Genomic DNA, 55,917 nt, shown 5'->3' with positions numbered 1-55,917 from the left:
CGCCGGTGGCAACCTGATTGTCCGATTTGATGTAGACCTTATCGTCGACCACGAGATGGTCGATGTTGGCGGATCCGGTCATCGCCGCGGCACCCGCCGGCTCGGCGCCTTTGGCGGCGGCTGCATCCCTGACGTAATAGACCGTCATTTTGCCGGCCTTGAGTACGGTTGGACCCTGGACGACGTTGACGTTGCCGGTGAAGACGGCGACGCTTTCCGCCTGGCGCACCTCGAGCTTGTCGCTTTCGATCTGGATCGGCTTGTCGCCCGACAGCCTGAGGCCGGACATTTGGCTGGTGGCGCTGGACTGCGCCAGCGACGAAGCCGTCCCCAGGGTGAGCCCCAATGGCAGCCCGAGGGTCAGCAACGCCGAAACCGCGGCGAGGCGCCGTGCCGAACTACTGAACCGCATTGGTCTCTCCGCTCTTTGCCTCTGCCGCCTTCAAACTGGCGGGATCGATGTCGACGCGCACCTTGTTCTCGAAAACCAGGACCTTGCCATTGTCCTGGACCGACATCGAATCCGCCCTGATCCGCGACCCGCCGCGGCTGACATCGACGGGTTCGCTTGTCTTCATAGTGCCTTCGCCCATGTCGAGATAGACTGATTTGAATTTTGCCACCACGCCATCCGTGGTCGATACCGTCACGTCGCTGGTCAGGCTGAACGTGTTGCCGTCGCGATCATAGGTGCCGCGCGCGGCATCGATGGCGGCCGTGTTGTCGGCCGCAATCGGCAGCCTGGCCTTGATGCCTTCCAGATCGATGATGCCTTGTTTGCTGACGTCCTGTATGGCGCGCAGGGCCGTCATCGAATAGGGCAGGTTCTGCTTGGTGAAGCCGTTGAGCTTGGGATTGGCCATCACCAGCTTGCCATTGGCAAAGGAGCCGCCGTCGGCCTGCACCTCGATTGCAGCGGGAGCCATGAGATAGGAATAGACCGGAAACGCGACCGCGATCAGGGCGGCGACCAGCGGCACGGCCAGCTTGAGGATCCGCACCCGGCGCGAATGACGCTGCGCGATGTCAAAGGCGTCGACCCGCGCCCGGCCTGCGGCCTTGGGAGCCAACTCCGTCTCGGTGTTGGTCGGTTCGATTGGTCCCGCTAACATGACTGCTTCTTCTAAACCCCTGCCCGCCAGGCCGCCCTATAGGTGGGGTGCCGGCACCCTCAAGCAAGCACAAGCCGAGGAAAACCGCAAAAATATGACAGCCGCCCCTATACAACGAAAATGGCCCCAGCGCAGCCTGAACCTCATACCAGATATGGGCGCACAGTGTTAGAGCCTGTGGAACGCGACAGATTGAAGCTTGCCCGAACGCCGAAGACGGCTTTGGCGAAGGCCGTCAGGAAACGGTAGCCGGGCGCGAATGGTTGCTTTAAAAGCATCTGCTCCCACCGACTACGAGGCTGACCATGGCATTGAGAGCCGACGACCTGATCGACCGCCGCCGCTTGCGCCGCAAGCTGACATTCTGGCGTGTTGCGGCGATTCTTGTCGCCGCAGCCGGGCTGATCGCCTTTTCCGCGTGGATTTATGGTGACGAATTCACCGGCGCGGCTGTCGACCACATCGCTAAGGTCAAGATCGAAGGTACCATCACCGAAGACGAAGAACTGATCAAGCGGCTGGAAGCCATCCGTCAGTCGCCGCGCGTCAAGGCTGTGATCCTGTCGATCGATTCACCCGGCGGCACCACCGTCGGTGGCGAGTCGATCTACGAGGCAGTGCGCAAGCTCGCCGCCGACAAGCCGGTGGTGGCCGAGGTCGGCACGCTCGCGGCGTCGGCGGGTTACATGATAGCCACCGCGGCCGACCATATTGTCGCACGCAAATCCTCGATCGTCGGCTCGATCGGCGTTCTGATCCAGTATCCGGACGTCAGCGGCCTCATGGACAAGCTCGGCGTCAAGCTGGAGGAGGTGAAATCCTCGCCCTTGAAGGCCTCGCCTTCCCCCTTCAAGCCGACCAATGACGATGAACGCGCCATGGTCCGCAAACTCATTCTCGACAGCTACGACTGGTTCGTCGGCATCGTCGCCGAGCGCCGCAACATGACCAAGCCGGAGGCGCTGGCGCTCGCGGACGGGTCGATCTTCACCGGCCGGCAGGCGGTCACCAACAGATTGATCGACGCGGTCGGCGGCGAGGCCGAAGCGATCGACTGGCTTGCAGGCAAGGGTGTCGATGCCAAGCTCAAGGTGGTGGAATGGAAGGACACGGAAAAACGCGGTGGTTTCCTGTTCTCCAAGGCGATGGCGCAGACCGTCGGCGCTGCGCTTGGCCTGCCTGGCCATGGCGGCGACGTCCTTCACGAAATTGGAGCGGACCGCTTGTTTCTTGACGGTCTCGTTTCCGTCTGGCACCCTTGAGGAGCCGCTTGGGAGTGAAAAAGCAAATAAAATCATTCTGATAATTTCGGCGGCACTGCTTTCACGGGGAGCCTTTTCATGATCAAATCCGAACTTGTGCAGATCATCGCCACGCGCAATCCGCATCTTTTCCTGCGCGATGTCGAAAACATTGTCGGCGCCATCTTCGATGAAATCACCGACGCGCTTGCCGAGGGCAACCGGGTCGAGTTGCGCGGCTTCGGCGCGTTTTCGGTGAAAAACCGCCCTGCCCGCACCGGCCGCAATCCGCGCACCGGCGAATCCGTAGAGGTCGAGGAGAAATGGGTGCCGTTCTTCAAGACCGGCAAGGAATTGCGTGAAAGGCTGAACGGAGGCAAATAGGCGCGGCGCCCGCCGACCCGTTGCTGCCTTTTCTTCCGAACGGAAAAACATGTTCAATCGCTTCATCCTCATCGTGGTTTTCGTGCCGCTGGCCGTCATCCTGATTGCGCTGGCCGTCGCCAACCGCGAACCGGTGGCCTTCACGCTCGATCCGTTCAATCCCGGCAATCCGGCGCTGACGCTGACCGTGCCGCTGTTCATTTTCCTGTTCCTGGCGCTGGCCATCGGCATGATCGTCGGCAGCCTGGCGACCTGGATCAAGCAGGGCCGCTACCGCAAGCTGGCGCGCCAGCGCGCCGCCGAGGCCGAGAACCTGCGTCTGGCAGTCAGCCGCGCGCCCACAGCGGCGCAGGGCCCGGCCTTGCCGAAGCCGATGAACTGAGCCGCGGCTCGGGCAGGAAGCGCAACCGGCCTATTTCTCCACGGAGCCATCATGCTGACCATTTCCGCCGCCGAGGTCGACCGCGCGCTGACCTTTCCCGGGCTGGTCGAGACATTGCGCGCCGCTTTTCGCGACGGCGCCGTGCAGCCGGTCAGGCATCATCACACGGTCGAGCGGCCCGACGGTGCCGCCTCGACGCTGCTTCTGATGCCGGCCTGGACCGACTTCAACGCCGGCACCTCGGCCGATGGCCATATCGGCGTCAAGATCGTCACAGTGTCGCCCGACAACAACGCCGTCGGCAAGCCTGCGGTGATGGGCCTCTACCTGTTGCTGGACGGCGCCACCGGCGAGCCTCAGGCCTTGATCGATGGCCAGCGGCTGACGCAGTGGCGCACCGCCTGCGCCTCGGCACTGGCCGCGTCCTATCTGGCCCGCGAAGACGCATCACGGCTGCTGGTGGTCGGCGCCGGCGCGCTGTCGCCATTCCTTGCAAAGGCGCATTCGGCGGTGCGGCCGATCAAGAACATCCGCATCTGGAACCGCACGCCGGCCAATGCCGAAAAGGTCGCGGCAAAATTGCGTGCCGAGGGTTTTGCGGCCGACGCCGCAGGCGATCTCGACGTCGAACTCGGCCAGGCCGATATCGTGTCATCGGCGACCATCACCACCGCGCCACTGATCAAAGGGGTACTCTTGAAACCGGGAACCCATGTCGATCTGGTTGGCGGCTTCACGCCGGCGATGCGCGAAAGCGACGACGACGCGATTGCACGCGCCCGCGTCTATGTCGACACCCGCGCCGGCGCCACCAAGGAAGCCGGCGACATCGTCCAGCCGCTGGCCTCCGGCGTGCTGAAGCCGCAAGCCATCGTCGCCGACCTCTATGAACTGGCACGCGGCCAGAAAAAAGGCCGGCAGGGCAATGACGAGATCACGCTGTTCAAGTCGGTCGGCGCGGCCCTCGAGGACCTGGCCGCCGGCATTGCCGTGTATCGCGCAAGCGTAGGGCAGTAGGGCAGTAGGGCAGTAGGGCAGTAGGGCAGTAGGGCAGTAGGAAACCGTGCTAATCGTGCGGCGCCGCGCCTAGTGCTACTTTGCTCTCGCCTACTGCCCTACTGCCCTACTGCCTTACTCCTTTTGCCAATAAACCCGTAGCCGGTGGTTGTCCGGATCGAGCGCGACGAAGGTGCGGCCGAAATCCATGTCGGTCGGGCTCTGCAGGATGGTCAGCCCACGGTCGGCCCACTCGGCATGGGTGGTGTCGACAGCGCCAGGCGTATCCAACGCAAAGACGACCTCGGCGCCACCGCCTGCGGCCGCCGCGGCCGGCTCTACGGTATGACGCGACCAGAGGCCGAGTTTGAAGCCGTTGTCGAGCACGAACAACACGAAGGTCGGCGAGGTGTCGACCGGCTCGCGTCCGAGCAGCGCGCTGTAGAAGGCGCCGCTTTGCTCAGGCTTGTCGACATAGAGGATGACGAAATTGGGCGGTGTCATGAATTGCTCTCCAGATGGTTTCGACTGGAGCAGCATAGCGTGCACCACTGCCAGATTCTGGCAGCAGTCTTAACTGAGCGGCAGCCTTAGCTTGGCTTGTCGAGCGTCGCCCGCCATTCTTTGAGCAGCACCTGGCGACGGCGCGGATAACGCGTCTCGGTGGCGTTGAGGCCGGATATCCGATCGGCGCGAAAGTGCCTGAAATCCTGGCGCATCTCGCACCACGCCGCGACGACGCGCACCTTGTCGAAGAAGCCGAGTGCAAACGGCCAGACGGTGCGCTCGGAGGCAGCGCCGCCGGCATCGCGATAGACAAAGCTCAACTTGTGCTCCTCGCGGATGGCTTGCCGCACCACGCCGAGATCGATGCCTTCGGTGACCTCGGTGCGCGACCCGACCAGCAGCGTCGAGGCATCGAGCTCTTCGCGCAAATCGTCCGGCAGCACGGCGGCGATCTTGGCCAGCGCGTCGGTGGCGGCGTTGGCAAGCCGCCAGTCCGGCTGCTTGGCCACCCAGCGCGAACCGAGCACGATCGCCTCGATCTCCTCGTCGGTGAACATCAAGGGCGGCAGCATGAAGCCTGGCCTGAGCACGTAACCCAGCCCCGCCTCGCCCTCGATCGGTGCGCCCTGCCCCTGCAACGTGGCGATATCGCGATAGAGCGTGCGGATCGACACACCCATTTCGCCGGCAAGGCTGCGGCCGCTGACTGGCCGGCGATGCCGGCGCAGGATCTGGATCAAGTCGAGCAGGCGTTCGGCGCGGGACATGGATCGCAACCCGGTTTGGATGGATGCCCAATTTGGATGGACGATAGTGCGCCTGCGCTTTCGGCGGCAAGCAGGATGATCGCCGACCGGAACGTATGCGGCCTGACGCCGTTGTCTGGCCATTATGGATATACGCGGTCTTCTGTTGTTCTGGTCTGTTTTGACCGCCACCGTTGCTGCCCTAAGCCTCGGACCATCCTTCGCCCACGTACTGGAATCGGTGCCGCGGCTGACCAGATGGCCGCCTTCGCTCTGGCGAGAAACCACGGTCTTCAATGCTCAGTTCCAGTTCTTTTTGACTGTCGGCGCACCGCTGGACGTGGCGGCCGTCGCCTGTCCGGGGCTCCTCGCATGGATGCTGCGCGGCGACCGCCCGGCATTCTGGTGGGTGTTGGCCGCCACCATGCTTTATCTGATGGCGCTTGTCGCGTGGGTTGCGCTCGTCAAACCGGCAAACGATGTCCTGGCCACCTGGGTGCCTGGACCGATCCCGGGCAATTTCGAAGCTATCCGGAGCCGCTGGGAAGCCGGCCATATGGTCGTCACCGGCTTCAAGGCCGTCGGTTTCATCGCGCTCGCAGTCGGGCTGCTGTCGATCAGGCGTGGCTGATCCGTTCGCAAACGCCTGCAGCCCTTTTGTTGCGCCGGTCAATTCGCTGTGGCAGAAGCGGCGCAGCCGCCGTCCGGAGATGCGCCTTCTTGAAACCTTTTCGCGACAAACGCCGCGACAGCCGCCCGCCCGCGAAAAAAGGCGGGATAGAGCAGCCGCGGCGGCGCGACCCCAATCCAACCGCTGGTCCGGAGACGAAACCGCAGGACCGGTCCGAGCAGAAAGCAGCGCCGCGCCCACTTTCGCGCCGCGATGGCGCGCTGCCTGCCGAACATCTGCCGCTGATCCTCGAAGTCGGCGCCAATCAGGATTACGCGCTGCTCGACAGCGGCGCCGGAGAAAAGCTCGAGCAATACGGCCCCTACCGCATCGTTCGGCCGGAGGGCCAGGCGATCTGGCAAAAGGCATTGCCGGCCAGGGACTGGGAACGCGCCGATGCCATTTTCACCGGCGATACCGACGAGGAAGGCATCGGCCGCTGGCGCTTTCCGAAGACGCCGCTCGGCGAGACCTGGCCGATGAAGCATGACGGCATCGACTATCTCGGCCGCTTCACTTCGTTTCGCCATGTCGGTGTCTTTCCCGAGCAGGCCTCGCACTGGGACCACATGGCCGGGCTGATTGCGGCGGCAAAACGGCCGGTGAAGGTGCTGAACCTGTTCGGTTATACCGGTCTTGCCTCGCTGGTGGCGGCGCGTGCCGGCGCCGAGGTCACCCATGTCGATGCTTCCAAGAAGGCGATCGGCTGGGCGCGCGAAAACCAGGAGATGGCGGGCCTGTCGCAAAGGCCGATCCGCTGGATCGTCGACGATGCCGTGAAATTCGCCGAGCGCGAGGAGCGCCGCGGCAGCCGCTACGACATCATCCTGTTCGACCCGCCCGCCTATGGCCGCGGACCGAAGGGCGAGGTCTGGCATCTGTTCGAAGATTTGCCGGCGCTGACCGACATCTGCCGTGCGATCCTGACGCCGAAGCCGCTCGCTGTGGTGCTGACCGCCTATTCGATCCGCGCCTCTTTCTTCGCCATCCACGCCTTGATGCGCGACACCTTCGCCGGCATGGGCGGCACGGTCGAATCCGGCGAATTGATCATCCGCGAGAAATCCGCCGGCCGGGCGCTTTCGACCTCGCTGTTCTCGCGCTGGGTGGCCTGAATGAGTGCGTACGAACGGCACGCGGGCGCGCCAGGGCAGGTGAAGGAAGTCACCAGCCTCGCCAATCCGCTGGTCAAGGACATCAAGGCGCTCGCGCAGAAGAAATTCCGCGACCAGCAGAATGCCTTCATGGCCGAAGGCCTGAAGCTGGTCATCGACGCGCTCGATCTCGGCTGGTCTATCAGGACATTGGTTTTCGCCAAGGCCGGACGTGGCAATGCGGCGGTTGAAAAAGTTGCGGCGCGCACGGTTGCCGCCGGCGGCACCGTACTTGAAGTTTCGGAAAACGTGCTGGTCGCCATCACCCGCCGCGACAATCCGCAAATGGTCGTCGGCGTGTTCTCGCAGAAATTGCTGCCGCTGAAGGACATTCGCGCCCATGATGGCGACGTCTGGGTGGTGCTCGACCGCGTCCGCGACCCCGGCAACCTCGGCACCGTCATCCGCACGGTCGACGCCGTCGGCGCCAAAGGCGTCATCCTGGTCGGCGAGACCACCGATCCCTTTTCGGTCGAGACGGTACGCGCCACCATGGGCTCGATCTTCGCCGTGCCGGTCGCCAAGGCGTCGGCCGAGGCTTTTCTCGCCTGGCGAAAGAGCTTTCCCGGCCTCGTCGCCGGCACCCATCTTAAGGGTGCGGTCGATTACCGCTCGGTCGATTTTTCAAAAGGCCCGGTGCTTTTGATGATGGGCAACGAGCAGCAAGGCCTGCCTGACGAGCTTGCCGCAAGCTGCGACAAGCTGCTGCGGATACCGCAGGCAGGCCGCGCCGATTCGCTCAACCTTGCGGTGGCCACCGGCGTCATGCTGTTCGAGATCCGGCGCGGCGCGCTGAAGCTCGGCCCGGAGGATGCCCGATCGTGACATCCCAAACCGTGAAACTGCAAACCATGAAGTCCTGGAGCCCCTACGCTTTTCTGGTTGTCGCCGCGATAGCGCTCGACCAGTGGCTGAAATATCTGGTCGAGACCGGCCTTGCCTTCCAGGAAAGGCTCGATCTCCTGCCGTTCCTGGCGCTGTACCGCACCTACAACACCGGCATCGCGTTTTCGCTGTTTTCGTCCTTCGGCGACACCGGCCTGGTGGTCGTCGCGGTTCTGGTGGTCGCTTTCGTTCTCTATCTTGCGGCCCGCACGCCGCCCGGCCACCTGCTTGCCCGCGTCGGCTTCGCGCTGATCGTCGGCGGCGCGCTCGGCAATCTGATCGACCGCGCTGCCTATGGCCATGTCATCGACTATATTCTGTTTCACACGCCGGTCTGGTCCTTCGCGATCTTCAACCTCGCCGATGCCTTCATTTCGGTCGGTGCCGTGCTGGTCGTCTTCGATGAGCTCATTGGCTGGTGGCGCGGAACATCGAGCGATTGACCTCACTCGCCCGGCACCGCACATTTCTTATTTGCAAGCCCGAGGAGAAAAAATGCCCGAAGCCTTCAAAGCCATCCTCGTTTCGCGCGACGCCGAGAAAAACCAGTCGGTCGCGGTGACCGAGCTCACCGAGGCAGACCTGATGGAAGGCGACGTCACCGTCGCGGTGGAGGCGACGACGGTGAACTACAAGGACGGCCTTGCAATCACCGGCAAGGCGCCGGTGATCCGCCGCTGGCCGCTGGTGCCGGGCGTCGATTTCGCCGGCACCGTCATCTCGTCTTCCAATCCCGACTGGCGCGAGGGTGACAAGGTCATATTGAACGGCTGGGGCGTCGGCGAGACGCATTTCGGCGCCTTTGCCGGACGCGCCCGCGTCAAGGGCGACTGGCTGGTACCGCTGCCGGACGGCATGAGCCCGCATGATGCGATGGCGGTCGGCACCGCCGGCTACACCGCCATGCTTTGCGTCATCGCGCTGGAGCGCCACGGCATCGTGCCCGACCGCGGCCCTGTGGTGGTGACGGGCGCTGCCGGTGGCGTCGGGTCGGTCGCGGTCTCGATCCTGTCCAGCCTCGGCTATCACGTCATCGCCTCGACCGGCCGCAGTGCCGAAAGCCCCTATCTGACCGACCTCGGTGCCGCGGAAGTGATTTCACGCGACGAGCTTGCGCAGCCTGCAAAACCGCTAGCCAAGGAACGCTGGGCCGGCGGCATCGACGCTGTCGGCAGGCACACGCTGGCCAACGTCCTGTCGATGACCTCCTATGGCGGCGCCGTTGCCGCTTGCGGCCTCGCCGGCGGCATGGACCTGCCGGCAAGCGTCGCCCCGTTCATCCTGCGCGGCGTCTCGCTGCTCGGCATCGATTCGGTGATGGCGCCCAAGGCGGTCCGCATCGAGGCCTGGCGCCGCATCGGCACCGATCTCGATCACGCAAAGCTTGCCAGCCTGTCGACGAGCATCGGCTTCGACGGCATCATCGGCGCCGCGCATGACATCGTCGAGGGCAAGATCCGCGGCCGCGTGGTGGTGGACATGTGAGGCTCCAAAGGGAAAAAAAGAGCGCGACCGCTAAAATTCGAACGATCAACCACAACCTTCAATAAGCTCTGTCTGGCAGGAATTCCGTATGATTGCGGAACCCGGCATCAGAGAGGCGGAACCAGCCGAACGGGCCGACCGGGCGGCCCCCGAGGCGTCAGGGCGGCAGCTTGTCGCCGCGCCGCCGCTGGCGCCGGAATTGCCGGACGCCAACCGCCACGGCCTGCCCTTCCTGACTCTCGTCGCCATCGTCGTGCTGGCAGGCCTGTCGCATCTGACCGGAGCGCCGATCTTCATCACCATTGGCCTTTTGGCGACAGCCATCGCCGGGCTCGCCATGCATCTGCGCAACAGGCGCACCCAGCGTCGCGCGGTGGCCCTGCTCGATGCCACGACCGCCCGCAGTCGCGCCGAGATCGAGACGCTGGCCGACCGCATGTGGGAGATGCAGGAGAGCGAGGAGCGCTTTCGCGGTCTGATCGATGCACTCGGCGATCTCGTCGTCCACCGCGACCGCGACGGCCATATCGTCTACGCCAACAAGGTTTTCGCCGACCTTGTCGAAACCGACCAGCGCGACCTCGCCGGCAAGACCCTGGCGGAACTAGGCATCGATGTCGGCATCGTTCCCGACGCCGCCTTTTCCGACCATGAATGCCTGAGTTCCACTGATGTCGCCATTCGCACGCCGGACGGCCCACGCTGGTTCTCTTGGATCGAGCTGTCGGTGCGCGACAAGGACAGCGGCGCCGTTTCGCATCGCGCCATCGCCCGTGACATCACCGCCCGCAAACGCGCCGAATCCTCGCTGATCACCGCCCGCGAACGGGCCGAATATGCGAGCCAGGCCAAATCGCGCTTCCTCGCCACCGTCAGCCACGAGATACGCACGCCGATGAACGGCATCATGGGCATGGCCCGGCTTCTCGCCGACACCAGCCTTTCGCCCGAGCAGCGGACCTATGTCGGCGCCATCTCGACCTCGGCCAGCGCGCTGCTGGCGCTGATCGAGGACCTGCTCGACTATTCCAAGATCGAGGCCGGCCGCTTCGATCCCGAACCGCAACCGATGTCGGTGCGCGAGATCGCCGACAATGTCATCGAGCTTTTGGCGGCGCGGGCTTTTGCCAAGGATATCGGCCTCGGCTGCCATGTCGAACCCGACGTGCCGCAGCTGATCACCGCCGACCCCGGCAGGGTCAGGCAGGTGCTGCTCAACCTTATCGGCAATGCCGTCAAGTTCACCGACAGCGGCGGCGTCCTGGCAAGCATCGGCCGCGTCCGCACCGAAACCACCAACCGCATCCGCTTCACCATCACCGACACCGGCCCCGGTCTGCGCGAGGAGGACATGGAGCGCATCTTCGAGGACTTCGAACAGGCTGACGGCACCTCGACCCGTACGCATGGTGGTGCCGGCCTCGGTCTCGCGATTTCCAAGCGCCTGGTGACGGCGATGGGCGGCACTATCTCGGTGTCGAGCCGGCTTGGCCAGGGATCCGAATTCGTCTTCGAGATTCCCGCTATTTCCGCCGTCGAGGCGCTGCAGATCCGCCAGAACGCGCTGTTGGGCCGGCATGCGGTAATCGTGTCGAAGAACCTGGTCGAGGCCGAAGCCATCGCCCGCACCATTCGCGCCAATGGCGGAACGGTCGATCTGGCCGCCGCCGCCGCCCAGGCCGCCCCTTTCGCCGAGGGCTGCAACGTGCTTCTGGTCGATGCTGCCATGGAGCAAAGCGACGGCAGGCTGCTCAGGCGCCTGCGCCAGAGCGGATTTGTCGATTGCGAGGCGGTGACGCTGATCGCGCCGACCGACCGCGGCATGCTTGGCGAGTTCCGTGCCAACGGTTACGCCACCTTCCTGGCGAGGCCGGTGCGCGGCGAGACATTGCTGCGCGTGCTTTTGACCAGCCACGCACCGGTCATCGCCGAGCCGCAACCGCAAAAGCGCGGCGCGCAGGCTGGGCACGCCATTGGCGGCCGCCAGCAGGGCCTGTCGGTGCTGATCGCCGAGGACAACGACATCAACGCCATGCTGGCCCGCGCCACCCTCCTGAAGGCCGGGCATCGGGTGAAAGTGGTCGGCAACGGCAAGGCCGCGGTCGAGGCGGTCATCAGCACCGGCCATAAGCACCGCTACGACGTGGTGCTGATGGACCTGCATATGCCTGTCATGGACGGGCTGGACGCCATCGCCGCCATCCGCCGCCATGAGGAGGAGACCGCGGTTCCGCCGGTGCCGATCATGGTGCTGTCGGCCGACAGCCAGGAAAAGACCCGCCACGCCGTGCTCGCCCACGGTGCGAGCGGCTTCGTCACCAAGCCGCTCGACCCTGATGCCCTGGTTCATGCGGTTGAAGGGCAAGTGGCCGCTTGAGGCACAACATAGACGGTCGATAGATTACCCAGCCGACGAAGTATTGCCCGCAGAGCCGTATCACGGTACTGTCACAATCCTGTTGCACCTACACCGTATCCCCGTGCCAAGAGGGATGGCTCGAAGGAGAATCACTCGTGCATACAGTCATGCCGGAATGTGATGCTCGGCCGAACGCCAGCGGGCCTTTGCTCGTCGGCCGGAACGCCGATGCCGTCATAAAAGGCGCATCGCTCGGCCGCATCGGCAATCTCGAAGTGCGGCTCGCCCGCAACGAGGCCGAGATCGCCGCCGCGCAGGAAGTGCGCTACCGGGTGTTCTACGACGAGCTTGGTGCCAGGAAGGACCTGTTCCAGATGCAGGACCGCCGCGATGCCGACCGCTTCGATCCCCTCTGCGACCATCTGCTGGTCTTCGATACTTCGCTTTCCGGTCCCGAGCATCGCCGCATCGTCGGCACCTACCGCCTGCTGCGGCAGGAGATTGCCGCGGCGGCGGGCGGCTTCTATTCCGAAGGCGAATTCGAGTTGACCAAGCTGATCGCGCGACATCCCGGCCAGCGCTTCCTCGAGCTCGGCCGCTCCTGCGTTCTGCCGGAATACCGCTCCAAGCGCACCATCGAGGCGCTGTGGCAAGGCATCTGGGCCTATATCAATCATTACGGCATTGGCGTGATGACCGGCTGCGCGTCGTTCCACGGCACCGTGCCGGCGGCACATGCAGAGGCGCTGACCTATCTTGCCCACCACTGCCGGACGAATTCATCGTGGGACGTGCGTGCCGTCGCCGGGCGCTATTGTTCGATGGATCTGATGCCGATCGAAGCCGTTAACACCAAGGCGGCGATCGCCGCGATGCCGCCGCTGGTCAAGGGCTATCTGCGCGTCGGCGCGCGCATCGGCGACGGTTGCGTCATCGACCGTGAATTCTCGACGGTCGACGTGTTCGTGGTGATGCCGGTCAAGGAGATCGGTGCCCGCTACGTCAATTATTATGGCGGGGAAGCGCAGCGGTTTGCAGCCTGACACCTTAAATCAGGGAATATCTTCCGGACGCCGGCCAGGCTTGCTTTTGTAGGACGGAAAGGCCCAGCCGAATTTCAGCGCGCCGCCGCGTACGCAGAAAGCCGCCATGAAACCTGCCAGGCCCGACGCAAGCGGCGGCAGTCCGGCGAAATCGCCAAGTGTGTAGAGGCCGGCGCCGGCAAGCGCTGCGGTAACGTAGATTTCCGGTCTCAGGAGCACCGAAGGCTCGCCTGTCAACAGATCGCGCAGAATGCCGCCAAGGGTTGCGGTGAGCATGCCGGTGACGATCGAAACTGCAGGTGACCCGGTGATCGTCAGCCCCTTGGCCGCGCCAATCACCGAAAATGCGGCAAGACCTATGGCGTCGAGCCAGAGCAGCAATTTGTAGCGCGACTCGAAACGATGTGCGCTGAAGAAGACGACGACCGCCACCGCCGCACAGATTAGCACATAGTCGCGGTTTCCCACCCAGAACACGGGCACGTTGAGGATGACGTCGCGAAACGTTCCGCCCCCGATGCCGGCAACGCTAGCCAGAAACAGGTAACCGATAATGTCGAGCTGTTTGCGCGAGGCGGCCAGCGCACCGGTCGCCGCGAAGACGGCGACGCCGGCATAGTCGAGAAGCTCGATCGGGTTCATGGAGGGAATAATGAAATACCGAGTGGGGAATAGCGAGTGGCTCCTGCGAATCTGGATTGACTCCAGATAAATTAAATGATTGAATTGTTCATTCAATTATTTGGGTGGACGTCTATGTCCCCTCGCCGCTACAGCATGGCTTCCCGGACTGCCGCCTTCGCCAAGACGAGGCAGCGCATTCTCGACGCGACAATCAAGCTGCACACCCAGAACGGCATCTTTGGCACGACTTGGAAGGATATCGCTACGGAAGCCGATGTCGCCGTTGGCACCGTCTACAAGCATTTTCCTACTCTGGATGACCTGGTGCCGGCGTGCGGCGAATTGCTGATGGAGCGCCTGCGTCCTCCGTCGCCCGAAGCAGTGAGGGAGATAATCGGCGACGCGACCGATCCTGAAGAACGGCTACGCCGGGTCGCCAACGAGCTGTTCGCCTTCTACCAACGTGGCGGACGGCATCTCGAAAGCGACCTGCGCGAGCGCGAGCTTCCGGCCATGCGGGAATGGGAGGAATACCTGCGACACATGGTGGCCGGATTCGTGCGTGAGGCACTGGCGCACGACGGTCCGGGCGATGATGTCGTGCAGGCAATCAGCTTTCTATTCGACTTTCCGACGTTCAACGCCATGCGGATACGCGGTATGACGGTGGACCTCGCCGTCGAAACGGCAACGACAATGGCGCTCTGCTGGCTCAAAGGCAGAGGCCGGACGAGCACGTCTTGAGCGAACAGAATGCGGGAGGCGAAACAAAGGTCAGATGGCAAAGGGAGGAAGTCATGGACACGAATGTCGTTGAAATCACTGAATTTGCATTGAAGCCCGGATTCACCGAGCAGATGTTCCTGCAGACTAGGGATGAAGTGAATGACGAGGTGCGAAAGCTCAGGGGTTTCCTCAACCGTCGCCTGCTCAAATCCGCAGGCGGCTGGACGGAGATATTCGAATGGGCGGACATGGACAGCGCCAAGGCGGCTGGCGAGGTCTGGTCCTCCCTGCCCGGCATCAAAAACTATTGCTCGATGGTGAATTCCGCCTCGATCAAGGTCGGCTACCATTCTGTGGCGGCCGTGGCTGGCGGCGAAGCTGGCAGGAGCACTCCCCACGCCTTTTGCAGTCACGCCTTGGAAGGAGAGGCGCGCTGGTGGCTTGGCTCGCTAGCGGTGATCAAGGCGACAGCGGTCCAGACCGCGGGCCAGTTCACGCTGATCGAAGTGCTCGAGAGCGAAGGTGAGGCGCCGCTGCATGTGCACCATCGCGAGGACGAGTCATTCCTGGTGATGGAAGGCGAGATCGAGTTCGAGATCGGCGGTAAGGCGATTATGGCTGGACCCGGTTCGTTTCTCTTTGGGCCACGCGATGTGCCGCACCGCTATACGGTCAAGCGTGGGCCGGCCCGGATGCTGTTCTTCTTCACGCCTGGCGGTTTCGAGGAACTTCTGAGGGCGACCAGTGTGCCCACCGCCGACAGGCGCATTCCTCCGGACGGCGAAGGAATGCCGGACATGGAGACATTCCCCGACGTGGTCCGCCGCTATGGCTGTGAACTGCTGAGCTGAGGGCAGGAAAGCCTGCACGGCGAACTGTTTGATCGCCCTGAAATCGGATAGGTTGGGGGCGGTCGATCATCCCTCACGCTTTGATGGCGGTTGCTGGCTAACGGAGCCCTACTCCCAGTTCACGCATCCTTCTCAGCCTGCTCGTTCACCGGCCCCGGCTCCACCGGCGCTTCGCTTGCCACATGCTTGGGGCCGCCCTTGGCGACGCCGACCATGGCCGGCCGCAGCACGCGCTCGCCGATCGAATAGCCGGGCTGCACGACCTGGACGACCGTGTTGGCCGGCACGTCGGGATTGGGCACCTCGAACATCGCCTGGTGGAAATTCGGATCGAATTTCTCCCCCTCGGGCTCGAGCTTCTTCACGCCGTGGCGCTCCAGCGCCGACAGCATGGCGCGCTCGGTGATCTCGACGCCGTCGATCAGCGCCTTGAAGCCGGCATCACCCGACGCCTTGGCCTCCTCCGGGATGGCATCCAGCGCACGGCGCAGATTGTCTGATACCGACAGCATGTCGCGGGCAAAATTGGCGACCGCATAGGCGCGCGCATCGTGGACGTCTCGGGCGGTGCGGCGGCGCAAATTCTCCATGTCGGCCGCCACGCGCAGCGCGCGATCCTTCAGCTCTTCGTTTTCCTTCAGTAGCCGCACAAGCGCTTCATAGTCGCCGTCGACGCCGCCTTCCCTTGGCTCCGCGGCAGCCTCGGTCTTCTCGGCTTCATCGGGCGCGCGTTCGTCTTTTGCCTGATCGCTCATCGCCGTTTCCCGTCATTTTCAAATGGTGTGGATTTGCGCCCGATATCGAGGTTTAGCGGCCAAAAATCAAGGGGCAAGCGATACTGCAGCCGCTGTTGCGGCTCGATGGCGGACGGCGCAAACCTTTCGATTTAATTCAAACTTTACCGTAACCGCCGGCTTTGCTTGCCAGGCTACTACAATGCGGGAACCATTCCTCCCTTGGAAGAGTTTCGAAGCCGACACAGGATTTTGAGATGATGCCCCGCAGGAACGGCGAAAAACGCAACGGGCTCGCCGCCGATATCCGGCGCCAGCTCGGCACCGAAGCGACCAAGCGCTTTCTGCGCACCTTGCCGGCCTTCCGCACCGAGTCCGATATTCCCGACCGTCTGAAGGAATTGCTCGACCGCCTGGACGGCGTGGAAGCCAAGGTGGTCGCAGGCGGGCGCCGTCGGTAGCGCGCCGTTGCCAGGGACGCGACCGGCAATTGTGGCCGGTTGCCATCGCGCGACGTTTACGCGCAGTAACTTTGCGTGATCTCCGTCTTGCGGCAGCGCCCTGCTCCGCCTATGTTTCATGATGAACATGATTTCCCCCGAAGCTGTGGCAAACAGCAAGCGCGCCTGGTTGAAAATCCTGTCTCGCTATAAAAAGCCCGACAGACGTCGCAGCGCTGTCGAACTCGCCATCACCCTCATCCCTTTCGCCACGTTATGGGCGCTGTCCTCGGCCGCCTATGCCTATGGCCATTGGTGGGGTCTGGTCCTCATCCTTCCGGCCGCCGGCTTTCTGGTGCGGATCTTTATGATCCAGCACGATTGCGGTCACGGCTCCTTCTTTGCCAATCGCTATGCCGACGACTGGATCGGCCGCGTCCTTGGCGTGCTGACGCTGACGCCCTACGATTGCTGGCGCCGCGCCCACGCAACCCATCACGCCAGCGCCGGCAATCTCGACGAGCGCGGCACCGGCGACATCAAGACACTGACCGTCGCCGAATACCGGCAACTGTCGTGGCGGGGCCGGCTCGCCTATCGCCTCTATCGCCATCCGCTGGTGATGTTCGGCCTTGGCCCGATATGGATTTTCATTTTCGAGCAGAGACTGCCCTTGGGCATGATGCGGGGCGGCCTCACCCCTTGGGTGTCGTCGATGTCCACCAACCTCGCCATCGCCGTCATCGCCGCTCTGCTCATCTGGTTCGTCGGCCCCGGCGCGTTCCTGGTCGTGCATCTGCCGATCGTCATTCTCGCCGGATCGGCCGGCATCTGGCTGTTCTACGTCCAGCATCAGTTCGAGGAAACGGAGTGGACAAAGGACTCCGAGTGGGAATTCCAGCACGCTGCCCTGCACGGCTCGTCCTATTACGACCTGCCACCGGTTCTGAACTGGATCACCGGCAATATCGGCGTCCACCATGTGCACCACCTCTCGGCCAAAGTGCCGTGTTACCGGCTTCCGGAAGTGCTGAGGGACTATCCGGAGTTGCGTGAGATCGGCCGCGTCACGCTTCTCGACAGCCTGCGCTGCGTCAAGCTGGCGCTATGGGACGAGAGCCGCAGCAAGCTGGTCTCGTTCCGCGAAGCGCGGATGGCCGTGTAGACGCACCGCCGCACCTAAAGCGCGTCGCGCTCGACCGGCCTCATGCGACGCGCTTTAAGTTCTTGTTTATGCATGCCGTTATCGCAAAACCGCTGCACACTTTTGCGCGACATGCATTAGGGGCGCGGCGGCTCCAAATTCCGAGCTTAAGCCGCCTGGCGTTGGTCGCGCATCAGGATCTCTCCCTGGCGGATCTCGGTGCCCAGCACTTTCAGACATTCGCGCATGAAGGCGGCAAGGCCCGGCCAGCCCTTGGCCGACACCAGATTGCCGTCGACATGGGCACCGGTCGGCGCAACATCGATATAGATGCCCCCGGCCAGCGTGACTTCCGGCTCGCAATATTGCAGCGCCGCGACTTCCCTGCCGCGCACCACGCCGTCGACCGCGATCAGGATCTGCACGCCGTGGCAGATGGTGAAGATCGGCTTGCCGGCCTCATGGAAATGCCGCACCAGCGCCTGCACGCGCTTGTCGATGCGGATATATTCCGGCCCGCGCCCGCCCGCCGCGTAGACGGCGTCGTATTCGGCCGGGTTGACCTCGGAAAACGTCTTGTTGAGGATGTAGTCGTGGCCGAGCTTTTCCGTATAGGTCTGGTGGCCTTCGAAGTCGTGCAACGAGGTCTTCAGGATGTCGCCGGCCTTCTTGTCGGGGCAAACGACATGGACCGTATGGCCCACCGCATGCATGGCCTGTTCAAAGACGAAAATCTCGTATTCCTCGCTGAACTCGCCAACGAGCATCAATATCTTCTTGCCAGCCATACCCGGTTCCTCCCTTCTGGCCACATTTATTCGGATCGCGAAATAATGGACCTATCCTAAGCCGGGGACGGGCAAAATAAAAGATCGAATCGGCAATGTGGTCCGACCAGATCGTGCTTCTGGTCCCCTGGAGCAGATCAGCTGGCGCGCACCCGCCGCCAGGAATATTTCGGGCCTTTGGCCTCCGGCTTCACCGCCGGCTGGTAGAACAGCGGCAGTCCGCCGGTGCGGCCTTGCTCGAGCCGCTTCAGCAGCACCGGGTGCGAGATCTCGAATTCGTCGAAGCCGAGGCGCAGCATGTGCGGCAGCTGGTCGATAAGCACCTGCCCGGTGGCGCGCATGGCGCCGGTGAAATGGTAACGGCTGCGCAGCAATTCGCCCTTGGAGAACGAGCGGCCGTCATTGAACGCCGGGAAGGCCAGCGCCACCAGCGACAGCTGGTCGAGCAGGCCGGCGATCTTCTCGAGCTGATCGCCGGGCTGCAGCAGCACGCCGATGCGTTCCTTCGCCGACCGCCGCACCTCCCGATCGAGGCCGAGAAACGCCTGCAGCGGCAGGATGAAGCGGCCATTGCCGACCAGCGCCTCGGCGCTTTCGGCATGAACCCACTCGTCCTCGCAAAAACCATTCGGCGTCCACAGCCGGGTGGCGTTTTCCGCTATCAATTCGCTCATCAAGAAATTCCCAAGTCCACAAGGTTCTAAAGTGCAAAACACCTCAGGGGGTGTTGAGATTCAGGTCAGGCCGAGCCGGAGCCGAAGGCGGGCGCGAAGCGACCAAACTGCGTGGCTTCCGAGAACCGGAGCGGAGCGTACTTTTGGGTACGTGAGCGCCGGAAGCGCAGGAAGCCGCCGTTTGCAGGCCGGCATCACCTGAATATCAATATATCCTAAAGTGAGGCATCGGTCAGCGACTTCTCCAGCCCCGACAAATGGATGCCGCATTCGGTCTTGGCGTGCCCGGCCCAGCGGCCACTGCGCGCGTCGTCGCCCGGCTGCACCGGCTGCGTGCAAGGGAAACAGCCGATCGACAGATAGCCATAGGCGACGAGCGGGTTTTCACGCAGCGCATGTGCGCGCATGTAGCTGGCCTGGTCTGATGTCGTCCAGTGCGCCAGCGGATTGATGCGGATGCGCGAGCCGACCGCCTCGAACACCGGAAGCGCTGCCCGGGTCGCGGCCTGGAAGCGCTTGCGTCCGGTGAACCAGGCGCGGAACGGCTCGACGCCGCGCGCCAGCGGCTCGACCTTGCGCACGTCGCAGCAGGCGTCGGTATCGGTCTCGTTCAGATTGCCGGTCGGGTCGATCCTTGCCAGCGCCGCATCGTCGGGCCTGATCACCCGGATATCGGTCAACCCGAAATCGGCGACCAGCGCGTCACGATAGCCGAGCGTTTCCTCGAAATGCTTGCCGGTGTCGAGAAAGATCACCGGCAGCGTGCGGTCGATCTCCGCGATCATGTGCAGCAGCACCGCCGAATCCGCGCCGAAGGACGAGACGGCGGCGATTTCGCCGTGAAAGAATTCCCGGGCCGACCGCTCGATAATCTCCAGCGGCTTTAGATGGCCATAGAGCGCGTCGAGACCCGCCGCTTCGGCGGCGATGCCGGCCTCGACGTCGATGATCCGGTCAAGCGGCCTTGGTTTCGCCAGCATAGAGCGCCTCCTTGAACGGCGCGGGACCGACACGGCGGTAGGCGTCGATAAATCTTTCGTTTCTGTCCAGCCGAAGCCCGAGATAGGTCTCGACGATCTGCTCGATGGCATCGGTGATCTCTTCCGAACTGAAGCCGCGGCCGATGATCTCGCCGACCGAGGTGTTCTCGTCGGCCGAGCCGCCGAGCGTCACCTGGTAGAGCTCGGCGCCTTTCTTCTCGACGCCGAGGATGCCGATATGGCCGACATGGTGATGGCCGCAGGCATTGATGCACCCGGAAATCTTCAGCTTCAATTCGCCGATCTCGCGCTGGCGCTCCAGCGAGGCGAAGCGCCGCGAGATTTCCTGTGCCACGGGAATCGAACGCGCTGTCGCCAGCGCGCAATAATCGAGGCCGGGGCAGGAGATGATGTCGCTGATCAGGTTGGAATTGGCCGTCGCCAGCCCGATATCGACAAGCGCGTCATAGACCGCCTTGAGGTCGGCACGCGCGACATGCGGCAGGATCAGGTTCTGCTCGTGACTGACGCGCAGCTCGTCGAAGGAATATTTTTCGGCAATGTCTGCGACCGCTTCCATCTGGCTGTCGGAGGCGTCGCCGGGCGTCTCGCCAATGCCCTTGAGCGAGATGGTCACCGCCGCGTAGTCGGGATGGCGATGGGTGACCACATTCTGGTCCAGCCATTCGGAAAAGCTCTTCGAGTCGAGCCGGGCAAGCTTGACCGCCTCGTCGCCTTCCGGCCGATCGACAAGCGCCGGCGGCGCGAAATAGGCGTCGATGGCGCGGATGTCTTCTTCCGGCAGCCTCAGCTCGGCGTCCTTCAACTCCTGCCATTCGGCCTCGACCTGGCGGGTGATCTCCTCGACGCCGGTCTCGTGGACCAGGATCTTGATGCGCGCCTTGAACTTGTTGTCGCGACGGCCGTAGAGGTTGTAAACGCGCAGGATCGCCGTGCAGTAGGACAACAGATCCGCTTCGGGCAGGAAGTCGCGGATCTTCTTGGCCACCATCGGCGTGCGGCCCTGGCCGCCGCCGACATAGACGGCGAAACCAAGCTCGCCGGCGGCGTTCTTCTTCAGATGCAGGCCGATGTCATGCGTCTGGATGGCGGCGCGGTCGCGCTCGGCGCCGGTCACCGCGATCTTGAATTTTCGCGGCAGGAACGAAAACTCCGGATGCACCGACGACCATTGCCGCAGGATTTCGGCATAGGGGCGCGGATCGGCAACCTCGTCGGCGGCGGCGCCGGCGAAGTGGTCGGCGGTGACGTTGCGAATGCAGTTGCCACTGGTCTGGATGGCGTGCATCTCGACGCTTGCCAGGTCCGCCAGGATCGCCGGGATGTCCGACAACGCCGGCCAGTTGAACTGGATGTTCTGGCGGGTCGTGAAATGCCCATAACCCTTGTCGTATTTGCGTGCGATGTGGCCGAGCATACGCAGTTGCTTGCTGTTCAGCGTGCCGTAGGGCACGGCGATGCGCAGCATATAGGCATGCAGCTGTAGATAGACGCCGTTCATCAGCCGAAGCGGCCGGAACTGGTCCTCGGTGATCTCGCCGGCAAGCCGCCGTGCGACCTGGTCGCTGAACTCGGCGACGCGGGCCTTGACGAAATCGTGGTCGAACTCATCGTAACGGTACATTTTCAGGTCTTTCCGGGCGCGTCCGCCCGTTATTTTCTTCGTTCGAGCACGATCGGGATCATGCTTGTGTCATCTATGCCGCGCGTGCGGCCTGCGGACGGGCCTGCTTGCCCAGATCGTGGCGGGTGGTCGGGCCGGCGGCACGGATCTTTTCGCGCAGCCGGACCGCCTCGACAGTGCCGTTGACCACAGTCACGTCGATCAGATTGACGTCGACCACCTCGTTGTCGGCGGAGGCCTTGGCGCCGATCGCCTCCAGCCGGTCCTCGGCCGCCTTGTCATGGGCGATGTCGGCATGGTCGATGATCTCGGCCCAGCCGCCATTGGCGTACCAGACGGCTATGCCGTCGGCGAGACGGTTCGCGGTCAGCACTTTCATTGGTTCACTCCTTCCGCGGCAGCACGGGCCACGCTGTCCTGCCTGTGTGCGGCCAGCGGCTCGGACCGTTCGAAATTGGCGCCGGCGACGGCGTCGCCGATGATCGTCATCACCGGGCCGCTGAGGTCGGCGCGCGCCTCCAGCGACGGCAGGTCGGCGAGCGTGCCGTGGAAACGGCGGCGGTTGGCAAGACTGGCATTCTCGACCACGGCGACGGCCGTGTCCGGCGACAGGCCGGCTTCGATCAGCCGGCCGGCGACCTCGGCGGCGACCGAGCGCCCCATATAGACGGCGACCGTCGCGCCCGAAATGGCGAGCTTTGCCCAATCGGGCAGCGAATTTCCCTTGAGGTCGTGGCCGGTGGTGAACACCATCGACGACGACACGCCGCGCAGCGTCAGCGGCAGTTCGAAATCGGCGGCGGCGGCGAAGGCCGCGGTGACGCCCGGAACCACTTCGTAGGCGACGCCGGCATCGCGAAGTGCCGCCATCTCCTCGCCGGCCCGGCCGAACACCAGCGGGTCGCCGGACTTCAGCCGCACGACGCGCTTGCCGGCGTGGCCAAGCTCGACCAGCAGCGCATTGATCTCGGCCTGGCTCTTGGAATGGCAGCCCTTGCGCTTGCCGACCGGCAGGCGTTCGGCATCGCGGCGGCCCATGGCGACGATGGCCTCCGGCACCAGCGCGTCATGGACGATCACGTCGGCTTCCATCAGCAGGCGATGGGCGCGCAGCGTCAAAAGGTCCTCGGCGCCGGGACCGGCGCCTACAAGCGCGATATGGCCCGATGCCGGTTCGTTCGAAAGCAACAGGCCGACGGCGGCATCATGCGCCTGCGAAAGCTCGCCGGCCTCCACGGCACGGGCCGGCGCGCCGCCAAAGAAATCGCTCCAGAAGCGGCGGCGGGCATTGCCCTTCGGCAGCAGCTTTTCGGCGGCGCCGCGAAACGACGCGGCAAGTGCCGCGAGCGGCCCGAGCGAGGGCGACAGCATGCGGTCGATGCGGCTGCGCAGCATCTGCGCAAGCACCGGGCCGGCACCTTCCGTGCCGATGGCAATGGCGACCGGCGCGCGGTTGACCAGTGCCGGCGTGAAGAAATCGCAGAGCTCCGGCCGGTCGACGGCATTGACCGGAATGCCCAGCCGGCGCGCATCCCCGGCAACGCGGCGGTCGAGCGCCTCATCGCCGCTGGCGGCAAACACCATCACCGCACCATTGAGATGTGCTGCATTATAGGCGTCGGCAATGTGGGTGGCGCCCGTCTCGGCGATGCAGGCCAGCAGATCGGCGCTTGCGGCATCGCTGACGATGCGCAGCACAGCGCTCGACTGAGCGAGCAGCCGCGCCTTGGCCAGCGCTTCCTCGCCGCCGCCGACGATGGCGACGGCTTCGCCCTCGACCCGCATGAAGACGGGAAAGGCATTGAGCTTAGGCTTGGCTTGCGGCATGACGAGCGGAATCCTGGAACCGTTTGCCAGTTCTACGCGGGGGCGCGAAAAACCAGAAGGCACCCACTCGCGCATCGCTTCGTAGCAGGCAATCTCTTTTCTGCAAGCATAACGGCCAAGAGAAAAATATTCCACATTCAGATGCGGAGCGGATTGAAGCTGCTGTTGCGGCCCTTGATCCGCTGCCTTTCTAGCGGCTTGCCGAGCCAGCCACAAAACAGATTTTTCCAATTTCTACCAATTTAGTAGATTAAAGCCGCCGCATGCCAGCCGAGCCATCAAAGACAGCCTGGCGCTCTCGCCGGCTCCTGTCGGAGATACCGGGTCCGAGTACCGGAACATTCACGCCTCGGCACGCGTTTGCTCTATAGGGCCAAGCCCGGTCATGCCCCTGCGGCAAAGGCCCGGCTATGGGCTTGAAAAATCAAAAAGGAGCGCCCCATGAGCAACGTCAGACTGAAACGCGGACTGTGGATCGTGGTGGCAGATGGCGAAAAGGCGCTGTTCCTCGAGAACCGTGGAGACGTCCAATATCCCGACCTTCAGGTCGTGCACGAGATGGAGCAGGAAAATCCGGCAACCCGAGAGCAAGGCACGGACCGCCCCGGCCGCTACAGCGACGGCCCTTCCGTCCACCGCAGTGCGGTCGAGGACACCGATTGGCACCGCCTTGGCAAGGAGCGTTTTGCCGACGAGATTGCCGACCGGCTCTACAAGCTCGCGCATCGCGGCACCTTCAAGGAGATCGTGCTGATCGCACCGCCGCCAGTGCTGGGCGACATGCGCCGGAAACTGCACAAGGAGGTCACCGACAAGATAACGGCCGAAATTCCAAAGACGCTGACCAACCACAGCATACCCGATATCGAGAGCCTGCTGCAGGCGACCTGATCGGGCATCGGCGGTGCGTACATTCCTTATTGATCGTGAGGCTGAAGCAGCCCAGGGCAATCGCATCAGGTTTGTGCTGCCCCTCACCCTTACCCATTCCGGGGCGAGCCGCTTGTCTCGCCCGTCCTTCGGACCCCCGTGAAAGACGGGGAGAGGGGGTTGCCAGCGTTGCGTCCAAGCCCCTTCTCCCTGTCACTTACGGGGAGAAGGTGCCGGTAGGCGGATGAGGGGCAGCGTTCCGCCCTCCCACCCCGACGCAAGGGTGAGGAGAGAAACACAAGGCGGCACGTTCACCCTCCAAGCCTCGCTCCGGAAGATGTCGAAATGGGCCTCCTTCGCCACGTTCCAATCGGTTCAAAGCTGACCGGGGGCCGGATCACGGCGACAAAACGTACTGTCGGTCGGGATGCGCCTATCGTCATTGACCGTCGAGCATCACGGCCATGCAGATGGTGTCGACATAGCGACCATCAATGCAAACACTACGCCTGAGGACACCTTCCGTAACGAAACCAGTTTTCTCATACAGCGTTATGGCCCGGCTATTATCGGCGTGCACCGAGAGTTCAACGCGAACGAAGTTTTCTTGCCGAGCCTTTTCTAAGGCGGCGGTGATAAGGCGACGGCCCAATCCTTGTCCACGATAATCGGGTATGATTCCTATCGCTAAACTTCCGCGATGAGCGTGAGATGGAAAGAAATGGCGGGTGATGTCGCACCATCCCACAACGCGGTCTCCTTCCGTCGCCACGATATGCGGGTTTCGCTGCTTAATCATATTCAAAACGAAATCGCGTGTCTCAGGAAGCGGGAACGCTTCAAGCATGGTCAGGTATTTTCGCTCCCGCGCGACAACGTCGAGAGCCGCATGGAAACTCTCAATGTGCTCTGCGGCTGTATTGGCGATTTCAACCATACTTCCTCCAAGGTTCTCCGCTTTCCCAAAGTCTTTGTCGAAGATTGTCTCATCCGCAAGCGCCCGGCTTCAAAAACGCCTGTGGCGCAGTAGGAGGCTGCCACGATCTGACAGGACACGGGTTGGCGAATCGTGCCTGATGCGTCGCACCCATCTTCCATCCCGAGGACCGCTTCGGTCTGCTAACGGATGAATCCCAGTTCTATCAATGCACAATTAGCAGCGTCTGCCTGCGCGAACGGGATAAGCCCTTTTCCGTATCAATCGCCTGCCTAGAGCAGGCCGCGCCGGGTGGCAACGCTTACCGGCTCTCTGCCTTTTGCTTCTTTGCCATCGATTTCATGGGGATTGCGGGTTGTCTCGCGACTGTCCGAGCCCCCATACTGCCGAGGCGGCGGCTTTCGGGCGGCGCACGTCCGACATGGCAATTCCTGAAGGCGCTCCATAGACAATGCCGCATGACACGCCCCTTATCGCCACCATCGTTGCCGGTCTGGGGCTGGCTTTCGTCTTCGGCGCACTTGCCAACCGTTTTCGCGTGCCGCCGCTGGTAGGCTATCTCATCGCCGGCGTTCTGGTTGGACCGAACACGCCGGGTTTCGTTGCCGATGCCGGCCTCGCCAATGAACTGGCCGAGATCGGCGTCATCCTGCTGATGTTCGGCGTCGGCCTGCATTTCTCGCTGAAGGACCTGTTGTCGGTCCGCGCCATCGCCGTGCCCGGCGCCATCGTGCAGATCGGCTTCGCGACAGCCCTTGGCGCCGGCCTCGCCTGGATGCTCGGCTGGTCGATGGGCGCCGGGCTGGTCTTCGGCCTGGCGCTTTCCGTGGCCTCGACCGTGGTGCTGTTGCGCGCGCTGCAGGAGCGGCGGCTGATCGAGACCGAGCGTGGCCGCATCGCTGTCGGCTGGCTGATCGTCGAGGATCTGGCGATGGTGCTGGCGCTGGTGCTTTTGCCGGCATTGGCCGGCGTGCTCGGCGGCCAAGAGCAGGTGGAGGTGCACTCCGGCGGTCTGCTGTCGCTGCCGGCGAGCTACGGCGTCTGGGGCGTCGTCGGCATCACACTGGCCAAGGTCGCGGCCTTTGTCGTGGTCATGCTGGTGGTCGGCCGCCGGCTTATCCCCTGGATCCTGCACTACGTCGCCCATACCGGATCGCGCGAACTGTTCCGGCTGGCGGTGCTTGCGATTGCGCTTGGCGTCGCCTTCGGCGCGGCCAAGCTGTTCGGCGTGTCGCTGGCTCTCGGCGCTTTCTTCGCCGGCATGATCATGAGCGAATCCGAGCTCAGCCATCGGGCGGCCGAGGAATCGCTGCCGCTGCGCGACGCCTTTTCCGTGCTGTTCTTCGTTTCGGTCGGCATGCTGTTCGACCCGTTCAGCCTGATCAGCAATGGCTGGCCGATCCTGGCGACGCTGGCCATCATCGTTATCGGCAAGTCGCTGGCAGCCTTCGTCATCGTCGTCGTTTTCCGCTATCCGGTCGCAACCGCGTTGATGATTTCGGCAAGCCTTGCCCAGATCGGCGAATTCTCGTTCATCCTGGCCGAACTCGGCGTCGGGCTGAAACTGCTGCCCGAACAAGGCCGCGACCTCATCCTCGCCGGCGCCATCCTGTCGATCGTCCTCAATCCGCTGATGTTTCTTGCCGCCGACCGGATGAAACCCTGGCTGGCAGCACGCGCCGGCAGGACGGCGCCGTCCGGCGAAGCAAGGCCGATCGGCCCGGCGACCGAACCCGGCCAGGTGGCTTCGGTCGCGGCGCCCGCGAAGGAGGATGGCCCGCCGCCCAGGACGAGGCTGACCGGCCACACCATCCTGATCGGCTACGGCCGCGTCGGCAGCCTCGTCGGCGCGTCGCTGAGGCAGGCCGCCCTGCCCTTCCTCGTCATCGAGGATGCCGACAAGACGTTGGCGAAGCTCAAGGCCGAAGGCGTCGAAACCGTGGCCGGCAACGCGGCGAATGGCGACGTGTTCGCCGCATCCAATCCTGAGGACGCGAAGCGGCTGATCCTGGCCATCCCCAACGCCTTCGAGGCCGGGCAGCTCGTGCTGCGCGCCCGCGCCGCCAATCCGACAATCGAGATCATCGCCCGCGCCCATTCCGATGCCGAGGTCGAGCACCTCAAGGGCCTTGGTGCCGACACCGTCATCATGGGTGAACGCGAGATCGCCCGCGGGATCGTCGAGGAGGTTTTGGCAGCACCGAAAGCGCCCACGGCAGCCTAAGCCTGCGCTGCCCCGCCAGCGTAGCGGTCAAGCCCCTTCTCCCCGTTCTTCACGGGGAGAAGGTCCCGGCAGGGGGATGAGGGGCAGCGTCAACGATTGATCAAAACCAACCGCTCAAACGTGCTGGCCGCCATTGATGTGGATTTCCGAACCGGTCACGTAAGACGCCTGCTGCGAGCACAGGAAGAAAATGATGTCGGCAACTTCCGCCGTAGTGCCCAGCCGTCTCAGCGGAATTGTCTCGACGATCTTTTCAGTGCCCGGCGACAGGATCGCGGTGTCGATCTCGCCCGGCGCAATGGCGTTGACGCGAATGCCGTGCGGGCCGAAATCATGCGCCATCTCGCGCGTCAGCGAGCCGAGTGCCGCCTTCGAGGTCGCGTAAGCGGTGCCGGCGAAAGGATGCACGCGGGTGCCGGCGATCGAGGTGACGTTGACGATCGAACCCTTGGCCGAGGCCAGCTCCTTGAACAGTCCCCGCGCCAGCATGATCGGGGCGAAGAAATTCACCTGGAAGACGTCGCGCCAGACATGCATCGGCGTGTCGATCGAGTTCATGCGGCTGTTGCCGTCCTTGAGCTTCGGCGAGATGCCGGCATTGTTGACCAGCGCGTGCAACTGGCCGCCATGCGCCTCCAGCCGGTGGCGGATCTCGGAGATGGCGATGCCGACATCCTCCTGGTCGGCGAGATCGACCTTGATGTGGTCTTCCGGGCCGGCCGGCCACGGGCAGTCCTCGGCAAAAGCCTGGCGCGAGCAGGTGATGACGCGCCAGCCTTCACGTGAAAAGCGCTTGACCGTGGCATGGCCGATGCCGCGGCTGGCGCCGGTCAGCACGATGGTTTTTCTGGTGTCGGTTTCGGCCATGTCGCGTCTCCAGTGACGTGATCTACCCGAATATCGTTACGGTGGCGAGGGCCGTGCCGACCGATGCCAAATGACAGACGATATCTTCAATAGCAGGTGGGGCATTCGTAGCGCAGTTTGAGATTTACGACGAACATGAGGAGCGCCAGCACCCAAAGAACAGTCAAGAACACGATACGATTTCTTCGCATCAAGCGTCCAAAAAGCCACGCCAGACCATACGGTATGAGAAGCCCGGCAACGAAAGCGCCTACCATTCCGCCGATCCTCTCGTCGAGAAGATATGCCGGATCAGTTCTGAGGTTGGGTGCTTGTCGGAACAAGATAGCGCTTGCTGTCATGGCAATCAGCAGCGACCATTGTTCAAAGCTCAGACGGTTAAACCTACCAACGGCTTCCATTGCTCAAGCTTCTCCGGTCAATCCTTGCTTGATCTAAGGGTGAGCACGTTTTTTGCCGCGAACAACGACAAAGTCAGCCGCCTGTCAGAATATCGAGGATCGAGGTCTGCCGCTTCTTGACCGGGCCGCCGACATTACCGGGCGGCACCGGGTGCTTGATCGATCCGGTGGCGCCGTCGACCCCCGGCATGGCCAGGCCGCCGACATCGACCGTCTCGGCAGGACGCACTGGACGCGAAGCCGACTGGGTAGCTGCCGCAGGCGGCGCCGATTGGCCAACGGAAGCGACCGGCGCCGGCGGCGCCGTGTCGGACGGTATGTCATCCGGGACGATGGTGTCGGGTGGCGTCGACTTCCAGGTTCCAGGCAGCGGCCGCACCGGCACGCCCTCATGCGCGGCGACCATGAACTCGTGCCAGGCCTGCGCCGGCAGTGCGCCGCCGGTGACCTTCTTCATCGCGCTGCCGTCATCATTGCCGAACCAGACGCCGGTGGTCAGATTGGCGGTATAGCCGATGAACCAGGCATCGCGCGAATTCTGGCTGGTGCCGGTCTTGCCGGCCGCCGGCCAGGCGAACGCCGCCTTCCTGGCCGTGCCGATCTCGACCGTGCCTGTCATCATCGAGTTCATCATGCCGACGACATCGGGCTTGACGACGCGCGGCGCACCGCCGCCATTGTTTTCGTAGAGCACCTTGCCGTCGCTCGTCGTGACGCGGCGGATGAAATGGATGTCGGGCTTATAGCCGCCATTGGCGAAGGGAACATAGGCCGAGGTCAGTTCCAGCGGCGTCACTTCCGAGGTGCCCAGCGCGATCGAAGTGTTGGCCGTCAGCTCGGACTGGATGCCCATGCGGTGCGCCGCCTCGACCACCGCATTCGGTCCGACTTCCATGGTCAGCTGCGCGGCCACCGAGTTCAGCGATTTTGCCAGCGCCGTCGCCAGCGTCACCTTGCCGAAATATTTGCCGCCGTAATTGTCGGGCGTCCAGTTGCCGATCTTGATCGGCGCGTCATTGCGCACGCTGTCCGGCGTACGGCCGGATTCCAGCGCCGCCATATAGACGAACGGCTTGAACGCCGAGCCCGGCTGGCGGCGCGCTTCCGAGGCGCGGTCGAACTGGCTGGTCGAATAATCATAGCCGCCGACCATGGCGCGCACCGCGCCGGAATTGTCGATCGACACCAGCGCGCCCTGGCTGACATTGAGCTTCTTGCCGCTCTGGTCGATCAGCCGGCGGATCGATTGCTCGGCGAGCTTCTGCAGCGTCAGATCGACGGTCGTGTCGACGACGATGTCGCGGCGCACGTCACCGATCAGGTCGGGCAGTTCTTCCATGATCGTATCGGCGACATAGTTTTCCGAGCCGGTCCAGTAGGACGGCGCGCGCGTCGCCGGCGCGCTCATCGCCGTGGTCATCTCCTTGGCGCTTATCTTGCCCTCGTCGCGCATCGCGGCGAGCACCAGCTGCGAGCGCTGCTCGGCCGCCTTTGGGTCGCGTGCCGGCGACAGCCGTGACGGCGCCTTGAGCAGACCGGCGAGAAGTGCCGCCTCCGACAGCGTGACGTCGCGCGCGCTCTTGCCGAAATAGCGGCGCGAGGCCGCTTCGACGCCATAGGCGCCCGAGCCGAAATAGACCCGGTTGAGGTACATTTCGAGGATCTGGTCCTTCGTATGCTTGTGCTCGAGCCACAGCGCCAAAAGCACTTCCTGCACCTTGCGCTCCAGCGTGCGGTCCGGCGTCAGGAACAGGTTCTTGGCCAGCTGCTGGGTCAGCGTCGAGCCGCCCTGCGAAAAATGCCCGCCGAGCACATTGGTCATCATTGCCCGGGAAAGGCCGATCGGGTCGATGCCGAAATGCGAATAGAAGCGGCGGTCTTCGATGGCGATGACGGCCTCGGGAATATAGGGCGACATTTCGTGCAGGCCGACGGCCTCGCCGCCGCTCATGCCGCGATTGCCAAGCAGCTGGCCGTCGACCGAGACGATCTTGATGTTGGGGGCGCGGTCGGGAATGGCCCAGGTGGTGGCCGCCGGCATTTTCGCGCCGTAATAGACGACGATGCCGGCAGTGGCGATACCGCCCCAGATGGCCAGCACGAAGCACCAGTAGAACAGCCGGCCAAGCACGCCGAACGCGCCGCGCCGGCCTTTGCCGCGCCCGCCGCGTGACGGCTTGGCCTTGGTCGATTTGCGCTTTGCGGCGGCTTTGCGGTTGTTCGGCACGACGCGGTCCTCCTCGCTCACCGAAAAACCGGCCGAGGATCTCGCCCCCGGCGATGTCTCGAAGCTGGGTTCGATGCGACTGTCTTTCCGGTTCGCCATGCGCTGTGCTGTCTTCCCCATGCCTATGGCGTTCGGGTTGAAGACTAGATGCGGCGATTTAAGGGCGGGTTAAGTCGGGAAAAATCGAAGTAAACTGTATTCAATCACTTGCGAAGCACGCCCGGCTCGCGACAGTGCCAAAGCCGAAACGAAAAAACCCGCCTCGGCAGGCGGGTCGTTGGCGCCAATAAGCACCATAGCGGGATTAATAGCATAGCTGCCGGCACAAAGCAAGAACAAAATACGCTTCGCCTCAGAATAATCACTTCAGTTCGACGGTTGCGACCACCCTCAGTCGTCCGCGTCCGGGTCGTCGGAGGCGGGCCGCCAGCTGATCGGTTCGATCTTCTTTTGCGTATGGCCGTCCGTATAGGCCCACCAGCCGGCGTCGCTTTCGTCCCAGTCGCCGCCGGCCGCCTTCAGCCGGTCGAGCGAACGGTATTGCGCGATGCTTTCGTTCATCACGCCGTCCCTATCCTGCCAGTAGACGGTGACCTTGGAACCGTCCTTGGGTGCCGTTTCGATCGGTTTTCGCGCAGCCATTTCCATTCCTCCCGGTGAAGCGAACGGAGCGCCGGGACAAGCGCCCTCGGTTCCTGGCCGATGGCCTTTATGAGAATTCGCTCCGGCGAGACATATGGCGTGGTTTTCGAGAACCGGAGCGCAGCGGACATTTGGGTCCGTGAGCACCGGAAGCGGAGAAAACTGCGCCAGATGGCCGCCGGAGTAGAATTATCATGAAGGCCATTAGCTGTGGGCGAAGATATCCTCCTCATCCCAGCCCATCAGGTCGAGTTTCGCACGCGTCGGCAGGAAGCGGAAGCAGGCATCGGCCTCCCTGGTCCGGTTGTCGCGCGCCAGCCGCGCGCTCAGCACGTCGCGCAGCCGGTGCAGGTAGAGCACGTCGGAGGCGGCATATTCGAGCTGCTCGGGCGACAGCGTCTCGGCCGCCCAGTCCGAGGATTGCTGCGCCTTCGACAGGCCGACCCCGAGAAGCTCGAAGCAGATGTCCTTCAGCCCGTGCCGGTCGGTGTAGGTGCGCGTCAGCCGCGACGCGATCTTGGTGCAGAACACCGGCTCCGGCATGACGCCAAAGGCGTTGTAGAGTACGGCGAGATCGAAGCGGCCGTAGTGGAAGAGCTTGGTGATGCTGCGATTCTTCAGCAGGCTGACGAGGTTCGGCGCCTTCCTCTGGCCGGGCGCGATCTGGATGACGTCGGCCGAGCCGTCGCCCGGTGAGATCTGCACGACGCAGAGCCGGTCGCGATGCGGGTTCAGCCCGAGCGTCTCGGTGTCGATAGCGACCGCCCCGACATCGTAATGCAGCAGGCCGGGCAAATCGTTTTTGTGGAAACGTATGTCGCTCATCGTCTTCTCCGGTCGCGGCCCCGTGCAGCGATACGCGACGGGCCGTGCCCGTCCTTGCCGTGATCCGGTGAAAAATCAACACAAAGTTGATTGTGACGCAATTTCAGCGTGTCAGCGCCTCGAGAATGCGCGCCCAGGAGCGCTGGCCCTTGTGGAAAGAGCTCATCTCGTACTTCTCGTTCGGCGAGTGGATGCGGTCGTCGTCAAGACCGAAACCGACCAGCAGCGATTCCATGCCGAGATAGGTCTGGAAATCGCCGACCACCGGGATCGAGCCGCCGCTGCCGGTCACCACCGCCGGCTTCGGCCACTCGTCGGACAGCGCCTGCTTGGCCTTGGCGAGAAAGGGCGAGTCGTAGGAAAGCTGGATCGCCGGCGAGGCGCCGTGCGGATGGAATTCAACCGAGCAGTCGGCCGGAACGCGCTGCCTGACGAATGCCTGGAAGGCGGCGCGGATTTTTGCCGGATCCTGTTTGTGGACGAGGCGGAAGGAGACTTTTGCCGAGGCTTGCGCGGCGATCACCGTCTTGAAGCCCTTGCCGGTATAGCCGCCGATGATGCCGTTGAACTCGGCCGTCGGGCGCGCCCAGGTCAGTTCGAGCACCGAGCGGCCCTTTTCGCCGGACGGAATCGACAGGCCGATCGGGCCGAGGAAGGTCTCGGCGGTCTCGCCCAGCGACAGCCACGACTGCAATATCTGCGAGGGCGTTTCCTCGACGCCGTCATAGAAACCCGGAATGGTGACGTGACCATCCTCATCGTGGATGTCGGCCAGGATTTTTGCCAGGATGCGGATCGGATTGGCGGCCGCACCGCCATACAGCCCGGAATGCAGGTCGCGGTCGGCGGCCGTCACCGTGATCTCCTCGCCGACCAGCCCGCGCAGCGAGACGCAGATCGACGGCGTATCGCGGTCCCACATGCCGGTGTCGCAGACCAGCGCGAAATCGGCCTTGAGCTCGTCCGCATTCGCCTCGAGAAACGGTTTCAGCGACGGCGATCCGGACTCCTCCTCGCCCTCGAACAGGATCGTGATTCGGCACGGCAATCCGCCATGCACCTGCTTCCACGCGCGGCAGGCCTCGACGAAGGTCATCAGCTGACCCTTGTCGTCGGCCGCGCCGCGGCCGGTGATCACCTTGTGGCCGGGCTCGATCTCCTTGACCGCCGGTGCGAACGGGTCGCTTTCCCACAGCTCGACCGGATCGACCGGCTGGACGTCGTAATGGCCGTAAAACAACAGATGCGGCGCGCCTGCCGGCCCGTCGTGATGCGCGACCACCATCGGATGCCCCGGCGTGTCGCGCACGCTGGCGTCGAAGCCGATCAACTTGAGCTCGGCGACCAGCCATTCGGCGGCCTTGCGGCAGTAGGCCGCGTAGTCCGGATCGGTGGAGATCGACTTGATACTGAGCAGGCCGAACAGGCGTTCCAGGCTCTGGTCGAAGTTCTTGTCGAGGCGGTCGAGGACAGGGGAAACTGCGGACATAGGCGGGCCTTTCGATTCTGGCGGCGAATCTAGAGCCCATGCGGCCAAACGGAAAGCCCGCGAACGTTGGGCCACGGGCAGGATCGGGTCGAAAGGCAAAAAAATGCCGCCGTGGTGGAGGGGGAACCACGGCGGCCTTACTCGAAACGATGCGGCAGCCCGGAGAGGGGGGATAGGCTGCCGCAAGTGTCCGGGATAGGCGGGGGACGGGCCTTGCTCCGGACTTCGGCGAAAACTGCCGATGGCGTTTATCTGTGTCTGCGAACGTGGCGATTCAAGGGCACAAAAATTACACTTTTGTAACATAGGCGTGAGCGAACAAAGCTCCGGCCAAGCCGCCAGGCCGGCCAAGCTCACACGCCATTTGTCAGGGTGTTGCCGGAACCCTTGGCGCAAGCCGCCTTTGGCATGGACCGCGGCGCTGCGCCGCGCTATCCCTCGTGCCATGAAAAAAGGCGATCATCTCTTCCTTGTCGACGGCTCCGGCTACATCTTCCGTGCCTATCACGCGCTCCCGCCACTGTCCCGCAAGTCCGACGGGCTGCCGACCAGTGCCGTGCTCGGCTTCTGCAACATGGTCTGGAAGCTGACCCAGGACGCCCGCAACACCGATGTCGGCATCGTGCCGACGCATTTCGCCGTGATTTTCGATTATTCGTCGAAGACCTTCCGCAACGACCTCTACCCCGAATACAAGGCCAACCGCTCGGCGCCGCCGGAAGATTTGATCCCGCAATTCGGCCTGATCCGCCAGGCGACCAGGGCCTTCAACCTGCCATGCCTTGAGACGGAAGGCTACGAGGCCGATGACCTGATCGCCACCTATTGCCGGCTTGCCTGCGAAGCCGGCGCCGACACCACCATCATCTCTTCCGACAAGGATCTGATGCAACTGGTCGGCCCAACGGTTGCCATGTACGACCCGATGAAGGACCGCCAGATCGGCGTTCCCGAGGTGATCGAGAAATGGGGCGTGCCGCCGCAGAAGATGATCGACCTGCAGGCGCTGACCGGCGATTCGGTCGACAATGTGCCGGGCGTGCCCGGCATCGGGCCGAAGACGGCGGCGCAATTGCTCGAACAGTTCGGCGACCTCGATACGCTGCTCGCCCGCGCCGGCGAGATCAAGCAGGACAAGCGGCGCGAATCGATCATCGCCAATGCCGACAAGGCGCGCATCTCGCGTGACCTGGTGACGCTGAAGAACGACGTGCCGGTGACCGAGGGGCTCGACGAGTTCGTGTTGCACGCGCCGGACGGCCCCAGGCTGATCGGCTTTCTCAAGACCATGGAATTCTCGACGCTGACCCGCCGCGTGGCCGAAGCGACGGGAACCGACGCGGGCGACGTTGCGGCCACTCCCGTCACAATAGAGCGTGCCGATACCGCGCATGGCCCCGATATGGGTTTTGGGCTGCCCGCGGCCGCCGAGAGCGCACCGCCGTCGGACGAAGCGGCACTCGAAGCCCCGGCCGCAGCCAGGCAAGGCGACACCCCATCCCTGCTTTCGGCGCTTCGCCTGGAGGCTGCCACCGCCCGCAAGATCGACACCAGCGCCTACGCCTGCATCCGCGACGCCGCGACGCTGAAGGCCTGGATCGCCGAGGCGATGGAGAGAGGCATCGTCGCCTTCGACGTTAAGGCCTCCTCGCCCGATCCGATGCGGGCCGAACTGATCGGCCTTGCCATGGCCGTCGCGCCTGGCCATGCCGCCTACGTGCCGCTTGCCCATAAAAACGGCAATGGCGACCTGCTCGGCGGCGGCGCGGTCGACAACCAGATCTCGATCCGCGACGCACTAGCGTTGCTCAAGCCGCTGCTCGAGGACAAATCTGTCCTCAAGATCGTGCACGACATGAAATACCGCCTCGTCGTCATGAGCCGTCATGGCATCGAGATCGGCCCCTATGACGACACCATGCTGATCTCCTACGTGCTCGAGGCCGGCACCCATGGTGGCCATGGCCTGGAGGCGCTGGCCGATAAATGGCTCGGCCACGCGACCATTCCGCTGAAGGAACTGGCCGGTTCGGGAAGAAACTTCGTCGGCCTCGATCAGGCCGACCTCGGCAAGGCGACGGCTTACGGCGCCGAGCACGCCGACGTCGCGCTCAGGCTCTGGCAGGTGCTGAAGCCACGCCTTGCCGCCAAGGGCCTGGTCTCGGTCTATGAACGGCTGGAACGGCCGCTGGTGCCAGTCCTGTCACGGATGGAACAACGCGGCATCTCCGTCGACCGGCAGATCCTGTCGCGGCTCTCCGGCGAACTGGCACAAGGTGCGGCGCGGCTCGAGGACGAGATCTACCAGCTGGTCGGCGAGCGCATCAACATCGGCTCGCCAAAACAGCTCGGCGACATCCTGTTCGGCAGGATGGGCCTGCCCGGCGGTTCGAAAACCAAGACCGGCCAATGGTCGACCTCGGCGCAGCTTCTCGAAGACCTCGCCGCCGAAGGCCACGAATTGCCGCGCAAGATCGTCGATTGGCGCCAGCTGACCAAGCTGAAATCGACCTATACCGATGCCCTGCCCGGCTTCATCCATCCCGACACCAAGCGCGTCCACACCTCCTACGCGCTTGCCGCGACGACGACCGGCCGGCTGTCGTCCTCGGATCCCAATCTGCAGAACATCCCGGTGCGCACCGTCGAGGGGCGAAAGATCAGGACGGCCTTCATCGCCGACAAGGGCAACAAGCTGGTTTCCGCCGACTACAGCCAGATCGAATTGCGCGTGCTCGCCCATGTCGCCGAAATCCCGCAGCTAAAGCAGGCCTTCGCCGACGGCGCCGACATCCACGCCATCACCGCCTCGGAAATGTTCAACGTGCCGGTCGAGGGCATGCCTTCGGAAGTGCGCCGCCGTGCCAAGGCGATCAATTTCGGCATCATCTACGGCATTTCGGCCTTTGGCCTCGCCAACCAGCTGTCGATCGCACGCGAAGAAGCCGGTGACTACATCAAGAAATATTTCGAGCGCTTCCCCGGCATCCGCGACTATATCGACGCCACCAAGGCCTATGCGCGCGAGCACGGCTTCGTCGAGACCATCTTCGGCCGCCGCATCCACTACCCGGAGATCAGATCGTCAAACCCCTCGATCCGGGCGTTCAACGAGCGCGCCTCGATCAACGCACGCCTGCAGGGCACCGCCGCCGACATCATCCGTCGCGCCATGATCCGCATGGACGAGGCGCTGGAGAAGGCGAAGCTTTCCGCCCGCATGCTGCTGCAGGTGCATGACGAACTGGTCTTCGAGACGGCCGAAGCCGAGGTCGAGGCGACGATTCCCGTCGTCTGCCACGTCATGGAGAACGCCGCCATGCCGGCGGTATCGATGTCGGTGCCGCTGCACGTCGACGCCCGCGCCGCCAACAACTGGGAAGAGGCGCATTAACGTCCCGTCTGCAGCCGGCTAAGTCGCGATCCTTCCCACCCCCCTCTGTCCTGCCGGACATCTCCCCCGCAAGGGGGAGATCGGATGTCGCCCCGGCTTTCGCCAACCGTCGGCGTTGCAAAAATGGGCGGTGAAATTGAAGCTGCCAATCTCCCCCCTTGCGGGGGAGATGTCCGGCAGGACAGAGGGGGGCGCTGTCCCGCCAGCATCTCGCGGCTTAGTAAGCCCTCAAGCCGCTTCAGCCAAACACTTCGCACAAGTCCCACGAAACTCGATCACCGCCTTCTTGGCGGCGAAGCCGGTCGAGCGCACCCATTCGTCGAGCCGGTGGCCGACATCGTGGTCGGAGAACTCGGTCACCTGGCCGCAGCTGTCGCAGATGGCAAACGCCGTCATCGAATGGCTGTGGTCGTGCGGCTCGGCACAGGCGACGAAGGAATTGAGGCTTTCGAGCCTGTGCACGAAGCCGGACTTCACCAGCGTGTCGAGCGCCCGATAGACCTGCAGCGGTGCGCGAAAACCGCGCTCGCGCAATTGGTCGAGCAACGTATAGGCGCTGAGCGGCCCGCTGGCGGCCTCGAGTTTCTCGAGAACGCAAAGCTGGTTCTTCGTCAGTACATCCCTTGCCGCCATGATCCCGTTCCAAGCCGCTCCGTGCCGATCACTGCCAGTTCGCATGCAATTCGACCTCTTGCACTGAGATAGCGACGAACTGCTATTTTTGCTACTGTTTCTATTCGCAGCCGGTGGTCGGCTGGCCGGCGGCGCCATATTCAAAATACTGACAAAATCGTCAGCCAGGCTGGCCGTGCTTGGAAATTCGATCGGGCTTGGGGAAGCAACCATGATCAAAGTGACGCGGCGGACGCTGCTTGCCGGCACGTCTGCGCTGGCCGCTGCCGGCCTGGTGCCGTTTCGGGCATTCGCAGCGGCGCGCACCTACCATGCGCTGCTTGTTGCCTGCACCGATTACCCGAACCTGCCGAAGAAAAACTGGCTGATCGGACCGAAAAACGATGCCGGCCTGGTGCGCGATTACCTCCTGGGGAACACGCCCGCGCCGGTAAAATTCCTGGCCGAAAACGTCACGCTGCTCGCCAAGGATGTCGAAGGCGCCAACGGACCGCCGACACATGCGGCGATCAAGGCAGCACTCGCCGACCTTGCCGCCAAGGTCCAGCGTGATGATTTCGTCTATCTGCATTTGTCCGGTCACGGCGCGCAACAGCCCGCGGCGACCAAGGGCGACGAGACCGACGGCCTCGACGAAATTTTCTTGCCGTCCGACATCGACAAATGGGTCAACCACGAACAGGGCGTGCCCAATGCGCTGGTCGACAACGAGATCGGCACCGCACTCGACGCCATTCGCGACAAGGGCGCCTTTATCTGGGCCGTGTTCGACTGCTGCCATTCCGGCACGGCGACGCGCGCCGCCGAGGTCGACGACGAACTGGAACGCAAGGTCGAGTTCGCCGATCTGGTCGGCGGCGACGATGCTGCCAGGGCGGCTGCGGTGAAAGCCTATGACGGGATTGCGTCGGCCGCGCCGCGCGGCTTTGGCGAGGACGGGCAGCGCAAGCCGGCCTTCAAGCTGGCGCCGACCGGCGCCGAGCCGACCACCAAGGGTAAATTGGTCGCCTTCTACGCGGCGCAGACGGTGGAGACGACGCCTGAGATGCCGCTGCCCAGGGGCACGGCCGATGCGCCGCGTTTCGGGCTGTTCACCTTCACCATCCTGTCGAAACTGGCCGAGAACCCCAACATCACCTACCGCCAGCTCGGTCAGTCGGTGCTGCAGCAATATTCGGCGGACGGCCGCACCCGGCCAACGCCGCTGTTCGAGGGAGAACTCGACGCACGCGTCTTCGGCACCGACAAGACCGATGCGGTCATGCAATGGCCGATCGTCGTCAAGGACGACAAAGCCACCATCGGCGCCGGACTGCTGCATCGCCTCACCCCCGGCAGCAAGCTGGCAATCTTGCCGTCGGCGCTGTCGCCGCTGTCCGAGGCGCTTGGTTATCTCCAGGTGCGATCGGCAAAGAACCTGGAGAGCCGGGTCCAGCCGGTCGAGTTCGGCGGCAAGCCGGCGCTCAAGCTGGCTGACATCCCCGCCAATGCCTATGCCCGGCTCGCCGAGCTCGCCGTCGACTACAAGCTCGTGGTCGCGCGGCCGGCAGCGGCCAAAGGCCTCGAGAAAGAGGCTGCGCTGGCGAACTCGGTTCTCGACGATCTGGCGGCCAGGGAGAACTCAGGGTTCCACATCGCGCTGGTCGAGCCGGGCAAGAGCGCAGATCTGCGTCTCGCCGTGCTGCGCGAGAATGCCATTGCCGGCGCCGCAGAAGACGCCACCGACGCGCCGGCGCTGTGGTTCCTGCCAGCTTCGGGCGACATGACGCTCAAGGATGGCAGCAAGCCGCCGCTGATCGTCATTCATCCGGACGGCCGCGAAAAGCTGATCGACGCCGCGGCCAGGAACCTGACGAAAATCTTCCGCGCCATCGGCCTGTCGAGGCTGGCCGCCGCTTCGGATTATCGGCCGGAAGAGGTCGACGTCGAGTTCCGGATCAAGCGTCTGGACAGTGACGCGCTGCAGCCTATCGAGCCGTCGACGGTGCCGCGTGTTTCGCCCGACGATCAGGTGCATGTGCTGGTCTGGAACGGCTCGACCAACCTGGTTGACATCAACGTGCTCTATGTCGGCTCCGACTATTCCATCCAGCATTTTCTTGCCGAGCGCCTGACCGAGGGCGCCGTGCTCGAGGAAGGCCTGTTCAAATTCACCGACACCAGCTTCGGCATGGAGCAGATGATCGCCGTCTTGACCGAGGCGCCGCCGCAGAGCGAGAAGCAGGACCTGAGCTTCCTGGCGCAAGCGGGGGTTGTCTCGGTAACGCGCGGACTGGGACAGCCAAGTTTCTCCGATATGCTGGCCGATATCGGCATGGCGCCGGCGACGCGGTCGGCCATGCGGCTCACCGACGACAAGGCATCGAAGGGCGCCGTGATGATCTTCCCGATGGAGACGGTGCCGCGCGCCTGAGGCGGGATCAAGCGCCCGGCCAGGCCTCTTGCCTGATCGGCTGATAATGAACATTCTTCGACCGCCGCTGTCGGCGGCCGAACGGAACGGATGAGGGCGTTCGTGAACAGGATGGTATTTTCGTGGCGCGCAACAACCGCCGGCCTTGTCGCCGGGCTGTTGCTGGCCGCCAATGCCTCGGCGGACGAGATCTGCGGCCTTTGCGCCAAGGAGGTCGTCATCAACTCCGAACTGGCGAGTTGCTTTCTCGATCAGTACGACCAGATCGCCAAAACCGGCAACACCGCCGTCGTCGTCGATCTCAGCAGCTGCACCTCACGCGGCGTGGTCGAGCCGTTGCCGTCGCCTGGCAAGCCGCAGGTGGAGCCTGACGTGCAGTTCATCGTTTCGCGGGCGCAGCTGGATTGCCTGAAGAAGAAGCTGGAGACGCCGGGCATCGTGCTCGATCCGTCAGCTATCATCGAACTGGACAGCTGCGGATGACGAAAGCAGGGAGCGACGCAACGCAGCAGGCAGGGGCGGCGCCGGTACCGCAAAAGAAGCCGGCGTCACTGCCGGAAACCGTCGAAGGCCTGCCTTGGGTGAGCAATCACGAGGTCAAGAAGGAGGCGAACCCGTTCACCGATCGCGACTGGCGCATGCTTGTCTATGCCTGGTCCGGATTGCTGGTACGGCTGGCGATCATCTTCACCTTGATCTTTTCGGTCTACCAGTTCCTGGCAAACCAGGAGCAGAAGCGTGTCGAACAGACGATGTCGCTGGTCGAGCTCTGGGAAAGCAAGGATTACCAGCAGGCGCAACGGGCCCTCAAGCAACGCCTGGCGACGCTCAATGCCAAATACGGCAATCTGCTCAGCGCCAATCCCACGCCGACCGAGGAACAGGTCTATCGGCAACGCATCGGCATCGAGGCGATGAGCGCAACCGGCGGCGACATGCCGCTTGCCGAGTTCAGCGACAATTTCGACCGCATCGTCTATTTCCTCAACCGTCTTTCCTTCTGCGTCGAAGGCAGGCTTTGCTCGCGTCAGGTCGCCGACTCGTATTTCCGCGACTATGCCGCCTCGTTCTGGAGCTATTTTGCCGGCTATATCGACAAGGAGCGCAAGGCCGGTTCGCCGACCTTCGCCCTGCCAATCGAGAACTATGTCCGCCAGGCGCCACCCCCGGCCCAATCCAGATAATCCCCGAAAATGCGAAAGCCGGCAACGGAAATGCTCCGCCGCCGGCTTTGATTGGAGCATTTTGCAGCCAAGTGTGATCATATTTGGCGTCGCAGAAATGCCGCTAAAATAGATAACCCGCCCCGATGATCGCGGCGCGCACTCTGCAGGCCTATTTGTACAGGCTGTTGATCCACTGGACGTTGATGGCGTTCAGGCGCACGGCGGTATTGGCATCCGGGCTCTCGGCCACGTTCACGCCGGTGATGACGCGCTGCTTGGAGCCATTGTCATAGGCATAGACCGAGCTGCCGCTCGAACCTGGATACGTGTCGCAGTCGTACTGGAAATACTCGGTGGCGATGTTTTCGGCGTGCACTTCGCAGGTCGCCTTCCACATCGTGCCCATCGGCTTGTCGCCGGGATAGCCGATGATGTTGGCGGTGAAATCGCCGAGATCCACATAGTTGGCATAGCCCAGCCAGCCGAGATTGGTGCCGACATCCTGCTTGAGAGTGACGATGCCGAGATCCCACGGCACGACAGAGCCGTAAAAGCCTTGGTAATTGTCGATGAAGCCCTGGACGATATAGGCGCTTTCATAGGTGAAGGCGCCGAACGGAGCGTCGTCGGCGGTCTTGCCATTGAGAGCCGGCACGAACAGGATATCGTCGAGCCAGGCCTTGTCCTCGTGGCTGTAGAGGCAGTGCGCCGCGGTGAGCACCGTGCGCGGGCCGATCAGTGTCGCCGAGCAGCTGCCATAGCTGCCGCTCTTCGATTTGCCTTCGAGATAGCCGATCGCGGTGAACGGGTAGGTTTTGGTATTCTTGATCTGCTCGCGGTCGTCCGTCCCGAACACCTGGCGGCCGGCCTCTTCGCCTCCGCTTAGTCCGGAATTATCGGACTTCTGCCCGTCGGCGGGCGCGTTCATTTCCTTGATGACAAGGTCCTTCAGCGTCTCGTTCGGGTCGATCTTGATGTCCTTGCCATCGGCGGAGCGGCCGACGATGCCATAAGATTTGACTGCCGTTGCTTCGTCGGCGAGCGGCGCGGCGCGGTTGGCCTCGTCGTCGGTCAGTTTCGGCGGGGCGATCGGTTTCGCCCGGCCGGGCTTGTAATCGCCCGATGTCACGTCCCGCATGCTTTCGCCGTTGCCAGCATTGGCGGAGCCTGGATCGGCAGCCAAGGCAGGAACCGCCCACATTGCGGTGGAAAGCAACGCGGACGCAATAATGCTATGTGTCAGTTTTGTCATGGTGAGACTCTCCCAAAAGTCAGCAAGGACTGGATCAAGATAGAGAAATATTGTCGAGATCGTGGTGGTGACGAAAAATGAAATTGGTTGCCGGCGCCTTTACCGGGCCATTATTCAGTGCAGCCAGTTTAGGTCCCCGCCAAAAATGCCCGCAACGGTATACTGCCTAAATTAATCCAACATTGGCAATGACAAATTGCTTTCACATAGCCCGTGGGGGGCTATAGGATTTGGGCGGGCTTGGTTCGACAGCACGATTAGCAAAAGTGGTGCTCGGTTTTGTGACGGATCGCGCTCCGCCTTGGAGCATGATCTCACCGGCCGGTTCCATTTCAGTGGATCATGCGTCCGTGGCTGACCTGTCGGAATATTGTCTCAGGGGGTTCGAGGTGAAGATCATCCATAGGTTCAGACCGATTGCCGCCGCCGCGCTGCTCGGCATCGCGGCGGCCTTGCCGGTCGTTGATTTCGTTCATGCCACGGACGCGGCCGCCCGGCCGGAGGCGGCGATCTCGCCGATGAAACGCGTGGCCGAGGCCAGGGCAAAGGCCAGGGCGGAGAACCCCGACGGCGCCGATCGCGTCTACGGCGGCAAGCAGGCCGAGACGGGCGCCTACCCGTTCCAGGTGGCATTGCTGACCACGGGCAAGCTGGACAAAAGCCCGGCCTCGCAGGCGAATGCGCAGTTCTGCGGCGGCAGCCTGATCGCGCCGCAATGGGTGCTGACCGCGGCGCACTGCCTCAATGACGACGGCGAGCCGATTTCGCCTGATGTGGTCACCGTGCTCACGGGCGCCACCGATCTCAGCGAGGGCAAGCGCTACAAGGCGGTGGAGATCATCGTCAACGAGGGCTACAGCGAGCAGACGCTGGACAACGATCTCGGCCTGATCCGGCTGGCCGAGCCGGCCGATGCCCCGACCATCAAAATTGCCAGTGAGCCGACCCCGACGCCGGCAAGACGACAGTCACCGGCTGGGGCAAGATGCAGGACGGAACATTTCCCACCGCGCTGATGGTCGCCGACCTGGACCTCCAGCCGAACGCAACCTGCAACAGCGGCATCAAGGCGATTTATGCGCATGATTTGAAAGCAGCGCTCGGCGAGCTCGCCCGCCGCATGCGTTATTCGGAAAGGGGCATCGAGGCGGCCGCCAACGCGATTGCTGCCGACATGGCGGATCCGCTGACCGGCAACATGATCTGCGCCGGAACGGCCAGCGGCGAGCGCGACGCCTGCAATGGCGACAGCGGCGGACCGCTGTTCATGACCGGCGCCGATGGTCCGGTGCAGGTCGGCGTCGTCAGCTGGGGCGAAGGTCCGGCCGACGGCGGCACCGCCTGCGGCCACAAGAACGCCTACGGCATCTACACGCGGCTGGCCAATTACACCGGCTGGATCGAGGAGAAGATGAAAAGGGCAGCGCCCGTGCCCGCAGCACCCAAAGCCCTCGGCACGGCGCAGAAGCCGGCGACCCCCTGACCGGCGTCACCCGCTGAACGAACGAACGGCGCGAGCAATCCCGCCGCTTCTGCCCGGAAACTTTTGGTCGGAACTAGAACCAGCGATCGCGGCGCTGGTCTGTGGCGGCCAAGGCGAGGCCCAGTAGCGCCCCTACTGCCGCTCCGAGTATGAATGCGGACGATACTGTGCCGGGATTCTCCTGGACGACCCCGGAAACCGTTTGCGCCCTGTTGCGCAGGGCTTGCGCCGTCCGGGACGCGCGGTCAGCAGCGCTGTCATACCAGTCGCCGGCCTCTTCGATCGTCTCTTCCGCGCGTTCGGCCAAGGTCCGATTGATCTTGTTGATCTCACGCCTCAGCTGCGCGACCTGCTTCTCCAGGGCTTCCTGAGCTTCACGTTGAGTCATCTTCGGTGCTGCGGATTCGTTCGGGTCGTCGGCCATGGTAATCTCCTTTGCGGAAGGCTCGGCTCAACGGTCGGCCCACTGTACAGGTTCCTCGGCAAAACGATTCTGTCCGGTGTTTGTTCTGTGAGAACCCGGGATTTGTCCGGCATGTGTGCGAAATCGGCTTGAACATCGGATCGTTCCGGCGCTCCCCGCGTTGGTGAAAACGCCACAAGGGAGGAGCCGTCATGGACAACGATCGGCATGAAAAGATTCGGCAACGAGCCTATGAAATCTGGATGCGCGAGGGCCGCCCGGATGGCGCGCATGAGCGTCATTGGCAGCAGGCGAAGCAAGAGCTTGGCTACGATGAGACGATGACCGGCCAGGCTGATGATGACGCGGCCGAGCACGGTCCGGCTGGAACGATCGCCAGTTCCGACGTTCTGACGGTCGAGGCACTGGCGATGCGCACCGGGATAACCGGTGATCAGGCGCAAGAGTTGATCGACAGGCTCGGCAACGACAGAGCCGCACTCGAAGAAGCCGCGCGGAACCTCAAGGCAGCCGAAAGTTAGCCGCTGGCCACCGTGTCGAAGACAGCTATCAGTTTGCGCTGCCGCGTCTTTCGATGAAAACGGACCGCGGACCGTCTCCGCCTACTTCCTTGGCGGCCCCTTGCGCTCGGCCGACGTCGCCCAGAGATTGATGTCCGACTCGCGTGCAAAGGTGTCGATCTCGGCGAGCTCGGCATCGCTGAAGTCGAGCGTCTCGAGCGCGCCGACGCAATCCACGACCTGTTCCGGCCGGCTGGCGCCGATCAGCGCCGACGTCACCCTGCCCCGGCGCAACACCCAGGCCAGCGCCATCTGCGCCAGCGTCTGGCCGCGGCGACGGGCGATGACGTTCAGCGCCTCGATATTTGCGATCGATTTGTCGTTGATGAATGCCGGGCGCAGCGACTTGCCCTGGCTGGCGCGGCTGCCATCGGGGATGCCGCCGAGATATTTGTCGGTCAGCATGCCTTGTGCCAGCGGCGAGAACACGATGGAACCGACGCCAAGCCCCTCGAGTGTATCGAGCAGGCCGTCGTCCTCGACCCAGCGGTTAAGCATCGAATAGCTCGGCTGATGGATCACGCAAGGCGTGCCGAGCTGCTTCAAAATGTCGGCGGCTTCGCGGGTGCGCTGTGAATTATAGGAGGAAATGCCGGCATAGAGCGCCTTGCCCGAGCGCACCGCGTGATCGAGCGCGCCCATCGTCTCTTCCAGAGGGGTGTCGGGGTCGAAGCGATGGGAATAGAAGATGTCGACATAATCGAGCCCCATCCGCTTCAGGCTCTGGTCGAGGCTGGCCAGCACATATTTGCGGCCGCCCCATTCGCCGTAAGGTCCTGCCCACATTTCGTAGCCGGCCTTGGTCGAGATGATCAGCTCGTCGCGATAACCGGCAAAGTCCGTCCGCAGGATCTCGCCAAAGGCCCGCTCCGCCGAGCCGGGCGGCGGGCCGTAATTGTTGGCGAGATCGAAATGCGTGATGCCGAGATCGAAGGCCTTGCGCGTGATTGCCTGCTTGGTTCTATGCGGCGTGTCATCGCCGAAATTGTGCCACAGCCCGAGCGAGATCGCCGGCAGCTTCAGGCCGGACCGCCCGCAGCGATTGTAGACCATCTTTTCGTAGCGGTTCTCGGCGGGAACATAGGGCATGGGAAATCCTCATATCGAAACGAGCCCGACGGCTGTCGCCGCGACGCACGGCAGCCGAGCCTTCCGCACCTTTAGCCTCTCCCCGCGCAAACGGGGAGAGGCTTTTACGGTGCTTGGGAGGTGCGCCGCCTACTTCGTTTTCTTCTTCGCCAGCAGCTCCTTCGCTGCCTTGACGCCGAGTGCCGCGGGCCGCTCGCAGCTGGTCTGCATGGCGACGAACTTTCCGGTCTCGCCAGAACGCAACAGGCCGGTCATGACATCGACGGCATGCAGCGCCAGTTCCATCGAGCAGCGGTGCGGCCGGCCTTCGGTAATCGCGATCGCCATGTCGGCAAGGCCGGCGGTGCGGTAGTTGGCCATCATGCCATGCGAATGCATCTCGTTGGGCACGCCGAACGGATGCCGCCATTTCGGCAGCTTCTTCACCGGCTTGGCGGCCTCGGTGTAGCGCACCTCGCCGCCGAAGAAATTCGGATCCGGCACGAACACCGTGCCTGCCTCGCCATAGAGCTCCATCGGCGCGTGGCCATGGCTCCAGACATCCCAGCTGGTGTTGAGCGTCACCACGGCGCCGTTCTCGAATTCCAGCACGCCATGGATCGTCGTCGGCGTGGAGACCGGGATCTTTTCGCCGGCGCGCGGCTTCGAGCTGATGATGCGTTCCGTCATCGGGATCGAAGCAAAAGCCGCGACCTGCTTCACCGGCCCGATCAGCTGGATCAGGTTGGTGATGTAATACGGTCCGATATCGAGCACCGGCCCGGCGCCCGGCTGGAAGAAGAAGTCCGGATTGGGGTGCCAATGTTCCATCCCATGGCTCATCACATGACAGGTGCCGCTGGTGATCCTGCCGAGCCTGCCGGTGTCGATCAGGTCGCGGACAAGCTGGTGCGCGCCGCCGAGGAAGGTGTCGGGCGCCGAACCGATGCGCAGCCCCTTGCTTTCGGCCCGTTTCTTCAGGTCGAGCCCTTCCTTGACCGAGAGCACGAAGGGCTTCTCCGAATAAACATGCTTGCCGGCGTCGAGAATCTGCTTCGACACCTCGTAATGCACCGCCGGAATGGTCAGGTTGACGATGATGTCGATATCGTCGGCCTTGAGTAGCCCCTCGACGGTCTCGGCGCGCAGCTTGAACTCTTTTGCCCGCGCTTTCGCCGCTTCCATGTTGATGTCGGCGCAGGCGCGCATCTCGATGCCACGGAACAGCGGCGCCAGCGAGAAATACGCCTTCGAGATGTTGCCGCAGCCGATGACGCCGATGCCAAGTTTTGTTGCCATGCTGGTGTGCTCCTAATAGGTCTTGGCGGCTGCGATCGAGCGGCGGGCGAAGCGCGCGATATCGTTGGGATTGTCCTGTTCCATGACGTAGTATTTTGCGGCGCTTTTGGCGCGCAGCGCCTTGATCAGGCCGGGCCAGTCGATGGTGCCGTGGCCGACATCCGACCAGCCGTCCTCGTCGAGTCCCTCGCCCGCCTTGGCCATGTCCTTGACGTGGACGGCGACGATGCGCTTGCCGTGCTTCTCGATCCAGGGCAGCGGATCGACGCCGCCGCGCACCACCCAGGCGACGTCCATCTCACAGCCGATGTCAGGCGCCGAGGACAGAATATGGTCCTGCGGCACCGAGCCGTCGGCAAGCGCCTTGAACTCGAAATCATGGTTGTGCCAGGCAAAGCCATAGCCGGCTTTCCTGGCCGTCTCGCCGACCTTGGCCAGGCGTTCGCCGAAGCCGCGCCAGCCGGCTGTGTCGGCCGGCCTGAACTCGGCGTTCAGGAACGGGCAGATGAGCAGCGTGATGCCGAGCGCGTCGGCCGTCCTGCGCACACCATCGAAATCCTTCTCGAGCGCGTCGATCGAGAAATGCCCGGTCGGCATGGCAAGCCCGTTCTTGTCGAGTTCCGCACGGAATGCCTTGGGATCGTCATAGACACCACCGAACCCTTCGACTTGGCTGTAACCAAGCTCGCCCAGCATCTTGAGCACGCCCTCCCAGGGCTGGAAATTGCGGGCACTGTAAAGTTGGAATGACCAGTTCATCGTCTCTGTCCGTTTTCTTGTGGATGGTTAGTCTTGGGGGGATGAGTCTTGGGGGGAATGGAAGAGTCTTGGGTGGCTAGATCTGCTCTAGAGGCGGTTACCTGTGGCGGCGTCGAACAGCGAGGCGCGCATCGGATCAAAACCGATGCCGACCGCCTCGGCGTTGTTTGGCGTGCGCTCGGCTGTCACCCGTACCGTGAAATTCTGGCCGCCGAGCTTCAGCCAGACCAGCGTGTCGGAACCCATGGGCTCGACGACCTCGACACTTGCCGTGGCTGCGAATGGCCATCCCGTGCCGCTGTTGAACGCGACGTGCTCGGGGCGGATGCCGAACACGGCCGGCCCCGGCACCGGGTCCTTCTCGAAAGCATAGGTGGCAAGCGGAATCCGTACATCCTCGGCGACGAAGTGCCAGTCGCCGTCCGCCTGCTCCAGCCTGCCGTCGAGGAAGTTCATCGCCGGCGAGCCGAGGAAGCCGGCGACAAACCGGTTGACCGGCCGGTTATAGATGGTCTGCGGTGCATCGAGCTGCTGGATGACGCCGCCCTTCATCACCGCGATGCGGTCGGCCAGCGTCATCGCCTCGATCTGGTCGTGGGTGACGTAGATCATGGTGTTCTCGAGCTTGCGATGCAGCAGCTTTATCTCGACGCGCAATTCCGCGCGCAGCTTGGCGTCGAGGTTGGAGAGCGGCTCGTCGAACAGAAAGACATCGACGTCACGCACAAGTGCGCGCCCGATCGCCACGCGCTGGCGCTGGCCACCGGACAGAGCCGCCGGCTTGCGATGCAAAAGCGGCTCGATCTGCAGGATCTCGGCGGCCCGGGCGATGCGCTTGGCGATCTCGTCCTTGGCGAGGCCGGCAACGCGCAGCCCAAACGACAGGTTCTTCTCCACCGTCATCTGCGGATAGAGCGCGTAGGACTGGAACACCATGCCGATGCCGCGATCCTTGGGCTCTTCCCAGGTGACGTTCTTGCCCTTGATGAAGATGCGGCCTTCGGAAACGTCCAGCAGCCCGGCAATGCAGTTGAGCAGGGTCGACTTGCCGCAGCCGGACGGGCCGAGCAGCACGATGAACTCGCCTTCTGCGACATCGAGGTTGAGCGTCTGCAGCACCGATATCGCGCCGAAATTCAGCGACAGGTTCTGGATCGAGACGCTGGTGCCGTTTGCCCCGCTGCTGCCGTTTACCTCAACACTGCCGTTTGCGTTCATCGCCATCATCCTTTCACCGCGCCGGCGGCGATGCCGCGCACAAACAATTTTCCGGACAGGAAATAGACGATCAGCGGCACCAGGCCGGTCAGGATGGTGGCTGCCATGTTGACGTTGTATTCCTTCACGCCTTGCACCGAGTTGACGATGTTGTTGAGCTGCACCGTCATCGGATAGGTGTCGGGGCGGGTGTAGACGACGCCGAACAGGAAGTCGTTCCAGATGCCGGTCACCTGCAGGATGATGGCGACGACGAAGATCGGCAGCGACATCGGCAGCATGATGCGGAAATAGATGCCCCAGAAGCCGGCGCCGTCGACACGCGCTGCCCGGAACAGCTCCTCCGGCATGGAGGTAAAGTAGTTGCGGAACAAAAGCGTGAGGATCGGCATGCCGAAGATGGAATGGACGATCACCAGGCCGCTGAGGCTGCCGTAGAGGCCGACCTCGCGCAGGATAATGACGATCGGATAGATCATCACCTGATACGGGATGAAGGCGCCAACGATCAGGATGATGAAGAAAGTGTCGGCCCCTTTGAAGCGCCAGTTGGCCAGCGCATAGCCGTTCACCGAGGCGAGCGCGATCGACAGGATCACCGACGGGATGGTGATGCGCACCGAATTCCAGAAGCCACGCGACAGCCCGTCGCAGTTGAGCCCGGTGCAGGCGCTCGACCAGGCCTTGACCCAGGGCTCGAAGGTGATCTCCATCGGCGGCGAGAAGATGTTGCCAAGGCGTATCTCAGGCATGCCTTTAAGCGATGTCACCACCATGACGTAGAGCGGCAAAAGATAGTAGAGCGCCACCACGATCAGCGTGCCGTAGAGGAAGATGTTGCGGCGCGAGAACGTGTGGCGCGGCTTCGGTCCGCTCGGCCCGTAGGCTTCGAGCCCGCCGGCGTCGCCAATGGCAGGCAATGAGACGGCATGGTCAGACACGCTTCTTGCCTCCGAACTCGAGATAGGCCCACGGCACGATGACGATGATCACCGACAGCAGCATCATCGTCGAAGCGGCGAACCCTTGGCCGAGGTTCTGGGCGAAGAACATGTAATCATAGACATATTTGGCCGGGACTTCGGAGGCGATACCGGGCCCGCCGCTGGTCTGGGCGACGACAAGGTCGTAGACGCGAACAATGTTGGAGGCGACGATGACCAGCGTGGTGATGAAGACCGGCCGCATCATCGGTATGATGATGAACAGATAGGTCTTCCAGGTCGGTATCCCGTCGACCCGCGCGGCCTTCCAGATATCCTCGTCGATGCCGCGCAGGCCGGCCAGCATCAGGCACATTATCAGCCCGGTGCCTTGCCAGAGAGCGGCGATCAATATGCCGTAGATGACGATGCTGGAATCATAGAGCGGATTGAAGCTGAAGCTCGTCCAGCCGAGGCTGCGCACCACTGCCTGGACACCGAACTCGGGGTTGAGCAGCCATTGCCAGACGAGACCGGTGACGATGAAGGACAGGGCGAAGGGATAGAGGAAAATGGTCCGGAATGTGTCCTCGAACCGGATCTTCTGGTCGAGCAGGGCAGCAAGCAGGAAACCGATTACCAGCGAGAACACCAGCGACAGCACGCCGTAGATCAGCAGGTTCTCGATCGAGATCAGCCAGCGCGGCGTCGCCCACAGCCGGTAATACTGGTCGAGACCGACGAAGTGCAGCCGCGGCAGCAACTTGGAATTGGTGAAGGAATAGAACACCGTCCAGACGGTGCCGCCAACAAAGATCACCAGCGCGGTGAAGATCATTGGGATCGAGGCGATTTTCGCATTGAGGTTGCGAAAGAGTTGGCTGGGGCGTTCGCTCTTGCTCATCTGCACAGCCGCGCTGGATCGGGTAAGGGCGGGAGGGTCAAGAGGTCTTGACCCGAGCTCCCGACCCTGCGCTCGCAGGGGCGGGAGTGAGGCGCTTGATCGATCGCTCAATCGGCCGAACCGACGATGGCGGCGAAGCGCTTCTGCGCATCTTCCACGGTCATGTCCTGCTTGGCGAAGAACTCGGAGAACAGATCCTCCTTTTGCTTCTGCGTATCCTGCGAAAGCAACTGGTCCGTCCAAGGCATGACATTGCCCTTGGCGAGGATTTCGAGGCCCTTCTTCATGCAGTCGTTCGCCGCCTTGAGGTCGACGTCGCCGCGCACCGGCAGCGAACCCTTCTTGAGATTGAAGGCGACCTGCGTCTTGGGATCAAGCAGCGTGTGGGCCAGCACTTCCTGCGCCTTCGATTTTTCGGGATCCTTCAGCAGCGGGAAGTAAAAAGCGTCGCCGCCGGTGGCGATCATCTCGTTGAGGCCGAGGCCCGGAAGGCAAGTATAGTCCTTGCCGGCGGTCTGGCCGGCAACCTGGAACTCGCCCTGCGCCCAGTCACCCATGATCTGGCCGCCGGCCTTGCCGGTGATGACCAGGTTGGTGGCCTGGTTCCAGTCCTGCACATTGGTGTTCTTCGCCATCTTGCGGGCGTCGTCCGCGGCCTTGAAGACCTTGGCGACTTCGGGCCCGGCGGCGAATTCCGCGTCCTTGTCCTTATAGACCTTGAGGAAGGCATCGGTGCCGCCGACCGCCGCGAGCAGCACGTCGAAAGCGCCGGAGGCCTGCCAGGGCTGGCCGCCGACCGCGAGCGGCTGGATGCCTGCTTTTTCAAGCGCGGGCGCCGCAGCGACATATTCATTCCAGTTCTTCGGCACCGGCACGCCGGCTTTTTCGAAGGCGGCGTTCGACAGCCACAGCCACTGCCAGGAGTGGATATTGACCGGCACGCAATAGATTTTGCCATCGAGGGTACAGCCGTCGAGCAGGCTCTTCGGCTGCACGATTTCCGTCCACTTTTCCTTGGTGGCGAGATCGGTGAGGTCGCGCATCAGCCCGGCCTGCACCAATTCTTCCGCCTGCCGGCCGTGATTGAACTGGGTCGCGCCCATCGGGTCGCCGCCGGTGATGCGGCTGATCATGATCGGCCGCGCTGTGCCGCCGGAGCCGGCGATGGCGCCGTCAACCCAGTGATTGCCGGTTGCGTCGAAAGCCTTGGCGAGTTCGGCGACCGCTGCCGCCTCGCCGCCGGAGGTCCACCAATGGGTGACTTCCAGATCCGTCGCGGCCGCCGGGCCGGCGAATTGCAGCGCGGTCGTCAATGCCAGCGCAGCAGTCATGAGTTGGTATCGCATTTCGTTCCTCCCAGAATCTGAAACGTTACAGATTTTGGATACGGCAATTGCTTCGGACGCGCAACCCCTCAGGCAAATCCGGCGCCAAATTTTTTCGAAGCGCGAATAAAATCACCTGGCCTGTCGAGCTACCGCATCGCAACAAGAGAGGTTGCACTGCAAAAAATTGGTGCTGCGACGCCAGAAACCCGGAAAAGCCCGTTTCAATCGTTCTTTTTTGCGCCGACCGGAGTACCGCTCGTTTTGCGCCTATCACCAGTGATATCGCGACGGCAGTGACAATCTGTAACGTTTCAGTATATAGCGGTCTCATTCGGTGAAGGCCCGCGGCGTACCCGCGGCCCGCCGATTGCCGGCCTGCCCGGCAACTGCTATGCGCCTGACGGGGCGGGACGAATGAACAGGCATCAAAAAGAGAAGGCCGACGAAGCGTCGGGGCAGGGCCGGCCGACACTGAAGACGCTCGCCTTCATGACCGGGCTGGGCGTCACCACCGTGTCGCGCGCGCTGAAGGACGCGCCCGAGATCGGCGCCGAGACCAGGCGTCGCGTCCAGCTTGTCGCCAAACAAATCGGCTATCGGCCCAACCGTGCCGGCGTCCGCCTGCGCACCGGCAAGACCAATGTCATCAGCCTGGTGCTCAACACCGAGCACGAGATCATGAGCTTTGTCTCGGACATCATCTACGGTGTTTCGGAAGTCATTGCCGATACGCCCTATCACTTGATCGTGACGCCCTATTCACGCTCGCAGGATCCGCTCGACCCGATCCGTTACCTCGTGGAAACCGGTTCAGCCGACGGCGTCATCATTTCGCGCACGCAGCCGAACGACCCGAGGGCCCGTTATATGCTGGAGCGCGGCATCCCCTTTGCTACGCATGGCCGCACCGACATGGGGCTGATCCATCCCTACCATGATTTCGACAATTACGCTTTCGCAGCCGAGGCAGTGCGCCATCTGGCCGGCATCGGCCGCCGCCGGCTGGCACTGCTGGCGCCGCCGGTCGAGTTGACCTATCACGGTCACACGCTGAACGGCTTTGCCGATGCGCTGAGCGAGGTCGGTGCCAGCGAGATTCCGTTCAACACCGTTTCGATCGATCATTCGATCGAGCAGATCAGAATGCGGACCGCGCAGCTGATGCGCCGCGACGTCAGGCCGGACGGTTTCATCAGCAGCGCCGCCGCCGCGACGCTTGCCATCGTCGCCGGCATCGAAGACGCCGGCCTCAAGCTTGGCCGCGATGTCGATGTGGTGTCCAAACAATCGTCGGAGCTTCTGCACCTGTTTCGCAGCGAATTGCTGGTCGTCAACGAGAACTTCCGGCTGGCCGGCGCCGAACTCGCCCGCTCGGTGCTGGGCTGGATCGGCGGCGCCGCACCTGGCTCCCTGCAGAGCCTGAGCAAGCCGGGCGAAGTGCAGGCTTATCGCCGCCCCGACCAGAGCGGGATACGTTCAGATTGATCTACCATCCGGCTCCGTCTATTTATCATAGCCGCATTTCTGCGGTGCCAAGTGATTCCACTTGGTTGCAAAATGCGCGCTGCTGACTGGCAACCTTGGGGCCGGTAGTTGACCGGCAGCTTCGAGGATCGGATCTTAAGAAGCGGACCTTCAGGAACCCGCGGCGCTCGAGACGGTTCGCGAAACGGGCGATCCGCAGATGCTTTTTCGTGTTATGATGCGGTTACAACACGCGTAGTCTCGACCTCGGCAATCTGGCAGGGGCCGGAAAGCTATACGTTGCCCGGCGCAGGAAAGTTTTGCGCCCGTCCGGCATCGAACTGTGTTCTCGATCTTGCTATGTCCGAGCAAAGTCTGAATCGCTCGTAGATTGCCGGTCGCCTTGTATATGAGCGACGCTTTCGTCCTGCGCAGCGAGTGAGTGCCGTAGTCCTCAGGTGTCAGCCCAATCGCGGTCCCCCACTCGTCGACCAGCCGCGCGTACTGACGCGTGCTCAGGTGACAGGCGTCACCCCCGCACAGTGGCGCGAGCAGAACACCGAGAGATTGGCGGCCATCGCAAGTTTTCTGTCGCATCCTGTAAGTGAATGCGACAGGAGGCGTGCCTAAATCCGCCGATGAATGGCAGGGACGGCCTGACCCTCACCCCGGCCGAAAGCATTGAAAGGAACAAGTCATGCCCACCACCAAGCGCCGCGCACTGATCCTCATCTCGTCCGGCCGCCAGCTGCCGCTGGCCGAACCGGCCGACGTCAAGTCGATCTCGACCGGGTTCTTCCTGGTCGAGATGGCTCAAGTGCTCAAGGAGTTCGAGAACGACTACGAGTTCACCTTCGCTACCCCCGACGGCAACGCCCCTCAACTCGACATCAACGGCATGGCCCTGTCCGTGCAATCCATCGAGAAGACCGGCGCCATGACCATCCCCCTCCGTATGCAGCAGCGCCGCCGCTCGTTCGACGTCAACAGCTTCCGGCAGCGCCACCCCGCGTTGGTCGCCCGCCGCGAGCAGGAAGTTCAGCTGCTGGAGCGGCACATCGGCCGGATCCCGGTCTCCGAACTATTGCCTAACAGCGAGCCGGAGCTCGCCGAGTACTGCCCCGAACTGGTTCGCCGCCTCGCAAAGCTGCCCGAGGGCACCTTCCACTCGCTACAGGAACTCGTCCAGCGTCACCGCGACTCGGCCGACCCGTTCACTTTCGCCGACTTTGACTTCATCCACACCCCCGGCGGTCACGCCCCCATGGTCGACTTCCGTGACAACCCGTGGCTCGGCGAAACCCTCCACATAGCCCGGGAGAACAGCGTCATCATCTCGCTGATCTGCCACGCGCCTGTGGCGGTGACCTCCACCCGGCAGCGCATCGACGCTCAGGGCCACCCCTACCTCGTCAGCGACAACCCGTTCCTCGCCGCCACCATCTCGACCGTCCCCACGATCGGCGAGCTGTTCGCGCTGCGGTTCCTCTACCCACGCGTCCCCGGCAAAAAGACCCGAACCTCCTACTTCGTCGACGCGGCCATCAAGGAAGCTGGCTTCACACTCGCGACCTCCCTCAACATCGCCGCCCCGCTACTGGCCTACGAGCCGTCCGTGCGGCTGCTCACCGGCAACGGCCCGCAGGCCATCGACCAGCAGGCCGCTAAGCTGCGCAGTGTCCTCACCAGCACTCGCGCCGCCCGACGCGCTAGCGCCACGCAGTTGAGCATACAACCGTTACGGTCCACC

At 63.2% G+C, this 55,917-nt stretch carries 53 protein-coding genes and 2 pseudogenes (2 of these 55 only partly in view); 25 read left to right on the top strand and 30 right to left on the bottom strand.

Features of this window, described 5'->3' with window-relative positions; genetic code table 11:
- Positions 1-412, bottom strand: partial view of an LptA/OstA family protein gene (locus tag NKH89_RS25490; RefSeq protein ID WP_023718958.1) — the 5' portion only. The gene continues 200 nt to the left of window position 1, outside the view; the window shows 412 of its 612 coding nt (coding positions 1-412); its start codon is at positions 410-412; its stop codon lies beyond the left edge, outside the window.
- Entirely contained in the window at positions 399-1,112 is a 714-nt protein-coding gene (gene lptC, locus NKH89_RS25485) for an LPS export ABC transporter periplasmic protein LptC (protein ID WP_023718957.1), read from the bottom strand. Before lptC ends, NKH89_RS25490 begins: the two co-directional genes overlap by 14 nt.
- Before the next feature lie 305 nt (positions 1,113-1,417).
- Between lptC and sppA the strand changes: the two genes are divergently transcribed.
- The 4 genes from sppA (at position 1,418) to lhpI (ending at position 4,136) form a co-directional block, all read left to right on the top strand.
- The gene (gene sppA, locus NKH89_RS25480; RefSeq protein WP_023718956.1) at positions 1,418-2,374 is read left to right on the top strand and encodes a signal peptide peptidase SppA; all 957 of its coding nucleotides are present in this window, start codon (positions 1,418-1,420) and stop codon (positions 2,372-2,374) included.
- 78 nt (positions 2,375-2,452) lie between these two features.
- Entirely contained in the window at positions 2,453-2,737 is a 285-nt protein-coding gene (locus tag NKH89_RS25475) for an integration host factor subunit beta (protein ID WP_006200394.1), read from the top strand.
- A 49-nt stretch (positions 2,738-2,786) separates the two neighbouring features.
- A complete protein-coding gene (locus tag NKH89_RS25470; RefSeq protein WP_023718955.1) occupies positions 2,787-3,119 on the top strand; it encodes a lipopolysaccharide assembly protein LapA domain-containing protein in 333 nt (110 codons plus the stop codon).
- A gap of 51 nt (positions 3,120-3,170) precedes the next feature.
- Positions 3,171-4,136, top strand: a complete 966-nt coding sequence (gene lhpI / locus NKH89_RS25465) for a bifunctional Delta(1)-pyrroline-2-carboxylate/Delta(1)-piperideine-2-carboxylate reductase (RefSeq protein WP_023718954.1) — start codon at positions 3,171-3,173, stop codon at positions 4,134-4,136.
- Between the two features lie 114 nt (positions 4,137-4,250).
- Here lhpI and NKH89_RS25460 read toward each other — a convergent pair whose 3' ends face one another.
- Entirely contained in the window at positions 4,251-4,619 is a 369-nt protein-coding gene (locus NKH89_RS25460; protein ID WP_031193999.1) for a VOC family protein, read from the bottom strand.
- Between the two features lie 86 nt (positions 4,620-4,705).
- On the bottom strand, positions 4,706-5,389 hold the full coding sequence (locus tag NKH89_RS25455) for a helix-turn-helix transcriptional regulator (RefSeq protein ID WP_023718953.1): 684 nt from the start codon (positions 5,387-5,389) through the stop codon (positions 4,706-4,708).
- A 124-nt stretch (positions 5,390-5,513) separates the two neighbouring features.
- Between NKH89_RS25455 and NKH89_RS25450 the strand changes: the two genes are divergently transcribed.
- The 7 genes from NKH89_RS25450 to olsB all read left to right on the top strand — a co-directional run bounded on the left by NKH89_RS25450 (position 5,514) and on the right by olsB (position 12,964).
- A complete protein-coding gene (locus tag NKH89_RS25450) occupies positions 5,514-5,999 on the top strand; it encodes a DUF1772 domain-containing protein (RefSeq protein WP_023718952.1) in 486 nt (161 codons plus the stop codon).
- 89 nt (positions 6,000-6,088) lie between these two features.
- Positions 6,089-7,153 carry an RsmD family RNA methyltransferase gene (locus NKH89_RS25445; RefSeq protein WP_352592651.1) on the top strand — a complete coding sequence of 355 codons (1,065 nt, stop codon included), beginning with the start codon at positions 6,089-6,091 and terminating at the stop codon, positions 7,151-7,153.
- Positions 7,154-8,017 carry a TrmH family RNA methyltransferase gene (locus NKH89_RS25440; RefSeq protein WP_023718950.1) on the top strand — a complete coding sequence of 288 codons (864 nt, stop codon included), beginning with the start codon at positions 7,154-7,156 and terminating at the stop codon, positions 8,015-8,017.
- Positions 8,018-8,043: 26 nt separating this feature from the next.
- The gene (gene lspA, locus NKH89_RS25435; protein WP_023718949.1) at positions 8,044-8,520 is read left to right on the top strand and encodes a signal peptidase II; all 477 of its coding nucleotides are present in this window, start codon (positions 8,044-8,046) and stop codon (positions 8,518-8,520) included.
- A gap of 52 nt (positions 8,521-8,572) precedes the next feature.
- The gene (gene acuI, locus NKH89_RS25430; protein ID WP_023718948.1) at positions 8,573-9,562 is read left to right on the top strand and encodes an acrylyl-CoA reductase (NADPH); all 990 of its coding nucleotides are present in this window, start codon (positions 8,573-8,575) and stop codon (positions 9,560-9,562) included.
- A gap of 88 nt (positions 9,563-9,650) precedes the next feature.
- Entirely contained in the window at positions 9,651-11,939 is a 2,289-nt protein-coding gene (locus tag NKH89_RS25425) for a hybrid sensor histidine kinase/response regulator (protein WP_023718947.1), read from the top strand.
- A gap of 149 nt (positions 11,940-12,088) precedes the next feature.
- Positions 12,089-12,964 (top strand): l-ornithine N(alpha)-acyltransferase, encoded by an 876-nt coding sequence (olsB, locus tag NKH89_RS25420; protein ID WP_023675251.1) that lies wholly within the window; start codon positions 12,089-12,091, stop codon positions 12,962-12,964.
- Positions 12,965-12,973: 9 nt separating this feature from the next.
- On the opposite strand, the gene NKH89_RS25415 is transcribed toward olsB, so the two are convergent.
- The gene (locus tag NKH89_RS25415) at positions 12,974-13,606 is read right to left on the bottom strand and encodes a trimeric intracellular cation channel family protein (RefSeq protein ID WP_023718946.1); all 633 of its coding nucleotides are present in this window, start codon (positions 13,604-13,606) and stop codon (positions 12,974-12,976) included.
- Between the two features lie 75 nt (positions 13,607-13,681).
- Here NKH89_RS25415 and NKH89_RS25410 point away from each other — a divergent pair, with 75 nt between their 5' ends.
- Together NKH89_RS25410 and NKH89_RS25405 are read left to right on the top strand one after the other, a co-directional pair.
- Complete coding sequence (locus tag NKH89_RS25410) at positions 13,682-14,332, top strand: TetR/AcrR family transcriptional regulator (protein ID WP_084642653.1); 651 nt, start codon at positions 13,682-13,684, stop codon at positions 14,330-14,332.
- 53 nt (positions 14,333-14,385) lie between these two features.
- Positions 14,386-15,165, top strand: coding sequence for a quercetin 2,3-dioxygenase (locus NKH89_RS25405; RefSeq protein ID WP_352495491.1), 780 nt, complete (start codon positions 14,386-14,388; stop codon positions 15,163-15,165).
- Positions 15,166-15,284: 119 nt separating this feature from the next.
- On the opposite strand, the gene grpE is transcribed toward NKH89_RS25405, so the two are convergent.
- Positions 15,285-15,920: a nucleotide exchange factor GrpE gene (gene grpE / locus NKH89_RS25400; RefSeq protein ID WP_023675250.1), complete on the bottom strand. Its 636-nt coding sequence runs from the start codon at positions 15,918-15,920 to the stop codon at positions 15,285-15,287.
- Between the two features lie 236 nt (positions 15,921-16,156).
- On the opposite strand from grpE, the gene NKH89_RS25395 reads away from it, so the two are divergent.
- Positions 16,157-16,360 carry a hypothetical protein gene (locus NKH89_RS25395; RefSeq protein WP_023718943.1) on the top strand — a complete coding sequence of 68 codons (204 nt, stop codon included), beginning with the start codon at positions 16,157-16,159 and terminating at the stop codon, positions 16,358-16,360.
- A gap of 121 nt (positions 16,361-16,481) precedes the next feature.
- Positions 16,482-17,504, top strand: a complete 1,023-nt coding sequence (locus NKH89_RS25390) for a fatty acid desaturase (RefSeq protein ID WP_023675248.1) — start codon at positions 16,482-16,484, stop codon at positions 17,502-17,504.
- A gap of 146 nt (positions 17,505-17,650) precedes the next feature.
- On the opposite strand, the gene NKH89_RS25385 is transcribed toward NKH89_RS25390, so the two are convergent.
- The 6 genes from NKH89_RS25385 to cysG all read right to left on the bottom strand — a co-directional run bounded on the left by NKH89_RS25385 (position 17,651) and on the right by cysG (position 23,397).
- Positions 17,651-18,271 (bottom strand): DJ-1/PfpI family protein, encoded by a 621-nt coding sequence (locus NKH89_RS25385; RefSeq protein WP_352483597.1) that lies wholly within the window; start codon positions 18,269-18,271, stop codon positions 17,651-17,653.
- A 137-nt stretch (positions 18,272-18,408) separates the two neighbouring features.
- A complete protein-coding gene (locus tag NKH89_RS25380; RefSeq protein ID WP_023718941.1) occupies positions 18,409-18,945 on the bottom strand; it encodes a DUF934 domain-containing protein in 537 nt (178 codons plus the stop codon).
- 215 nt (positions 18,946-19,160) lie between these two features.
- On the bottom strand, positions 19,161-19,925 hold the full coding sequence (locus NKH89_RS25375) for a phosphoadenylyl-sulfate reductase (RefSeq protein WP_023718940.1): 765 nt from the start codon (positions 19,923-19,925) through the stop codon (positions 19,161-19,163).
- Positions 19,900-21,570 carry a nitrite/sulfite reductase gene (locus NKH89_RS25370; RefSeq protein ID WP_023718939.1) on the bottom strand — a complete coding sequence of 557 codons (1,671 nt, stop codon included), beginning with the start codon at positions 21,568-21,570 and terminating at the stop codon, positions 19,900-19,902. The genes NKH89_RS25375 and NKH89_RS25370 overlap by 26 nt, the downstream gene beginning before the upstream one ends.
- A gap of 73 nt (positions 21,571-21,643) precedes the next feature.
- Positions 21,644-21,949, bottom strand: a complete 306-nt coding sequence (locus NKH89_RS25365) for a DUF2849 domain-containing protein (RefSeq protein ID WP_023718938.1) — start codon at positions 21,947-21,949, stop codon at positions 21,644-21,646.
- Positions 21,946-23,397 carry a siroheme synthase CysG gene (cysG, locus tag NKH89_RS25360; RefSeq protein WP_352592662.1) on the bottom strand — a complete coding sequence of 484 codons (1,452 nt, stop codon included), beginning with the start codon at positions 23,395-23,397 and terminating at the stop codon, positions 21,946-21,948. The genes NKH89_RS25365 and cysG overlap by 4 nt, the downstream gene beginning before the upstream one ends.
- 441 nt (positions 23,398-23,838) lie before the next feature.
- Here cysG and NKH89_RS25355 point away from each other — a divergent pair, with 441 nt between their 5' ends.
- On the top strand, positions 23,839-24,288 hold the full coding sequence (locus NKH89_RS25355) for a baeRF12 domain-containing protein (RefSeq protein ID WP_023718936.1): 450 nt from the start codon (positions 23,839-23,841) through the stop codon (positions 24,286-24,288).
- Positions 24,289-24,706: 418 nt separating this feature from the next.
- Here the strand turns inward: NKH89_RS25355 and NKH89_RS25350 are convergent, their stop codons facing one another.
- The gene (locus NKH89_RS25350; RefSeq protein ID WP_023718935.1) at positions 24,707-25,204 is read right to left on the bottom strand and encodes a GNAT family N-acetyltransferase; all 498 of its coding nucleotides are present in this window, start codon (positions 25,202-25,204) and stop codon (positions 24,707-24,709) included.
- 451 nt (positions 25,205-25,655) lie between these two features.
- On the opposite strand from NKH89_RS25350, the gene NKH89_RS25345 reads away from it, so the two are divergent.
- Positions 25,656-27,428 carry a cation:proton antiporter domain-containing protein gene (locus NKH89_RS25345; protein ID WP_352495496.1) on the top strand — a complete coding sequence of 591 codons (1,773 nt, stop codon included), beginning with the start codon at positions 25,656-25,658 and terminating at the stop codon, positions 27,426-27,428.
- Between the two features lie 114 nt (positions 27,429-27,542).
- Here NKH89_RS25345 and NKH89_RS25340 read toward each other — a convergent pair whose 3' ends face one another.
- From NKH89_RS25340 to NKH89_RS25315, 6 genes are all read right to left on the bottom strand, one after another.
- Positions 27,543-28,295, bottom strand: coding sequence for an SDR family NAD(P)-dependent oxidoreductase (locus NKH89_RS25340; protein ID WP_023675240.1), 753 nt, complete (start codon positions 28,293-28,295; stop codon positions 27,543-27,545).
- 86 nt (positions 28,296-28,381) lie between these two features.
- Complete coding sequence (locus NKH89_RS25335) at positions 28,382-28,696, bottom strand: hypothetical protein (protein WP_352495497.1); 315 nt, start codon at positions 28,694-28,696, stop codon at positions 28,382-28,384.
- Between the two features lie 73 nt (positions 28,697-28,769).
- Positions 28,770-31,022: a transglycosylase domain-containing protein gene (locus NKH89_RS25330; RefSeq protein ID WP_352495498.1), complete on the bottom strand. Its 2,253-nt coding sequence runs from the start codon at positions 31,020-31,022 to the stop codon at positions 28,770-28,772.
- 291 nt (positions 31,023-31,313) lie between these two features.
- On the bottom strand, positions 31,314-31,565 hold the full coding sequence (locus tag NKH89_RS25325; RefSeq protein ID WP_352483601.1) for a hypothetical protein: 252 nt from the start codon (positions 31,563-31,565) through the stop codon (positions 31,314-31,316).
- A 204-nt stretch (positions 31,566-31,769) separates the two neighbouring features.
- Positions 31,770-32,390 carry a ribonuclease D gene (locus NKH89_RS25320; RefSeq protein ID WP_031193995.1) on the bottom strand — a complete coding sequence of 207 codons (621 nt, stop codon included), beginning with the start codon at positions 32,388-32,390 and terminating at the stop codon, positions 31,770-31,772.
- A 103-nt stretch (positions 32,391-32,493) separates the two neighbouring features.
- A complete protein-coding gene (locus NKH89_RS25315) occupies positions 32,494-33,879 on the bottom strand; it encodes a M20/M25/M40 family metallo-hydrolase (protein WP_352910475.1) in 1,386 nt (461 codons plus the stop codon).
- Positions 33,880-34,324: 445 nt separating this feature from the next.
- Between NKH89_RS25315 and polA the strand changes: the two genes are divergently transcribed.
- Positions 34,325-37,273 (top strand): DNA polymerase I, encoded by a 2,949-nt coding sequence (polA, locus tag NKH89_RS25310; protein WP_352592671.1) that lies wholly within the window; start codon positions 34,325-34,327, stop codon positions 37,271-37,273.
- A gap of 228 nt (positions 37,274-37,501) precedes the next feature.
- Here the strand turns inward: polA and NKH89_RS25305 are convergent, their stop codons facing one another.
- Positions 37,502-37,906, bottom strand: coding sequence for a Fur family transcriptional regulator (locus tag NKH89_RS25305; protein ID WP_023721937.1), 405 nt, complete (start codon positions 37,904-37,906; stop codon positions 37,502-37,504).
- 211 nt (positions 37,907-38,117) lie between these two features.
- Between NKH89_RS25305 and NKH89_RS25300 the strand changes: the two genes are divergently transcribed.
- The 3 genes from NKH89_RS25300 (at position 38,118) to NKH89_RS25290 (ending at position 41,503) form a co-directional block, all read left to right on the top strand.
- Positions 38,118-40,319 (top strand): caspase family protein, encoded by a 2,202-nt coding sequence (locus tag NKH89_RS25300; RefSeq protein ID WP_352483604.1) that lies wholly within the window; start codon positions 38,118-38,120, stop codon positions 40,317-40,319.
- A gap of 111 nt (positions 40,320-40,430) precedes the next feature.
- Positions 40,431-40,802: a hypothetical protein gene (locus tag NKH89_RS25295; protein WP_352483640.1), complete on the top strand. Its 372-nt coding sequence runs from the start codon at positions 40,431-40,433 to the stop codon at positions 40,800-40,802.
- Positions 40,799-41,503 (top strand): DUF4760 domain-containing protein, encoded by a 705-nt coding sequence (locus tag NKH89_RS25290; RefSeq protein ID WP_352483605.1) that lies wholly within the window; start codon positions 40,799-40,801, stop codon positions 41,501-41,503. The genes NKH89_RS25295 and NKH89_RS25290 overlap by 4 nt, the downstream gene beginning before the upstream one ends.
- A gap of 151 nt (positions 41,504-41,654) precedes the next feature.
- Here NKH89_RS25290 and NKH89_RS25285 read toward each other — a convergent pair whose 3' ends face one another.
- Positions 41,655-42,737 (bottom strand): trypsin-like serine peptidase, encoded by a 1,083-nt coding sequence (locus NKH89_RS25285; RefSeq protein WP_031194911.1) that lies wholly within the window; start codon positions 42,735-42,737, stop codon positions 41,655-41,657.
- Between the two features lie 308 nt (positions 42,738-43,045).
- On the opposite strand from NKH89_RS25285, the pseudogene NKH89_RS25280 reads away from it, so the two are divergent.
- Positions 43,046-44,220, top strand: a pseudogene (locus NKH89_RS25280) (S1 family serine peptidase).
- Positions 44,221-44,293: 73 nt separating this feature from the next.
- Here NKH89_RS25280 and NKH89_RS25275 read toward each other — a convergent pair.
- On the bottom strand, positions 44,294-44,644 hold the full coding sequence (locus NKH89_RS25275; protein ID WP_352816855.1) for a hypothetical protein: 351 nt from the start codon (positions 44,642-44,644) through the stop codon (positions 44,294-44,296).
- Between the two features lie 191 nt (positions 44,645-44,835).
- On the opposite strand from NKH89_RS25275, the gene NKH89_RS25270 reads away from it, so the two are divergent.
- Entirely contained in the window at positions 44,836-45,165 is a 330-nt protein-coding gene (locus tag NKH89_RS25270) for a DUF2934 domain-containing protein (protein WP_352592770.1), read from the top strand.
- An 81-nt stretch (positions 45,166-45,246) separates the two neighbouring features.
- On the opposite strand, the gene mgrA is transcribed toward NKH89_RS25270, so the two are convergent.
- From mgrA to NKH89_RS25235, 7 genes are all read right to left on the bottom strand, one after another.
- Positions 45,247-46,293: an L-glyceraldehyde 3-phosphate reductase gene (gene mgrA / locus NKH89_RS25265; RefSeq protein WP_352495501.1), complete on the bottom strand. Its 1,047-nt coding sequence runs from the start codon at positions 46,291-46,293 to the stop codon at positions 45,247-45,249.
- A 129-nt stretch (positions 46,294-46,422) separates the two neighbouring features.
- Positions 46,423-47,571 (bottom strand): Gfo/Idh/MocA family protein, encoded by a 1,149-nt coding sequence (locus tag NKH89_RS25260; protein WP_352816858.1) that lies wholly within the window; start codon positions 47,569-47,571, stop codon positions 46,423-46,425.
- A gap of 12 nt (positions 47,572-47,583) precedes the next feature.
- The gene (locus tag NKH89_RS25255; protein ID WP_352910469.1) at positions 47,584-48,330 is read right to left on the bottom strand and encodes a sugar phosphate isomerase/epimerase family protein; all 747 of its coding nucleotides are present in this window, start codon (positions 48,328-48,330) and stop codon (positions 47,584-47,586) included.
- Positions 48,331-48,417: 87 nt separating this feature from the next.
- Positions 48,418-49,548 carry an ABC transporter ATP-binding protein gene (locus NKH89_RS25250; protein ID WP_051409752.1) on the bottom strand — a complete coding sequence of 377 codons (1,131 nt, stop codon included), beginning with the start codon at positions 49,546-49,548 and terminating at the stop codon, positions 48,418-48,420.
- Between the two features lie 5 nt (positions 49,549-49,553).
- Complete coding sequence (locus NKH89_RS25245; protein WP_352789309.1) at positions 49,554-50,489, bottom strand: carbohydrate ABC transporter permease; 936 nt, start codon at positions 50,487-50,489, stop codon at positions 49,554-49,556.
- Positions 50,482-51,375, bottom strand: coding sequence for a carbohydrate ABC transporter permease (locus NKH89_RS25240; RefSeq protein WP_023721950.1), 894 nt, complete (start codon positions 51,373-51,375; stop codon positions 50,482-50,484). Before NKH89_RS25240 ends, NKH89_RS25245 begins: the two co-directional genes overlap by 8 nt.
- Before the next feature lie 107 nt (positions 51,376-51,482).
- A complete protein-coding gene (locus tag NKH89_RS25235) occupies positions 51,483-52,721 on the bottom strand; it encodes an ABC transporter substrate-binding protein (RefSeq protein ID WP_031194918.1) in 1,239 nt (412 codons plus the stop codon).
- Positions 52,722-53,117: 396 nt separating this feature from the next.
- Between NKH89_RS25235 and NKH89_RS25230 the strand changes: the two genes are divergently transcribed.
- The gene (locus NKH89_RS25230; protein ID WP_352910466.1) at positions 53,118-54,188 is read left to right on the top strand and encodes a LacI family transcriptional regulator; all 1,071 of its coding nucleotides are present in this window, start codon (positions 53,118-53,120) and stop codon (positions 54,186-54,188) included.
- A gap of 315 nt (positions 54,189-54,503) precedes the next feature.
- Here NKH89_RS25230 and NKH89_RS25225 read toward each other — a convergent pair.
- Positions 54,504-54,689: pseudogene (locus NKH89_RS25225) on the bottom strand (tyrosine-type recombinase/integrase); the annotation flags it as partial.
- 175 nt (positions 54,690-54,864) lie between these two features.
- On the opposite strand from NKH89_RS25225, the gene NKH89_RS25220 reads away from it, so the two are divergent.
- A protein-coding gene (locus NKH89_RS25220) for a type 1 glutamine amidotransferase family protein (protein WP_352495506.1) crosses the window boundary here: on the top strand, positions 54,865-55,917 show its 5' portion. It continues 30 nt past the right edge of the window; only the first 1,053 of its 1,083 coding nucleotides appear in the window; its start codon is at positions 54,865-54,867; its stop codon lies off the right edge, out of view.

The organism is Mesorhizobium sp. M0923, assembly GCF_040319365.1.
In the GTDB taxonomy this organism is placed as follows: domain Bacteria; phylum Pseudomonadota; class Alphaproteobacteria; order Rhizobiales; family Rhizobiaceae; genus Mesorhizobium.
This window is presented reverse-complemented; position numbering and strand designations above follow the sequence as displayed.

Excerpts from the sequence above, each read along its gene's own strand:
- lptC (WP_023718957.1), bottom strand. The coding sequence starts at position 1,112 with ATGTTAGCGGGACCAATCGAACCGACCAACACCGAGACGGAGTTGGCT.
- sppA (WP_023718956.1), top strand. The coding sequence starts at position 1,418 with ATGGCATTGAGAGCCGACGACCTGATCGACCGCCGCCGCTTGCGCCGC.
- NKH89_RS25475 (WP_006200394.1), top strand. The coding sequence starts at position 2,453 with ATGATCAAATCCGAACTTGTGCAGATCATCGCCACGCGCAATCCGCAT.
- NKH89_RS25470 (WP_023718955.1), top strand. The coding sequence starts at position 2,787 with ATGTTCAATCGCTTCATCCTCATCGTGGTTTTCGTGCCGCTGGCCGTC.
- lhpI (WP_023718954.1), top strand. The coding sequence starts at position 3,171 with ATGCTGACCATTTCCGCCGCCGAGGTCGACCGCGCGCTGACCTTTCCC.
- NKH89_RS25460 (WP_031193999.1), bottom strand. The coding sequence starts at position 4,619 with ATGACACCGCCCAATTTCGTCATCCTCTATGTCGACAAGCCTGAGCAA.
- NKH89_RS25455 (WP_023718953.1), bottom strand. The coding sequence starts at position 5,389 with ATGTCCCGCGCCGAACGCCTGCTCGACTTGATCCAGATCCTGCGCCGG.
- NKH89_RS25450 (WP_023718952.1), top strand. The coding sequence starts at position 5,514 with ATGGATATACGCGGTCTTCTGTTGTTCTGGTCTGTTTTGACCGCCACC.
- NKH89_RS25440 (WP_023718950.1), top strand. The coding sequence starts at position 7,154 with ATGAGTGCGTACGAACGGCACGCGGGCGCGCCAGGGCAGGTGAAGGAA.
- lspA (WP_023718949.1), top strand. The coding sequence starts at position 8,044 with ATGAAGTCCTGGAGCCCCTACGCTTTTCTGGTTGTCGCCGCGATAGCG.
- acuI (WP_023718948.1), top strand. The coding sequence starts at position 8,573 with ATGCCCGAAGCCTTCAAAGCCATCCTCGTTTCGCGCGACGCCGAGAAA.
- NKH89_RS25425 (WP_023718947.1), top strand. The coding sequence starts at position 9,651 with ATGATTGCGGAACCCGGCATCAGAGAGGCGGAACCAGCCGAACGGGCC.
- olsB (WP_023675251.1), top strand. The coding sequence starts at position 12,089 with ATGCCGGAATGTGATGCTCGGCCGAACGCCAGCGGGCCTTTGCTCGTC.
- NKH89_RS25415 (WP_023718946.1), bottom strand. The coding sequence starts at position 13,606 with ATGAACCCGATCGAGCTTCTCGACTATGCCGGCGTCGCCGTCTTCGCG.
- NKH89_RS25410 (WP_084642653.1), top strand. The coding sequence starts at position 13,682 with ATGATTGAATTGTTCATTCAATTATTTGGGTGGACGTCTATGTCCCCT.
- NKH89_RS25405 (WP_352495491.1), top strand. The coding sequence starts at position 14,386 with ATGGACACGAATGTCGTTGAAATCACTGAATTTGCATTGAAGCCCGGA.
- grpE (WP_023675250.1), bottom strand. The coding sequence starts at position 15,920 with ATGAGCGATCAGGCAAAAGACGAACGCGCGCCCGATGAAGCCGAGAAG.
- NKH89_RS25395 (WP_023718943.1), top strand. The coding sequence starts at position 16,157 with ATGATGCCCCGCAGGAACGGCGAAAAACGCAACGGGCTCGCCGCCGAT.
- NKH89_RS25390 (WP_023675248.1), top strand. The coding sequence starts at position 16,482 with ATGAACATGATTTCCCCCGAAGCTGTGGCAAACAGCAAGCGCGCCTGG.
- NKH89_RS25385 (WP_352483597.1), bottom strand. The coding sequence starts at position 18,271 with ATGGCTGGCAAGAAGATATTGATGCTCGTTGGCGAGTTCAGCGAGGAA.
- NKH89_RS25380 (WP_023718941.1), bottom strand. The coding sequence starts at position 18,945 with ATGAGCGAATTGATAGCGGAAAACGCCACCCGGCTGTGGACGCCGAAT.
- NKH89_RS25375 (WP_023718940.1), bottom strand. The coding sequence starts at position 19,925 with ATGCTGGCGAAACCAAGGCCGCTTGACCGGATCATCGACGTCGAGGCC.
- NKH89_RS25370 (WP_023718939.1), bottom strand. The coding sequence starts at position 21,570 with ATGTACCGTTACGATGAGTTCGACCACGATTTCGTCAAGGCCCGCGTC.
- NKH89_RS25365 (WP_023718938.1), bottom strand. The coding sequence starts at position 21,949 with ATGAAAGTGCTGACCGCGAACCGTCTCGCCGACGGCATAGCCGTCTGG.
- cysG (WP_352592662.1), bottom strand. The coding sequence starts at position 23,397 with ATGCCGCAAGCCAAGCCTAAGCTCAATGCCTTTCCCGTCTTCATGCGG.
- NKH89_RS25355 (WP_023718936.1), top strand. The coding sequence starts at position 23,839 with ATGAGCAACGTCAGACTGAAACGCGGACTGTGGATCGTGGTGGCAGAT.
- NKH89_RS25350 (WP_023718935.1), bottom strand. The coding sequence starts at position 25,204 with ATGGTTGAAATCGCCAATACAGCCGCAGAGCACATTGAGAGTTTCCAT.
- NKH89_RS25345 (WP_352495496.1), top strand. The coding sequence starts at position 25,656 with ATGCCGCATGACACGCCCCTTATCGCCACCATCGTTGCCGGTCTGGGG.
- NKH89_RS25340 (WP_023675240.1), bottom strand. The coding sequence starts at position 28,295 with ATGGCCGAAACCGACACCAGAAAAACCATCGTGCTGACCGGCGCCAGC.
- NKH89_RS25335 (WP_352495497.1), bottom strand. The coding sequence starts at position 28,696 with ATGGAAGCCGTTGGTAGGTTTAACCGTCTGAGCTTTGAACAATGGTCG.
- NKH89_RS25330 (WP_352495498.1), bottom strand. The coding sequence starts at position 31,022 with ATGGCGAACCGGAAAGACAGTCGCATCGAACCCAGCTTCGAGACATCG.
- NKH89_RS25325 (WP_352483601.1), bottom strand. The coding sequence starts at position 31,565 with ATGGCTGCGCGAAAACCGATCGAAACGGCACCCAAGGACGGTTCCAAG.
- NKH89_RS25320 (WP_031193995.1), bottom strand. The coding sequence starts at position 32,390 with ATGAGCGACATACGTTTCCACAAAAACGATTTGCCCGGCCTGCTGCAT.
- NKH89_RS25315 (WP_352910475.1), bottom strand. The coding sequence starts at position 33,879 with ATGTCCGCAGTTTCCCCTGTCCTCGACCGCCTCGACAAGAACTTCGAC.
- polA (WP_352592671.1), top strand. The coding sequence starts at position 34,325 with ATGAAAAAAGGCGATCATCTCTTCCTTGTCGACGGCTCCGGCTACATC.
- NKH89_RS25305 (WP_023721937.1), bottom strand. The coding sequence starts at position 37,906 with ATGGCGGCAAGGGATGTACTGACGAAGAACCAGCTTTGCGTTCTCGAG.
- NKH89_RS25300 (WP_352483604.1), top strand. The coding sequence starts at position 38,118 with ATGATCAAAGTGACGCGGCGGACGCTGCTTGCCGGCACGTCTGCGCTG.
- NKH89_RS25295 (WP_352483640.1), top strand. The coding sequence starts at position 40,431 with ATGGTATTTTCGTGGCGCGCAACAACCGCCGGCCTTGTCGCCGGGCTG.
- NKH89_RS25290 (WP_352483605.1), top strand. The coding sequence starts at position 40,799 with ATGACGAAAGCAGGGAGCGACGCAACGCAGCAGGCAGGGGCGGCGCCG.
- NKH89_RS25285 (WP_031194911.1), bottom strand. The coding sequence starts at position 42,737 with ATGACAAAACTGACACATAGCATTATTGCGTCCGCGTTGCTTTCCACC.
- NKH89_RS25275 (WP_352816855.1), bottom strand. The coding sequence starts at position 44,644 with ATGGCCGACGACCCGAACGAATCCGCAGCACCGAAGATGACTCAACGT.
- NKH89_RS25270 (WP_352592770.1), top strand. The coding sequence starts at position 44,836 with ATGGACAACGATCGGCATGAAAAGATTCGGCAACGAGCCTATGAAATC.
- mgrA (WP_352495501.1), bottom strand. The coding sequence starts at position 46,293 with ATGCCCTATGTTCCCGCCGAGAACCGCTACGAAAAGATGGTCTACAAT.
- NKH89_RS25260 (WP_352816858.1), bottom strand. The coding sequence starts at position 47,571 with ATGGCAACAAAACTTGGCATCGGCGTCATCGGCTGCGGCAACATCTCG.
- NKH89_RS25255 (WP_352910469.1), bottom strand. The coding sequence starts at position 48,330 with ATGAACTGGTCATTCCAACTTTACAGTGCCCGCAATTTCCAGCCCTGG.
- NKH89_RS25250 (WP_051409752.1), bottom strand. The coding sequence starts at position 49,548 with ATGAACGCAAACGGCAGTGTTGAGGTAAACGGCAGCAGCGGGGCAAAC.
- NKH89_RS25240 (WP_023721950.1), bottom strand. The coding sequence starts at position 51,375 with ATGAGCAAGAGCGAACGCCCCAGCCAACTCTTTCGCAACCTCAATGCG.
- NKH89_RS25235 (WP_031194918.1), bottom strand. The coding sequence starts at position 52,721 with ATGCGATACCAACTCATGACTGCTGCGCTGGCATTGACGACCGCGCTG.
- NKH89_RS25230 (WP_352910466.1), top strand. The coding sequence starts at position 53,118 with ATGAACAGGCATCAAAAAGAGAAGGCCGACGAAGCGTCGGGGCAGGGC.